40 protein-coding genes and 3 pseudogenes are annotated in these 45,046 nt (G+C 65.9%); 15 read left to right on the forward strand and 28 right to left on the reverse strand.

Annotation, left to right across the window (positions count from 1 at the left end; translation table 11 throughout):
* Positions 1–55: 55 nt before the first annotated feature.
* A pseudogene (locus A5636_RS27040) lies at positions 56–148 on the forward strand (hypothetical protein); the annotation flags it as partial.
* Between the two features lie 11 nt (positions 149–159).
* On the opposite strand, the pseudogene A5636_RS03125 reads toward A5636_RS27040, so the two are convergent.
* Positions 160–844: pseudogene (locus A5636_RS03125) on the reverse strand (signal recognition particle receptor subunit alpha); the annotation flags it as partial.
* A 432-nt stretch (positions 845–1,276) separates the two neighbouring features.
* On the opposite strand from A5636_RS03125, the gene A5636_RS03130 reads away from it, so the two are divergent.
* On the forward strand, positions 1,277–2,989 hold the full coding sequence (locus A5636_RS03130) for a DEAD/DEAH box helicase (RefSeq protein ID WP_065157273.1): 1,713 nt from the start codon (positions 1,277–1,279) through the stop codon (positions 2,987–2,989).
* A 150-nt stretch (positions 2,990–3,139) separates the two neighbouring features.
* On the opposite strand, the gene A5636_RS03135 is transcribed toward A5636_RS03130, so the two are convergent.
* From A5636_RS03135 to sepIVA, 11 genes are all read right to left on the reverse strand, one after another.
* Complete coding sequence (locus tag A5636_RS03135) at positions 3,140–5,560, reverse strand: [protein-PII] uridylyltransferase (RefSeq protein ID WP_065157274.1); 2,421 nt, start codon at positions 5,558–5,560, stop codon at positions 3,140–3,142.
* Positions 5,561–5,644: 84 nt separating this feature from the next.
* On the reverse strand, positions 5,645–5,983 hold the full coding sequence (glnB, locus tag A5636_RS03140; RefSeq protein ID WP_055577570.1) for a nitrogen regulatory protein P-II: 339 nt from the start codon (positions 5,981–5,983) through the stop codon (positions 5,645–5,647).
* A 2-nt stretch (positions 5,984–5,985) separates the two neighbouring features.
* Positions 5,986–7,419, reverse strand: coding sequence for an ammonium transporter (locus A5636_RS03145; RefSeq protein WP_155763552.1), 1,434 nt, complete (start codon positions 7,417–7,419; stop codon positions 5,986–5,988).
* Between the two features lie 195 nt (positions 7,420–7,614).
* Positions 7,615–8,916 (reverse strand): signal recognition particle-docking protein FtsY, encoded by a 1,302-nt coding sequence (ftsY, locus tag A5636_RS03150; protein WP_065157275.1) that lies wholly within the window; start codon positions 8,914–8,916, stop codon positions 7,615–7,617.
* A gap of 91 nt (positions 8,917–9,007) precedes the next feature.
* Positions 9,008–12,619, reverse strand: coding sequence for a chromosome segregation protein SMC (gene smc / locus A5636_RS03155; RefSeq protein ID WP_065157248.1), 3,612 nt, complete (start codon positions 12,617–12,619; stop codon positions 9,008–9,010).
* A gap of 126 nt (positions 12,620–12,745) precedes the next feature.
* On the reverse strand, positions 12,746–13,024 hold the full coding sequence (locus A5636_RS03160) for an acylphosphatase (protein ID WP_065157249.1): 279 nt from the start codon (positions 13,022–13,024) through the stop codon (positions 12,746–12,748).
* The gene (locus A5636_RS03165; protein WP_065157250.1) at positions 13,014–13,424 is read right to left on the reverse strand and encodes an OsmC family protein; all 411 of its coding nucleotides are present in this window, start codon (positions 13,422–13,424) and stop codon (positions 13,014–13,016) included. Before A5636_RS03165 ends, A5636_RS03160 begins: the two co-directional genes overlap by 11 nt.
* A 213-nt stretch (positions 13,425–13,637) precedes the next feature.
* Positions 13,638–14,498, reverse strand: a complete 861-nt coding sequence (gene mutM, locus A5636_RS03170; protein WP_065157251.1) for a DNA-formamidopyrimidine glycosylase — start codon at positions 14,496–14,498, stop codon at positions 13,638–13,640.
* Positions 14,498–15,223 (reverse strand): ribonuclease III, encoded by a 726-nt coding sequence (gene rnc, locus A5636_RS03175; protein WP_065157252.1) that lies wholly within the window; start codon positions 15,221–15,223, stop codon positions 14,498–14,500. Before rnc ends, mutM begins: the two co-directional genes overlap by 1 nt.
* Positions 15,220–15,798: a YceD family protein gene (locus A5636_RS03180; RefSeq protein WP_081287572.1), complete on the reverse strand. Its 579-nt coding sequence runs from the start codon at positions 15,796–15,798 to the stop codon at positions 15,220–15,222. Before A5636_RS03180 ends, rnc begins: the two co-directional genes overlap by 4 nt.
* Positions 15,799–15,860: 62 nt before the next feature.
* Positions 15,861–16,598, reverse strand: coding sequence for a cell division protein SepIVA (gene sepIVA, locus A5636_RS03185; protein WP_065157277.1), 738 nt, complete (start codon positions 16,596–16,598; stop codon positions 15,861–15,863).
* 270 nt (positions 16,599–16,868) lie between these two features.
* On the opposite strand from sepIVA, the gene A5636_RS03190 reads away from it, so the two are divergent.
* The 3 genes from A5636_RS03190 to purU all read left to right on the forward strand — a co-directional run bounded on the left by A5636_RS03190 (position 16,869) and on the right by purU (position 19,746).
* Complete coding sequence (locus tag A5636_RS03190) at positions 16,869–18,047, forward strand: permease (protein WP_065157278.1); 1,179 nt, start codon at positions 16,869–16,871, stop codon at positions 18,045–18,047.
* 412 nt (positions 18,048–18,459) lie between these two features.
* The gene (locus A5636_RS27530) at positions 18,460–18,594 is read left to right on the forward strand and encodes a hypothetical protein (RefSeq protein ID WP_301336675.1); all 135 of its coding nucleotides are present in this window, start codon (positions 18,460–18,462) and stop codon (positions 18,592–18,594) included.
* 240 nt (positions 18,595–18,834) lie between these two features.
* Positions 18,835–19,746, forward strand: a complete 912-nt coding sequence (purU, locus tag A5636_RS03200; protein WP_081287573.1) for a formyltetrahydrofolate deformylase — start codon at positions 18,835–18,837, stop codon at positions 19,744–19,746.
* Here purU and A5636_RS03205 read toward each other — a convergent pair.
* Positions 19,743–20,795 (reverse strand): NAD-dependent epimerase/dehydratase family protein, encoded by a 1,053-nt coding sequence (locus A5636_RS03205; protein ID WP_065157253.1) that lies wholly within the window; start codon positions 20,793–20,795, stop codon positions 19,743–19,745. The genes purU and A5636_RS03205 overlap by 4 nt on opposite strands.
* Before the next feature lie 230 nt (positions 20,796–21,025).
* Here A5636_RS03205 and A5636_RS03210 point away from each other — a divergent pair, with 230 nt between their 5' ends.
* A complete protein-coding gene (locus A5636_RS03210; protein WP_065157254.1) occupies positions 21,026–21,982 on the forward strand; it encodes a metallophosphoesterase in 957 nt (318 codons plus the stop codon).
* A gap of 3 nt (positions 21,983–21,985) precedes the next feature.
* On the opposite strand, the gene coaD is transcribed toward A5636_RS03210, so the two are convergent.
* The 6 genes from coaD to A5636_RS03240 form a co-directional block, all read right to left on the reverse strand.
* Entirely contained in the window at positions 21,986–22,465 is a 480-nt protein-coding gene (gene coaD, locus A5636_RS03215; protein WP_065157255.1) for a pantetheine-phosphate adenylyltransferase, read from the reverse strand.
* A gap of 24 nt (positions 22,466–22,489) precedes the next feature.
* Positions 22,490–23,044: a 16S rRNA (guanine(966)-N(2))-methyltransferase RsmD gene (gene rsmD, locus A5636_RS03220; RefSeq protein WP_065157280.1), complete on the reverse strand. Its 555-nt coding sequence runs from the start codon at positions 23,042–23,044 to the stop codon at positions 22,490–22,492.
* Positions 23,041–26,448, reverse strand: a complete 3,408-nt coding sequence (locus A5636_RS03225; RefSeq protein ID WP_065157256.1) for a pyruvate carboxylase — start codon at positions 26,446–26,448, stop codon at positions 23,041–23,043. The genes rsmD and A5636_RS03225 overlap by 4 nt, the downstream gene beginning before the upstream one ends.
* A gap of 13 nt (positions 26,449–26,461) precedes the next feature.
* A complete protein-coding gene (locus tag A5636_RS03230; RefSeq protein ID WP_065157281.1) occupies positions 26,462–27,073 on the reverse strand; it encodes a vitamin K epoxide reductase family protein in 612 nt (203 codons plus the stop codon).
* Position 27,074: 1 nt separating this feature from the next.
* Positions 27,075–27,830, reverse strand: a complete 756-nt coding sequence (locus tag A5636_RS03235; protein WP_065157257.1) for a DsbA family protein — start codon at positions 27,828–27,830, stop codon at positions 27,075–27,077.
* 100 nt (positions 27,831–27,930) lie between these two features.
* Positions 27,931–29,064, reverse strand: coding sequence for an alpha/beta hydrolase (locus tag A5636_RS03240; protein ID WP_065157258.1), 1,134 nt, complete (start codon positions 29,062–29,064; stop codon positions 27,931–27,933).
* On the opposite strand from A5636_RS03240, the gene A5636_RS03245 reads away from it, so the two are divergent.
* Positions 29,063–29,908, forward strand: coding sequence for an aldo/keto reductase (locus A5636_RS03245; RefSeq protein WP_065157259.1), 846 nt, complete (start codon positions 29,063–29,065; stop codon positions 29,906–29,908). The genes A5636_RS03240 and A5636_RS03245 overlap by 2 nt on opposite strands.
* Positions 29,909–29,913: 5 nt before the next feature.
* Positions 29,914–30,759, forward strand: a complete 846-nt coding sequence (locus A5636_RS03250) for an aldo/keto reductase (RefSeq protein WP_065157282.1) — start codon at positions 29,914–29,916, stop codon at positions 30,757–30,759.
* An 8-nt stretch (positions 30,760–30,767) separates the two neighbouring features.
* On the opposite strand, the gene A5636_RS03255 is transcribed toward A5636_RS03250, so the two are convergent.
* Genes A5636_RS03255 through A5636_RS03265 form a run of 3 tightly spaced genes read right to left on the reverse strand, consistent with a single transcriptional unit; the run spans position 30,768 to position 35,421 of the window.
* Positions 30,768–31,481 (reverse strand): HNH endonuclease family protein, encoded by a 714-nt coding sequence (locus tag A5636_RS03255; RefSeq protein WP_065157260.1) that lies wholly within the window; start codon positions 31,479–31,481, stop codon positions 30,768–30,770.
* Complete coding sequence (recG, locus tag A5636_RS03260; protein ID WP_065157261.1) at positions 31,478–33,694, reverse strand: ATP-dependent DNA helicase RecG; 2,217 nt, start codon at positions 33,692–33,694, stop codon at positions 31,478–31,480. The genes A5636_RS03255 and recG overlap by 4 nt, the downstream gene beginning before the upstream one ends.
* Complete coding sequence (locus A5636_RS03265; protein ID WP_081287576.1) at positions 33,694–35,421, reverse strand: DAK2 domain-containing protein; 1,728 nt, start codon at positions 35,419–35,421, stop codon at positions 33,694–33,696. The genes recG and A5636_RS03265 overlap by 1 nt, the downstream gene beginning before the upstream one ends.
* A 225-nt stretch (positions 35,422–35,646) precedes the next feature.
* Between A5636_RS03265 and rpmB the strand changes: the two genes are divergently transcribed.
* Positions 35,647–35,841, forward strand: coding sequence for a 50S ribosomal protein L28 (rpmB, locus tag A5636_RS03270; RefSeq protein WP_036354526.1), 195 nt, complete (start codon positions 35,647–35,649; stop codon positions 35,839–35,841).
* 9 nt (positions 35,842–35,850) lie between these two features.
* Here rpmB and A5636_RS03275 read toward each other — a convergent pair whose 3' ends face one another.
* Positions 35,851–36,690 carry a mycofactocin-coupled SDR family oxidoreductase gene (locus A5636_RS03275; protein WP_065157263.1) on the reverse strand — a complete coding sequence of 280 codons (840 nt, stop codon included), beginning with the start codon at positions 36,688–36,690 and terminating at the stop codon, positions 35,851–35,853.
* Between the two features lie 37 nt (positions 36,691–36,727).
* Between A5636_RS03275 and A5636_RS03280 the strand changes: the two genes are divergently transcribed.
* The 4 genes from A5636_RS03280 to A5636_RS03295 are packed head-to-tail and all read left to right on the forward strand — an operon-like array spanning position 36,728 to position 40,428.
* Positions 36,728–37,171, forward strand: a complete 444-nt coding sequence (locus A5636_RS03280) for a nuclear transport factor 2 family protein (protein WP_065157264.1) — start codon at positions 36,728–36,730, stop codon at positions 37,169–37,171.
* A 33-nt stretch (positions 37,172–37,204) separates the two neighbouring features.
* The gene (locus tag A5636_RS03285) at positions 37,205–38,359 is read left to right on the forward strand and encodes a sulfotransferase family protein (RefSeq protein WP_065157265.1); all 1,155 of its coding nucleotides are present in this window, start codon (positions 37,205–37,207) and stop codon (positions 38,357–38,359) included.
* A complete protein-coding gene (locus A5636_RS03290; protein ID WP_065157266.1) occupies positions 38,352–39,596 on the forward strand; it encodes a DUF1214 domain-containing protein in 1,245 nt (414 codons plus the stop codon). Before A5636_RS03285 ends, A5636_RS03290 begins: the two co-directional genes overlap by 8 nt.
* Before the next feature lies 1 nt (position 39,597).
* Positions 39,598–40,428, forward strand: coding sequence for an oxidoreductase (locus A5636_RS03295; RefSeq protein WP_065157267.1), 831 nt, complete (start codon positions 39,598–39,600; stop codon positions 40,426–40,428).
* 1 nt (position 40,429) lies between these two features.
* Here A5636_RS03295 and A5636_RS03300 read toward each other — a convergent pair whose 3' ends face one another.
* The 4 genes from A5636_RS03300 to A5636_RS03315 form a co-directional block, all read right to left on the reverse strand.
* Entirely contained in the window at positions 40,430–41,080 is a 651-nt protein-coding gene (locus A5636_RS03300) for a nitroreductase (protein WP_081287577.1), read from the reverse strand.
* Between the two features lie 32 nt (positions 41,081–41,112).
* The gene (locus A5636_RS03305) at positions 41,113–41,796 is read right to left on the reverse strand and encodes a uracil-DNA glycosylase (RefSeq protein WP_065157269.1); all 684 of its coding nucleotides are present in this window, start codon (positions 41,794–41,796) and stop codon (positions 41,113–41,115) included.
* On the reverse strand, positions 41,793–42,083 hold the full coding sequence (locus tag A5636_RS03310) for a DUF1330 domain-containing protein (RefSeq protein WP_065157270.1): 291 nt from the start codon (positions 42,081–42,083) through the stop codon (positions 41,793–41,795). The genes A5636_RS03305 and A5636_RS03310 overlap by 4 nt, the downstream gene beginning before the upstream one ends.
* 93 nt (positions 42,084–42,176) lie before the next feature.
* A complete protein-coding gene (locus tag A5636_RS03315) occupies positions 42,177–43,145 on the reverse strand; it encodes a thiamine-phosphate kinase (protein ID WP_065157271.1) in 969 nt (322 codons plus the stop codon).
* Positions 43,146–43,301: 156 nt separating this feature from the next.
* Here A5636_RS03315 and A5636_RS03320 point away from each other — a divergent pair, with 156 nt between their 5' ends.
* Entirely contained in the window at positions 43,302–43,805 is a 504-nt protein-coding gene (locus A5636_RS03320; RefSeq protein WP_081287578.1) for a DUF3515 domain-containing protein, read from the forward strand.
* Here A5636_RS03320 and A5636_RS03325 read toward each other — a convergent pair.
* The gene (locus A5636_RS03325; RefSeq protein WP_437339792.1) at positions 43,802–44,860 is read right to left on the reverse strand and encodes a D-alanine--D-alanine ligase family protein; all 1,059 of its coding nucleotides are present in this window, start codon (positions 44,858–44,860) and stop codon (positions 43,802–43,804) included. The genes A5636_RS03320 and A5636_RS03325 overlap by 4 nt on opposite strands.
* On the opposite strand from A5636_RS03325, the pseudogene A5636_RS27050 reads away from it, so the two are divergent.
* Positions 44,777–45,046, forward strand: a pseudogene (locus tag A5636_RS27050) (D-alanine--D-alanine ligase A); the annotation flags it as partial. The gene A5636_RS03325 and the pseudogene A5636_RS27050 overlap by 84 nt on opposite strands.

The raw sequence follows: 45,046 nt of genomic DNA on the forward strand, positions 1-45,046 counted from the left end.
CCACGACTTCGTCCTCGTCGATACCGCCGGCCGACTGGGTATCGACGATGAGTTGATGGCTCAGGCCGCCGCCATCCGCGACGCCGTCAATCCCGACGAGGTGTTGTTCGTCCTGGACGCGATGATCGGCCAGGACGCCGTCGCGACCGCCCAGGCATTTGGCGACGGCGTCGGGTTCACCGGCGTCGTGCTGACCAAGCTGGATGGCGGCGGCCTGAGCCATCAACTCCTCGTCGATACCCAGTCGGCCGGCGGTATCGACGATGACGAAGTCGTGGTGCTTGGTCTTGGCTTCGGTGATGCCTGCGGCCGCGACGGCGACCGGGTCGCCCGGCCCTGACTCGGGTGAAGCGCCAGGGTGCGGCGCGAACACCGGGACGCCCGCGCGCTGGCCGACGACCTGAAGCTGGTTGACGGCGGCCGGACGCTGGAGGTCGCAGGCCACCAACAGGGGCGTATGACCCTGGTTCTTGAGCCGGAACGCCAGCTTGCCGGCCAGCGTCGTCTTACCGGAACCCTGCAGGCCGGCGAGCATGATGACGGTCGGCGGCGTCTTGGCGTAGGCGAGCTCCCGTGTCTGCCCACCGAGGATGCCGATCAATTCCTCGTTGACGATCTTGACGACCTGTTGCGCCGGGTTGAGGGCGCCGGACACTTCGGCACCGCGGGCGCGCTCCTTTATCCGGTGGACGAAGGCGCGGACGACGGGCAGCGAAACGTCGGCTTCCAGCAGCGCGAGCCGGATTTCGCGGGTGGTGGCGTCGATATCGGCGTCGGTCAGGCGGCCCTTGCCGCGCAGCCCCTGAAGGGCACCGGTCAAGCGGTCGGAGAGCGATTCAAACACGACCGCCAGCCTAGTGGTGATCGCGAGCGCGGCGAAGCCGGGCGAAGCGGGTCACCACAATCAGACCCGGTGGTGATCGCGAGCGCGGCGAAGCCGGGCGAAGCGGGTCACCACGAACGGACCCGGTGGTGATCGCGAGCGCGGCGAAGCCGGGCGAAGCGGGTCACCACGAACGCGACACTGCAACCTGGTACACGACACGCCGCGGGATGTGTACCTGGTTTCAATTTCGGCGCGCGCGACGCGCACTGTGCACCTCCGACGCGCACTGCCTCACCTGAGCCAACCCCCAAGCGCGCCCACTGCGCGCCCACGACGCGCCCACGACCCCGTCGATCCGTACTACCTGCAGCGAAAAGCGTTGTCGTGTTAGATTTTACAGCCGCGCCCGGTATCGCCCCGGCGCGAACACGCCAGCTAACGGGGGGATTGTTGTCGCTGCAGCCGGTCGGCCATTTCCCCGCCGAAGGTAGCCGACCGCTGCGCGGTTGGCAGCGTCGCGCTCTGGTGAAGTACCTAGGTACCGAACCGCGCGATTTCCTGGCTGTCGCCACACCAGGTTCCGGCAAGACCGCGTTCGCCCTGCGCATCGCGGGCGAACTCATCGCTCACCGCGCCGTCGAGCAGCTCACGGTCGTCGTGCCCACCGAACACCTGAAGGTCCAGTGGGCACAGGCCGCGGGACGGCAGGGACTGTCCCTGGATCCGAAGTTCTCCAACTCCAACCCCCAGACCTCGCCGGAGTACCACGGCGTCGTCGTCACCTACGCGCAGGTGGCCGCGCATCCCACCCTGCACCGGGTGCGCACCGAGCAGCGCAAGACCCTGGTGATCTTCGATGAGATCCACCACGGCGGTGATGCCAAGACCTGGGGTGACGCCATCCGCGAGGCTTTCAGCGACGCGACCCGCCGACTCGCGCTGACAGGCACGCCGTTCCGCAGCGACGACAGCCCCATCCCCTTCGTGAACTATGAAGCCGGCTCCGACGGCATCCTGCGGTCACAGGCCGACCACACCTACGGATATGCCGAAGCCTTGGCCGACGGCGTGGTGCGCCCGGTGGTGTTCATGGCCTATTCGGGACAGGCACGCTGGCGGGACAGCGCAGGCGAGGAGCACCAGGCCCGGCTGGGTGAGCCGCTGTCGGCCGAGCAGACGGCGCGGGCCTGGCGCACAGCGTTGGACCCGGCCGGGGAATGGATGCCCGCGGTGATCACCGCCGCCGATCTGCGTCTGCGCCAACTGCGCGAACACGTCCCCGACGCGGGCGGCATGATCATCGCCTCCGACCGGACGGCGGCCCGCGCCTACGCCACGCTGCTGAAAAAGCTCACCGGCGAGGCGCCCACGGTGGTGCTCTCCGACGACCCGGGGTCTTCGGCGCGAATCTCGGAGTTCGGCGCCAGCACCAGTAGGTGGCTGGTCGCGGTAAGAATGGTCTCCGAGGGCGTCGACGTGCCGCGACTCGCGGTCGGCATCTACGCGACGAGCGCGTCGACGCCGCTGTTCTTCGCCCAGGCGATCGGCCGGTTTGTGCGGTCCCGCCGGCCTGGTGAGACGGCAAGCATCTTCTTGCCGTCGGTGCCCAATCTGCTGCAGCTGGCCAGCGAATTGGAGGCGCAGCGCAACCACGTCCTCGGCGAACCCCACCGCGAGTCCGAGGGTGACCCGCTCGACGACGATCCGGCCACCAAGACCCAGAACGAGAAGACCGAGGAGAACGGTTTCACTTCGCTGGGCGCCGACGCCGAGTTGGACCAGGTGATCTTCGACGGGTCGTCGTTCGGCACCGCCACTCCCGCGGGCAGCGAGGAGGAAGCCGATTACCTCGGTATTCCCGGTCTGCTCGATGCCGAACAGATGCGCGCTTTGCTGCACCGGCGGCAGGACGAGCAGCTACAGAAACGTGCCGCCAACCAGGGACCGAGCGCGCCGGTCACCACTCACGGACAGCTGCGTGAGCTGCGACGTGAACTCAACGCTCTGGTATCGGTGGCTCATCACCGCACCGGTAAACCGCACGGCTGGATCCACAACGAGTTGCGCCGCCGCTGCGGCGGCCCGCCGATCGCCGCGGCTACCCGCGATCAGCTCAAGGCGCGCATCGACGCCGTCCGGCAGCTCAACGCCGAGCAGTCCTGAAAGAGGCCTGCCCGCCAGTGTGAAAACGGCGACGCCGGCGCGGCGTGTCGCGTCGTGAGATTCACACTCGCGGGTCGAGGAAGCGACCACGACGGCGGCAACGGCCGACAACTGTTCGGCAGAACGACCCCGACGGGCAGTAGGACCGTCCTAGTCCCCCACCGGCTCGTCGTCCATCACCACTGCGGGCGCGCCCAGCACGGCTAGCAGGTTCTTCTCCACCGCGGCCCGGGCGTTGAGTTCCGGTGGCACCGCCACACAGAACACGTCGGCCGCGGTCGACCCGAACGTGTTGACTTTCGCCCAGACGATATCTGTTTCGGCGCGTTCCAGCGCGCGGGCGAGCAACGCCAGTAGACCCGTGCGATCCATCGCCCGCACTTCCAGGATGAGGTGACCCGGGGTGTCGGTGTCGAGCCACAGGATCCGCGGCGGGGCGGTCGAGCGGGTGACCGGCACGCCAACCTGCACCTCCCCGGCTCGCGCGGTCGCTTCGCTGGCTGCGTCGCTGTCGCGCTTCTCCAGTGCGCCGAGCACGTCGACGTCGCCGCGCAGCGCACCCACGAACGACTGACGCAACAAGTCCGCCGCGGGCGGTGATCCGAACAGCGGCGACACCACGAATTCGGTGATCGCGACGCCCTCGTGAATGTTGACCGAGGCCGAATGCACGCGCAGTGAGTTCAGCGCCAGCACGGCAGCGGCCTTGGACATCAACCCCCGCTCGTCGGGTGCCACCATCACCGCGTGTAGCCGCTCGCCGCCGCCCGGGTTGATCTCGACATGCACGCCTTGCCGGGCGGCCAACGAAAGGTAGTGCGGCGCAGTCGGTTCCGCTTGCGGCGGGTCCTCGCCCGCCATCGCCATCCGGCAGCGCCGCACCAGGTCGTCGACCAGCGACGCCTTCCAGTCGCTCCACACACCGGGGCCGGTGGCCTTCGAGTCCGCCTCCGACAGGGCGTGCATCAGTTCCAGCAGTTGCGGATCTCCGCCCAGCGCCTCCGACACGGCCTCGATAGTGCCGGGGTCGTTGAGGTCGCCTCGGGTGGCCGTGATGGGCAGCAGCAAATGGTGCCGGACCATCTTGGACAGGGTGTCGATGTCGGCGGGCGCCAGTCCCAATCGCTCGCCGATCGGGATGACCAGGTCGGCGCCCAGGACGCTGTGGTCGGTTCCCCGGCCCTTGCCGATGTCGTGGAGCAGCGCGCCGAGCGCGAGCAGGTCCGGTCGGGCGACGTTGGTGGTCAGCGGCGCCGCGTACACGGCGCACTCCACTACGTGGCGGTCCACCGTCCACTTGTGCGACACGTCGCGCGGCGGCAGGTCCCGGATGGCATCCCACTCGGGCAGCAACTGACCCCACAACCCGGTGCGGTCCAGCGCCTCGATGGTCGCCACCGCGGTGGGGCCGGCCAGCAGCACCACCAGTAGGTCGTCCAGCGCCTCTCGCGGCCACGGCGTCGGCAACGGTGGTGCGTTGTCAGCCAGGCGGCTCAGCGTCGCGGCGCCGATCGGCACGCCGCGGTCGGCCGACGCCGCGGCCACCCGCAACACCAGGCCGGGATCGCGCTGCGGCTGGGCTTCACGCGCGAGCACGATCTCACCGGCGTACTCGACGACGCCCTCGTCCAGCGGGCGCCGCTTGGGACGCCCCAGGAACGCCGAGATGCCGCGCCGCGGCATCGCGTTGGCGGCGGTGCGCAGGCCGGTGACGGCATGAAAGCTGATGGTGCGGCCGGCGCTGGACAGCATGCGGGCCAGGTCGAAGCGATCGCCGACACCCAGCGCGGCGCTGATCTCGTCGGCGAATTGGGCCTGCAGCTGGTCGCGGCCGCGACCTGACACCCGGTGCAGTTCGGTCCGCACGTCGAGCAACGTCAGGTACGCGTCGTCGAGCGATCCGACCGCCGAGTCCGCTCGAGCCATGCCGTGTCGGTCGATCAACTGCGCCAGCGCCAGTGCGTTGAGCATTTGAACGTCGCGCAGCCCGCCGCGGCCAGACTTCAGGTCGGGTTCGGCACGATGCGCGATCCGGCCCAGCCGCAACCAACGGGCATGCGTGGTTTCCACCAATTCATCCATGCGGGAACGGATTCCGCTGCGCCATTGCCGCCGGACGCCGTCGATCAGTTCGGCCGAAAGCCGCTGTTCACCGGCGATGAACCGGGCTTCCAGCATGCCTAGCGCGGCAGTCAGATCGGCACCGGCCGTGGCCAGCGCCTCGTTGACCGTGCGCACACTGTGGTCGAGCCGAACGTTGGCGTCCCACAACGGATACCAGAGTTTGTCCGCGACCGGCCCCAGCACGTCGGCGGGCTTGCCGTCGTGCAGCAGCACCAGGTCCAGATCCGAGTACGGCAGAAACTCGCGTCGGCCGAGACCACCTACCCCCACGATCGCGAACCCGCTGCCCTCGGTGATCCCGATCTCGCCGGCCTTGGCGATCAACCAGGACTCATGCAAATCCAGACAGGCCTGGCGCAACGCGGCCGGCGCCATATCGCGATGTCCGTCAGACAACAGGTCACGCCTGGCAGCAGCCAAATCAACTGCGGCACAGCCGTTTTCCATCGAATCACGTCCAGACGGGTCCGCCGGGTGCGGGTTCACACCCGGTCGGTCCGTGCAATTCGGTTCAGCAATGCCGAACCAACCTCATAGCGCGTCGGACCCGCGCTCACCGGTGCGCACCCGCACGATGGTGTCGACCGGACTGACCCACACCTTGCCGTCGCCGATCTTGCCTGTCCGTGCGGCTCGGACGATGCTGTCCACGACCTTGTCGACGATCGAATCGTCGACGACGACCTCAATCCGCACCTTGGGCACAAAATCGACCGAGTACTCAGCACCCCGGTAAACCTCGGTGTGCCCCTTCTGCCGGCCGTAGCCCTGGATTTCGCTGACCGTCATACCCAGGACGCCTGCATCCTCGAGGCTGGTCTTGACGTCGTCGAGGGTGAACGGCTTTACGATCGCGGTGATCAGCTTCATATCTATTCCGCCTCCACTTTCTCGCCCACTCGCACCCGGTCTTCCCGGCCATTGATGCTGCTCTCCGGCAGACTGGCCCGCGGAAGCACCGAACCGCTGGCGACCGCAAAGTCGTAGCCACTCTCGGCGTGCTCCGACTCGTCGATGCCCGCGGCCTCCTGCTCAGCCCCGAGACGCAGTCCGATGGTGTACTTCAGGATAATTGCCAGGATAAACGTGACGACGGCGGAGTAGGCCAGGACAGCAAACGCGCCGACAGCCTGACGTTCCAGTTGATCGAACCCACCGCCGTAGAACAGCCCCTTCGACACACCGGCGACGCCGTTGATGGCCACGCTCTCCGGTGCGGCCAGCAGGCCCACCAGCAGGGTTCCGACCAAGCCACCGACCAGGTGCACCCCGACCACGTCGAGCGAGTCGTCGAATCCGAGCTTGAATTTGAGCCCCACCGCCAGCGCGCACAACACACCGGCCACCACTCCGACCGCGAGTGCGCCCACCACGTTCACCGACGAGCAGGACGGGGTGATGGCGACCAGCCCGGCAACGATGCCCGACGCCGCGCCCAGCGTGGTGGCCTTACCGTCGCGGATTCGCTCGGTGAGCAGCCACGCAAGCATGGCCGCGGCGGTGGCAACGGTGGTGGTGATGAACGTCGATCCGGCGGCCCCGTTCGAGCTGGTCGCCGAACCGGCGTTGAAGCCGTACCAGCCGAACCACAGCAACCCGGCACCGAGCATCACGAACGGCAGGTTGTGCGGCCGGAACAGCGTCGTCGGCCAGCCTTTGCGCTTGCCCAGCACGATCGCCAGCACCAAGCCGGCCACACCTGCGTTGATGTGCACCGCAGTGCCACCGGCGAAGTCGATCGCGTGCAACTTGTTGGCGATCCAGCCGCCCTTCTCCGAGGCGAACTTGTCGAACGAGAACACCCAGTGCGCGACCGGGAAGTAGACCAGAGTCGCCCACAGCCCGGAGAACACCAGCCAGGCACTGAACTTCAGCCGGTCGGCGACCGCACCCGAGATCAAGGCGACGGTGATGATCGCGAACATCAGCTGGAAGGCCACGAAGACGGTGGCCGGCAACGTACCCGCCAGCGGGATGTTCGATGCGGCGGTCCCCGCGGCGGCATCCGCGGCGGCACCGTTGCCGCCGATGAGACCCTTCAGACCCCAGTAGTCAGTCGGGTTGCCGACAACGTTCGCCGTGTCGTTGCCGAATGCCATCGAGTATCCGTAGAGCACCCAGAGCACCGTGATGACGCCCATGGCGCTGATGCTCATCATGATCATGTTGAGCACGCTCTTGGCGCGCACCATGCCGCCGTAGAAAAACGCCAGCCCCGGCGTCATCAACAGCACGAGCGCGGAACTGGCCAACATCCATGCGGTGTCACCCGTATTGGGCACACCCATTACCGGGAAGTCACTCACTCGCTATCACCTCCATTCAGCGTTCGGAGGGCCCCAGAAGATGACTGGGGACCTGAACCAGAACCATGCGCATAAGTTGTTGCGCGAATGGGGCAGCGGTGTTTCGGCAGGATTAACGTAAAAGTTGCTGTGTAGTAGCTGCTGTGGCGATCGCAAGCGCGGCGTAGCCGGCGCGGCGGGTCGCCACCATCCCGATCAGCCGAGCAGGGCGTCGACAAACGCGCCGGGTTCAAAAGGCGCGAGATCGTCGGCCCCTTCACCGAGGCCGACCAGCTTCACCGGCACCCCGAGTTCCTGCTGGACACGGAATACGATGCCGCCCTTGGCCGTTCCGTCGAGCTTGGTGAGCACCGCGCCGGTGATGTCGACGACTTCAGCGAAGACCTTGGCCTGCGCCAGTCCGTTCTGGCCGATCGTCGCATCGAGCACCAGCAACACCTCGTCCACGGCGGCGCGCCTGGTCACCACCCGCTTGACCTTGCCGAGCTCGTCCATCAGTCCGACCTTGGTGTGTAGCCGGCCGGCGGTATCGATGACGACGACGTCAGCGCCGGATTGGATGCCTTTGTCCACGGCGTCGAATGCCACCGACGCCGGGTCGGCGCCCTCCGCGCCACGGACCACCTCCGCGCCCACCCGGGACGCCCACGTCTGCAACTGATCGGCCGCGGCAGCGCGGAAGGTGTCGGCGGCGCCGAGCACTACGCGGCGACCGTCTGCCACCAGCACCCGGGCCAGCTTGCCGACGGTGGTGGTTTTGCCGGTGCCGTTCACCCCGACGACCAGCAGCACCGACGGATGGTCGGCGTGCGGCAGGGCACGGATCGAGCGATCCATGCCGGGTTGCAGCTCGTTCACCAGCACTTCGCGCAGCACCGCGCGCGCGTCCGCCTCGTTACGGACGTTGCCGCTGGCCAACCGGGTGCGCAACTGCGAGACCACCGACTCGGTGACCACTGGCCCCAGGTCGGCGACCAGCAGCGTGTCCTCCACGTCCTGCCACGAGTCCTCGTCCAGGTCGCCGCCACCGATCAAGCCCAGCATGCTGCGGCCGAGCGCGTTCTGTGACCGGGCCAGCCGCCCACGCAACCGTTCCAACCGGCCTTCTGGCGGCTCGATCGCCTCGATCGTCGGCGCCTCGGGTACCGGCTCGATCTCGATCTCGGGTTCGGCGGCTACTTCGGGCGCCGTATCCAGCTGCGGGTCGGGAAGCTGAACCTCGGAGATGGTGCGTTTGGGGGCATCACGGGGAATCGTGGCGTCGTCACCGACGGTGGGTAAACCGGTGGTGTCGAGCACGGGTTCGGCGGTCGGTGACTGGCTGAAGCTGATGCCGGAGGACGCCTTGTATCCACCGGAACGGTCGATGGCGTCAGGTTTGGGCGGGGTGACCAGGGTGATCCGGTGTTTGCGGTAGCGCACCAGGCCGACGACGAGCGCCGTGATGATGATCAGGGCGGCGGCGACCGCGATGGCAATCCACAAACCTTCGGACACGCTGACTATCCCTTCCAACTGCATTTCGGGTGAAGCTCAAACAAGCTCAAACAAGCTCGGACAAGCTAAGACCAAGCTAGAACAAGCTCGGCTAAGCGCCGGTCGAGACCAGCCGATCCACCTGCTGACCGCGGATCCGCTGGGAAATGACCGCGGTGATTCCATCACCCTGCATCGTCACGCCATAGAGCGCGTCGGCCACCTCCATGGTGGGCTTCTGGTGGGTGATGATGATCAATTGCGACCGGTCGCGCAGCATTTCGAACAGACTGATGAGCCGGCGCAGGTTGACGTCGTCCAGAGCGGCTTCCACCTCGTCCATGATGTAGAACGGCGACGGGCGGGCGCGGAAGATCGCGACCAGCATGGCCACCGCGGTCAACGCTTTCTCGCCTCCCGAGAGCAAAGACAACCGGGTTACCTTTTTGCCCGGTGGGCGGGCCTCCACCTCGATGCCCGTGGTGAGCATGTCGTCGGGCTGAGTCAGCCGCAACCGTCCTTCACCGCCGGGGAACAGCGTGGTGAAAACGGTTTGGAATTCCCGTTCGACGTCGACGAACGCCTCGCTGAACACCTGCAGGATGCGGGCGTCGACGTCGGCGACGACGTCGAGCAAGTCCTTGCGGGCTCCCTTGACATCCTCGAGCTGGGTGGCCAGGAAGTTGTAGCGTTCCTCGAGGGCAGCAAACTCTTCCAGGGCCAGCGGGTTGACGCGGCCCAAGTCGGCGAGCTCGCGTTCGGCGCGTTTGGCGCGGCGTTCCTGAGTGGTGCGGTCGAACGGCATCGGCGCGGGCGCCACCACCTGCTCGCCGCGTTCGCGGGCCTGCTCGAACTCCGCCATCTCCTGGTCGGTGGGGGGCAGCGGCACGTCGGGGCCGTATTCGGCGACCAGGTCGGCCGGCGCCATCCCGAACTGCTCCAGCACCATCTGCTCGAGCTGCTCGATCCGCAGCGCGGCCTGGGCGTTGGCGACCTCGTCTCGGTGCAGCGAATCGGTGAGCTTGGCCACCCGTGCGCTGAGCGTGTTCACCTCTTCACGGACCGCGGTCATGGCCGCGGTCCGCTGCTCTCGTTCGGCGGCGAGTTCGTCCCGCAGTTGCGACGCGGTGTCCACTACCCGGTTGAGCCGCCGTGACAGCAACCGTCCGGACTCGGCCACCGCCACTGCCACCGCGGCGGCGCGCAATCGGACGGCGTGGGCATGTTCGGCTCGCACCCGCGCTTCGCGTTCGGCGGCGGCGGCGCGACGCAGCGAGTCCGCCCGTCCGCGGACCGCGTTGGCGCGCTCCTCGGCGGTACGCACTGCCAACCGCGCCTCCACTTCGAGACTGCGTGCGCTCTCGGCAGCCGCAGCGATTTCCTGCCGGGCCTCCACCAGGTTGGGTTCCGCCGCATGCCCGTGCTCGCTTTCCTGAGCGTTGCGCAACCGGGTTTCCAGCTCGACGACCTCTTCGAGGGTCCGAGCCCGACCTACTTCAAGTTCCTCGCGCTGCTGCAGCAAGCGAGTCCACTCGTCCTGGGCCGCCCGCGCTTCCTGACCCAGCCGGCCCAGCTGCTCGTACATCGCCGAGATGGTGGTGTCGGATTCATTGAGCGCGGCCAGGGCTTGCTCGGCGGCATCCTGGCGAGCCGTCTGCTCGGTCAGTGCTCCGGACAGGGCCGCGCTCAGTTGTTCCACTTGCGCCTCGGCGGCGGCGAGCTCACCGCGTGCCTTCTCGATTGCCGAGGCCACTTCCAGGGTGGAGACCTTGCGGTCGGATCCACCGCTGACCCGGCCGGCGCCCACCAGGTCGCCATCCAGGGTGACCGCCTTCAGCCGGGGATTTCGCGCTACCAGGTCCAGCGCTTCACCGAGTTCGCCGACCACCGCGACATCCGAGAGCATGGCGGTCATCGCACCCTGCAATCGCGGCGGCGCTTCGACCAGGTCCAGCGCCCATGTGGCCCCGCCGGACAGTTCCGCCGTCGGCGTCGAATCCGGGGACGCGGGCCAGTCACCCAGCACCAGGGCGGCGCGGCCTCCGTCGGCCTGCTTGAGTGCGGCCACGGCGGTGCACGCGGCACTCGGGCTGTCGGCGGCCAGCGCGTCGGCCGCCGAACCCAGCACCGTGGCCAGCGCCGCCTCATACCCTGGCCGCACCTTGATCAGTTCCGCGACGGAACCGAAAAGTCCTGCGCCACTATGGTTTCGGGCAAGCCAGCCGGCGCCGTCCTTGCGCTCCAGGTTCATCGACAGCGCGTCGATGCGTGCCCGCAGCGAGGCAACCTGGCGTTCCGCGGAGCGCTCGGCGGTCTGTAATTCCGTGACGCGGTCGTCGCTGAGTCGCAGCGCGGTCACCGTCCGCTCGTGCTGCTCGTCGAGTCCGACCTCACCCTGATCCAGTTCGCCGACACGGCTCTGCACGCTTTCGAACTCGGCGCGGGTCTGCTGAGACCGCGCGGCGGCGTGTTCTATCCGCTCGGAAAGCCGCGCCACGCTCTCGTCGGTCGACTCCACTCGCGCGCGCATGGTTTCCACTTGTCCGCCCAGTCGCGCCAGGCCTTCCCGCCGGTCGGCTTCGGCACGGACCGCGGCGAGGTGAGCCTTCTCGGCTTCGACGGCACGGCGTTCCCGCTCCGCCAGTTCTGCGCGCGCGGCATCGAGCCGGTTCCGGGCGTCGGCGAGCTCCGCCAGGAGTTGCTGCTCGGCGCGCGCCACTTCGTCAGCTTCGGCTTCCAGCGCGTCGGGGTCGGTGTCGCTGGTCCGCACTGGCTCGACGTCCAGGTGGTGGGCGCGTTCGCTGGCGATGCGGACCGTCGCGCCGACCCGTTCGGCCAGCGCGGACAACCGGAACCAGGTTTGCTGAATCGACTCAGCCCGGGCGGACAACGCTACGAGGCATTCCTCATGTTCTGCCAGCTCTCGGGATGCCACCGCCAGGCGGGCGACGGCTTCGTCGTGGTCGCGGCGCATGGCGGTCTCGGTGTCGAAGATCGCCTGCCGCTCGGAACGTCGACTGACCAGGGCATCGGCTGCGAGCCGCAATCTGGCGTCGCGCAGATCGGCCTGGATGGTCTGGGCGCGGCGGGCCACTTCGGCCTGGCGGCCCAACGGCTTGAGTTGTCGCCGGAGTTCGGTGGTCAAGTCGTTGAGGCGGGCCAGGTTCGCGGCCATCGCGTCGAGTTTGCGCAGCGCTTTTTCCTTGCGCTTGCGGTGCTTGAGCACTCCGGCGGCTTCTTCGATGAACGCGCGCCGATCCTCGGGCCGGGACTGCAGAATTTCGTCGAGCTTGCCCTGGCCCACAATCACGTGCATTTCGCGACCGATGCCGGAGTCGCTCAACAATTCCTGGACGTCCATCAAACGGCAACTGCTGCCGTTGATTTCGTATTCACTGGCACCGTCGCGGAACATCCGTCGGGTGATCGACACCTCGGAGTACTCGATCGGCAGCGCGTTGTCGGAGTTGTCGATGGTGACAGTAACCTCGGCACGTCCCAGCGGCGCGCGTGAGGAGGTGCCGGCGAAGATGACGTCTTCCATCTTTCCGCCGCGCAGTGTCTTGGCCCCCTGCTCCCCCATCACCCAGGCCAGGGCGTCCACCACGTTGGACTTGCCGGAGCCATTCGGTCCGACGACGGCGGTGATGCCGGGTTCGAACCGCAGAGTCGTCGGCGCGGCGAAGGACTTGAAGCCCTTCAGCGTCAGACTCTTGAGGTACACGAGGGGCCAGATTACCGGTGCCGGCCGCTGACTCCGCCCGCTCTGGGCGTGTCACCGCGGGCGTTCCCGACCCCTTTGACACCGCTAGTCAATCGGGTCGCTCTGACCCCAGCGGCACCACGGCTGCTATCGCTCGACGAACCCGGTGAACTGCTCGGTGGGTTCCGACCAGTCGGCGACGACCCGGTCGACACGTCCGGGCGTGGTGTCCCCCCGGAGCAGATCCAGCAACCGTTCACCGGCCTCGCGGGGACCGTTGGCGACCACCAGCACGCGGCCGTCGGGCTGGTTGGCCGCGTAACCGGTCAACCCTTGCTCCAGCGCACGGCACCGCGTCCACCAGCGGAAACCGACGCCCTGCACGTGACCGTGCACCCAGGCGGTCAGTCGCACGTCATCCGACATCGGTGACCTCGAAGTCGACGGTGGTGCCGGACTTCAACGTGCGTCCGACAGTGCAGACCGCGTCCACGGCACGGTTGACGACCGTAAGCAGCCGTGCCTTCTCCTCCTCGGTCAACCCAGACAGGTCTACTTCCAGCCTCTCCTCGAGCCGCGGGTAGATCTCGTTGTCCCGGTCAGCGTCGCCGGATACGCGGATTTTCGCCCGGTAGTCGTCGCCGAGGCGACGCGCCAGTGGCTGATCACTGGACATTCCGCTGCAGGCGGCGAGTGCGATCTTCATCAACTCACCGGGGGTGAAGACGCCCTCCACGTCCTCGTTGCCCACGAGTACCTGCGCACCCCTTGAGCTGTGTCCGGTGTACCGGCGCGTGCCAGTGCGTTCGACCCACAGATCAGTCATGACTCCCTTTCTACAATGCGGCGGACGCTGGACAGCGCCCTGGCCACCGAGACTGCAGTGGCGGTAGCGAGCCTGCGACCACGGCGCCATACCGACGGAATTCGCACTGTGCCCGCGGGCTCGGTGCAGTCAACGCAGACTCGGTGCAGTCAACGCAGACTCGGTGCAGCCAACGCAGACTCGGTGTAGTCAACGCAGACTCGGTGCGGATTCTTACCCGCGAGGCCTCGGCTGACATTTCGGACAGTAGAACGAGGAGCGATTCATGAACTTCTCCCGCCGCATCACCGCTCCGCACCGGCGGCAGTCCTGACCTTCGCGACCATAGGCGTCCAGCGATCGGTCGAAGTAACCCGACTCGCCGTTGACGTTGACGTACAGCGAATCGAACGAGGTTCCGCCCTTGGCGAGCGCTTCGCGCATGACATCTGCCGCGGAGTCCAGGACTGCGGCCAGTTGACGACGGGACAGCGTGTCGGCGATACGGGCCCCGTTGACCTTGGCCCGCCAGAGCGCTTCGTCGGCATAGATGTTGCCGATTCCCGACACCACCTGCTGATCCAACAGCTGGCGCTTGATCTCAGAGTGCTTGCGTCGCAACACTTTAATAACAGCGTCGGCGTCGAACTTCGGGTCCAGCGGATCGCGCGCCAGGTGCGCGACGGGCGCCGGAACCACACTGCCGTCCACCGTTACCAGATCAGCGAGCAGCCACCCGCCGAACGTCCGCTGGTCGGCGAAGCTCAACACCGTGCCGTCGTCGAGCAGCGCGGAAATCCGGACATGATCTGCGCGCGGCACCGCCCCCAGCAACATCTGCCCACTCATGCCCAGGTGCACGACTAAAGCGGTGTCCGGGTCGGCGGGCTTGTCCAGGGTCAGCCACAGGTATTTGCCGCGGCGATCGGTGCCGGTGATGCGGGCATCGAGCAGGCGCGCGGTGAGGTCTGCGGGCCCGGGTTCGTGACGGCGTACTGCGCGTGGGTGATGGACGCGGACCGCGGTGATCGTCCTGCCCACCACATGGGCTTGCAGACCCCGCCGCACCACCTCGACTTCGGGCAGTTCAGGCACTAGACCGAAGATTTCCCCGCGTTGTCCAGCACTTCAGTGGCTTCGAGCGCCTTATAGGCGGCCGATGCCGCTTTCTGCTCTGCTTCCTTCTTGGAGCGCCCCACACCCGAGCCATATTCGGAGTCCATCACGACGACCACAGCGGTGAACTCCTTGTCGTGGTCGGGTCCAGTGGAGGTCACCGAGTACGACGGCGCCCCCAACGCACGCGAGGCGGTCAGCTCCTGCAGGCTGGTCTTCCAGTCCAGGCCGGCACCCAGGGTCGGTGCGGTTTCCAGTAACGGGCCAAACAATCGCAGGATGACCTCCCGCGCCACGTCGATGCCGTGTTGCAGGTAAATCGCACCCAGCAGGGACTCCATCCCGTCGGCCAGGATGCTCGCCTTGTTGGCGCCGCCGGTATTCGCCTCGCCACGGCCAAGGAGGACGTGCACGCCAAGGCCCTCATCAGTGAGGTTGCGCGCGACTTCGGCCAGCGCATGAGTGTTGACGACGCTGGCGCGCAGTTTGGCCAGATCCCCTTCCGAACGGTCGGGGTGACGGTGATAGAGCGTATCTGTGACGGTGAGGCCGAGAACGGCGTCACCGAGGAATTCCAACCGCTCGTTAGTGGGCAACCCGCCGTTCTCGTAGGCATAGCTGCGGTGCGTCAATGCCAGTTCGAGTAGATCGTCTGCCAGGTCGACACCGAGCGCGTCGAGCAGCGCCTGTCGTGACGGGGTCACCGCCTTCCGCCTTCGGTTTCGTCGAACATGCCGGCCAGCTTGGCCCAACGAGGGTCGATCTGCTCGTGCCGGTGACCGGGTTCAGCGGCCAATGAGACGCCACATTGCGGGCACAGGCCAGGGCAGTCAGGTGAGCACGCCGGCGAAAAGGGCAGCTCCAGACCCACGGCATCGATGATCGGCTGCTCCAGGTTGACCATCTGATCGACGACGTGCCCCACCTCGTCTTCCTCAGTGGTCGCCTCGGTGGCACTGTCCGGATAGGCGAACAGTTCGGTCAGTTCAACCTGTACCCGCCCCTGAATCGGCGACAGGCACCGGGAGCACTCACCGGCAGTGGGCGCGGTTACGGTGCCGGTCACCAGCACCCCTTCGGAGACCGACTCCACCCGCAGATCCAAGTCCAGCCGCGCATCTTGGGGAATCGCGATCAATTCCACGCCGATGCGGGACGGACTGTCCACGGTCTCGTGCACCCTGAACATTGAGCCTGGGCGTCTTCCCAACCGGGCGACGTCGATAGTCAGCGGCGTCCGCACCGCTCGATGCGCCGTTTGGCTGCGCTGCTTGGCCATACCGGAAATCCTACGGCGCGCGGCGCACGTGTATGACGGTTCGCCCGGTCCCGGGCGCGCGCCTACCGGGTTACGTAATCGTGCGTACCCGCAGCGGTACGCAGCTGGTGCCGGCCACGACCGACCGATCGCAGAGTGCCGTTGAGGAACTCTTCGAACTCGGCGAGCTTGTTGTCGACATAGATGTCGCATTCGCCGCGCAGCCGGTCCGCTTCGGCGTGAGCGGTGTCGATGAGGCGGGTGGATTCGGCGTGCGCGGCCTGCACCACCTCGTTCTGCGACACCAGGCGCTGCTGTTCCTTGATGCCCTCTTGCACGGCCTTCTCGTAGGAGAGGTTGCCGTTTTCGATCAGCCGGTCGCATTCGGTCTTGGCGCGGCTGACGCTGGCCTCGTACTCGCGTTTGGCGGATGCCGCGATGCGCATGGCTTCCTCGCGCGCCTCGCCGACCATCCGTTCGCTGTGCTGCCGGGCTTCACTGACCATCCGGTCCGCTTGGGCCTTGGCATCGGAGAGCAGACGATCGGCCTCGGCGCGGGCGTGGTTGACCATCGATTCCGACTCGGTCGTCGCCGAAGACACCATCGAGTCCGCGTGCGTTTTGGCTTCATGCAGCATCGAGTCACGGGCGTCGAGCACGTCCTGGGCGTCGTCAAGCTCGCCGGGGATCGCATCTTTGATGTCGTCGATCAGTTCCAGCACGTCGCCACGGGGCACGACGCATCCCGCCGTCATCGGCACGCCACGGGCTTCTTCGACTATGGCGCTCAGCTCGTCCAGCGCTTCAAAGACTCGGTACACGGCCATACCCTCCTGGCGTTTTGCAAACTGTTGTGACCAGTGTGCCTGGTGTTACGTCTGTGACAGCGGTGATACCACCGGTGTGTCGGGTTCGGTTTTCCTTTTCGCCGCAGACGACCCATGCGCACGTGGTTTGCTACAGCCTATCGCCGCCGGGTCCGCGCTGGCGGGACGATGGTGGGCATACCGACCGGGCTTGACGATTTCGAGCTCGACAGCAACAATATCGTGTACCCCCCGGGGGTATGCAGCCCAGCGAGCGGAGGACCGATGGCAGAGAAAGCGCTAGCAGCCTTAGGCCACGCCCTCGCTCTCACCGGCTCCATGACGTGGGAGATCCTGTGGGCGCTGATCCTGGGCTTCACTTTGTCCGCAGTGGTGCAGGCTGTGGTTCGGCGCTCCACCATCGTGTCGCTGATGGGCGACGACCGGCCCCGCACCCTAGCGGTCGCAGCCGGCCTGGGTGCGGCGTCGTCGTCGTGCTCCTACGCCGCGGTGGCGTTGGCGCGCTCGCTGTTCCGCAAAGGTGCCAACTTCACCGCCGCCATGGCCTTCGAAATCGGCTCGACCAACCTGGTGGTGGAGTTGGGCATTATTCTCGCGCTACTGATGGGGTGGCAGTTCACCGCGGCAGAATTCGTCGGCGGCCCGTTGATGATCATCGTGCTGGCGCTGTTGTTCCGGTTCTTCGTGCGCACGCGACTGATCGACGCTGCCCGCGAGCAGGCCGAGAAAGGCGTGGCCGGCTCGATGGAAGGCCACGCCGCGATGGATATGTCCATCCAGGGCGACGGGTCTTTCTTCCGGCGGCTGTTCTCTCCTCAAGGCTTGACGTCGGTGTCGCACGTGTTCGTGATGGAGTGGTTGGCGATCCTGCGGGATCTGATCCTGGGCCTGTTGATCGCGGGCGCAATTGCGGCGTGGGTGCCCGAAAACTTCTGGCGGGACTTCTTTTTGACCAGCCACCCAACCTGGTCAGTGGTGTGGGGACCGATCGTCGGACCCTTTGTCGCGATCATGTCGTTCGTCTGCTCGATCGGGAACGTGCCGCTGGCCGCGGTGCTATGGAACGGCGGTATCAGCTTCGGCGGGGTTATCGCATTCATTTTCGCCGACCTGCTGATCCTGCCAATACTGAACATCTACCGAAAGTATTACGGCACCAGAATGATGCTGACGCTGTTGGCGACTTTTTACGTGTCGATGGTGGCCGCCGGGTACCTGGTCGAATTGATCTTCGGCACTGCGAATCTCATTCCCAGCCAACGCAATGCGATGGTCATGTCGGGAGGCATCTCATGGAATTACACGACGTGGCTCAACATAGTCTTCATGGTGATCGCCGCGGTGCTTGTGGCACGCTTCTTCAGCTCTGGCGGTAAGCCCATGCTGCGGATGATGGGTGGTTCGCCCGATGCAGAGCACGATCACCACGGGCACTGCCACTGATCGCCATGCGCGATATTCCCTTGTGCGATAACTGATTACTGCGGCAGCCTGACGGCGATCTCCCGATGAAAAACGCACCCAAACGCGGCCTCGCCTTGGGATGTCGACTAGCAGCCTAAGATCCAGCACATGGGTTCGGATGGTTTTCTGGTAGTCTCCGGCGAGCTGAACGCTATCGCCGGTCAGTGTCACGCACACGGCTGGCAGCTCACCGTAACCACTCCAGCGCCGCCGGGTTCGATGGTCTCAACACGGTTATCACCGGCGGTAATCTCTTGAAATGTCTGACAGGCGATGAGTGAGATGGGCGATGTCCTGGTGGCGCGATCCTCTCTGGCGCATTCGTGCTGGCGCTGTGGGGTGGCTGGCGCCCGCACGGCCGCGTCCCGTCCTACCTCGTGGCCGTGTCATCGTGGCAGCGCTGATTGCGGTGCTGGGAGCCACTAATCAGGCGAACCTCGTTGTCCTCTCGGTGATCATGCTGGCGCTGTTCGGTTCGTTGACAATCTTCAACGACCGCAGAGCCCAACGTAGCCGTGGTGGATAACAGCGCACCGCTAGCCATACCTCCCCTTTCCGCGTTTAGCCGAAACCGTCTGGACCACCCGCACCAACACCGGCCACCAAACCGAATGGCTACCACCACCCCACCTCGACCACGCATCAACCTTCCAACACCCGGAGGAACGCTTCACCGACGAAGACGACGACAAGGCGTTGTAGCTGCGCCCCATGGATTGTCAGCGGTATCCTGTCCTGCACAATCTGAGCTGACAGGGGGCCATAGGTGTCGACACCGAGCGAGCCCGGCAATTTCTCGCGGCGGCGCGCCGGCCCGCCGCCGCCCGCTGACATCGGGCGGTTGCTGCTGCGCTGCCACGACCGACCGGGAATTATTGCGGCCGTGAGCGCCTTCCTCGCCAATGCCGGCGCGAACATCATCTCCCTGGATCAGCATTCCACCGCGCCGGAGGGCGGAACCTTCTTGCAGCGGGCCATCTTTCACTTACCCGGTCTCACTGCGGCCATCGACGGACTGGAACGCGACTTCGCCAACTCGGTCGCCCGAGAGTTCGGCATCGACTATCGGTTCACAGAGGCCTCGAATCCCAAACGGGTTGCGATCATGGCGTCCAAGGACGATCACTGCCTGCTGGATCTATTGTGGCGCAATCGACGCGGCGAACTCCCTATGTCGATCGCCATGGTGATCGCCAACCACCCCAACCTAGCCGAACGGGTACGGCCTTTCGCCGTGCCGTTCTTTCATATTCCCGCCACCCGCGATACCCGTGCCGAAGCTGAGCAACGCCAGCTTCAATTGCTTTCCGGCAACGTGGATCTGGTGGTGTTGGCGCGCTACATGCAGATACTCACCCCGGATTTTCTCGCCGCGGTTGGCTGCCCACTGATCAACATTCATCACTCGTTTCTGCCCGCATTCATCGGCGCCGCCCCCTACAAGCGCGCCCGCGAACGAGGTGTCAAGCTCGTCGGCGCCACCGCTCATTACGTCACCGAAGTGCTCGACGAGGGCCCGATCATTGAACAGGATGTCGTGCGGGTCCGCCATACTGACACCGTCGACGATCTGGTTCGTGTCGGCGCCGACGTCGAACGGGCGGTGTTGTCGCGGGCGGTGCTTTGGCACTGTCAGGACCGCGTCATCGTGCACGACAACCAGACCATCGTCTTCTAGGAGAAGACTCCCACCGCCGTTTCGCCGAAGCGAGCACGTAGTGCACCCCATACATCGGCATAGTCTCCGGGGGAATTGCGATAGGCCTGATGGCGTTTGATGACCTGATGGACCATGGGAGTAATGAGCCGCCTGGGACGACGCTTCCATCCAGCCGTTGCGCACATCTCAGCCAGCATGTCAGGCCATGGATGTTGCTGGAAATTCAGCATTTTCTGTGCACGTGAGACATCCATCCAATCGTTGGGGAACCAGTCGTCGTCACTGTCCGGGTCACCGGGACGTCCCAGTGGAAGCAGACCGGCCATACCCTGAGCCGCCACCATCGCCGAGCCGATCGCACCCTGCAGTAACCGGTGCGTGTCGTCGCCGGCAATCATCAGGGTTTCACCGACGACGTCTTTGTGCACAGCAGCGGCGAAAGCTGCTGCGACATCACGGGTATCGATGCAGTGCACCCGCCCGTCTATCGGTAACGCGCTACCGAAATACACGGTGTCAGCGCTGAACGGCATGGCCGACGGGTCGACGCTGAGCACCCCGCCGAGTCGCAGCACCACCCAGTCCAGGCCGGAACATCGGACCAGTTGTTCGGCCTCGAGTTTGTGGCCTCCGTAGAGTTCGCACGGCCGGAGTGGTGTGTCCACCCTGAGCGGTTCGGGATGCCGGTAAGGGTTGCGGGAGCCGTATATGGCGATGCTGGACGCATGGAGGAACCGGGGCGGATGCGGTTGACTTGCGGCGGCACGGACCAACGCGGCGGTCGCATCGACATTGACCTTGCGGGCGAAGCCTGGCATTCGGTAGAGCGTCGGCGGGATTACCGCGGCCAGATGGACAATCACATCGGGTGACACGGTTGTCACCAGCTGGTCGACCTGAGCGGGATCCGTGAGATCGGTCCAGCGGGTTTCCACCCCCGCCGGCAGGATCGCTTCGGCCTTGCGGTGAGCGGTGGCCACCACCCGCCAGCCGTCGCGGGCGAACCGCCGCACGGTATCGCATCCAACCAAACCGAAAGCACCGGTAATCAGCACGGTCCCGGACATGGCGTCCCCGATCCTTCGAACATCGTTGTTCCAAGTTGGACGTTAACTCAACCGACGGCAAAGGTCTCGGAATTGCGGCAAGCTCGCTACGCGTCGAGCAGTGGGATAGCCGGAAGGTTCTGCCCAAGCCGATGGCAGACAAAACATTTCGCGGTAATACCGTCCGCCCCGGTGCCGGGCCGCCCGAACTGGTCAGACTTCATGTCATACCCCGGTGCAAGGATTGAGTCATGAGACAGTACGACATCATCGGCGACATCCATGGGTGCGCTACGCAGCTGGAAAGGCTGCTGGGCGAACTCGGATACCGCGTCCGCCATGGTGCTTACCAGCATCCCGAGCGACAGGCGATCTTCGTCGGCGATCTGGTCGACCGCGGCCGCGAACAGCTGCGCGTTCTCGACCTCGTCAAGCGGATGGTGGACGTCGGTAGCGCGCAGATCGTCATGGGCAACCATGAGTTCAACGCGGTTTGTTATGCCACCCGAGATCCGGAGAACACCGGGCTTCACCTGCGCAGGCATACCAAGAAGAACACGGACCAGCACGAGGCATTTCTCAAGCAGCTCTCTCTCAAACTACGGACTGAATACATTCGGTGGTTCGAGACATTGCCCCTGTGGCTGGATCTCGGAGACATCCGGGTCGTGCATGCCTGTTGGCACAAAGAATCGATGAAATATGTTGAGGGCGAACTAGGTTCGAACCGATTCACCGAACCGGATCAGTTCGTGAGAGCCTCGACCAAGGGCGACCCGCTCTACACAACCGTCGAGATCTTGCTCACGGGCCCGGAGATCAGCCTGACCAAGTATGGGCAGCCCAAGTACCTGGACAAGGACGGGCATCCACGCGGCAACGCCAGAATCCGCTGGTGGGACGACAGCGCAACGACGCTTCGGCACATCGCCGAAATAGGAAACAATTTCACAGCCGAAAACGGCGGACCCTACCCCGCGCTGCCCGACGTAGCGGTCGATGCGGATGAGCGGTCCTTCGTCTACCGCGACACCGTTCCGGTGTTCTTCGGCCACTACTGGCGACGGGGCGAGCCCCAGCAGGCACGCGACTGGACTCCGCACTGTGCCTGCGTGGACTTCAGCGTAGCCAAGGGCGGCGAGATCACCGCGTACCGATGGTCGGGCGAAAACACCATTGACCCCGGACATTACGTCCAGCTGAGCTAATGGCTACCGCTCAGCAATGCGTTCGCGCAGGCGACGATTCACCGGTTCGGGCAACAACTCGGTCACGTCACCTCCGAGCATCGCCACCTCTTTTGCCAGCGACGACGACACGAACGAATACTGCGGCGCGGTGGCAACGAAGAACGTGTCCACGCCGGCCACATGCTTGTTCATCTGCGCCATCTGCAGCTCGTATTCGAAGTCCGTGCCGGTGCGCAGACCCTTGACGATTGCGTTCATGCCGCACGACCGGACGAAGTCGACCACCAATCCCTGCCCGGACTTGACCTTGAGGTTCGGCAGGTGGGTCGTCGACTCTTCGATCATCGCGATCCGCTCGTCGAGGTCGAACATGCCCTTCTTGGCGGGGTTCACCAGGATGGCCACCACCACCTCGTCGAACTGGGCAGCGGCACGCTCGAACACGTCGATATGGCCCAACGTGACGGGGTCGAAGGAACCGGGGCAAACCGCGCCGCTCATGTCACAGCACGCTAGCAGCACGCCCTAGCCGCGCTCGGCCAACTCCAGACGGGTGTCGCCGTACACCCGCTCGGGCCACGCCGACCAATCGCCCGGCCAGGTCAGCCGCGGGCTGCCAGCGCCGCGCTCGACCACCGCGACGGTCCCCGCCCGCACCCAGCCATACGCGTCCAGCGCGACCAACACCGCATCGATCTCCGCGCTGTCGACGTCGTAGGGCGGATCGGCAAGCACCAGGTCCACCGGCGCCGCGGTCCCGCCGGCCAGCACCGTCGCCACCGTGCCCTTGCGCACCGTCGCACCCGGCAGGCCCACCGTGGCGATGTTGCGGCCTATCACCGCCGCGGCGCGCGGGTCGGACTCGACGAACACCGCGGAGGCGGCTCCGCGCGAAAGCGCCTCGAGGCCCAGCGCACCCGAGCCGGCATAGAGATCCAGCACGGCTAGGCCCGCGAAGTCCAGGCGCGCCGTCAAGATGTTGAACAGCGACTCGCGGACCCGGTCGGTCGTCGGTCTGGTCCCCTTTGGCGGCACGGCGAGACGACGCCCTCCAGCCGCCCCGCCGATGACGCGTGTCAGGGGGTGCTGCTCTCTTGCTGCGAACTCAGCACCAGCAGCAGGTCGCCGCCTTCCACCTGAGCGGTGCTCGATACCGCGATCCGCTCGACGGTGCCGTCGTTGGGTGCGGTGATCGGGGCTTCCATCTTCATTGCCTCGATCGTGGCAATGGTCTCCCCGGCGCTGACCTGATCCCCTTCGGACACGCCTACCGTCACCACCCCGGCGAAGGGCGCCGCGATGTGTCCGGGGTTGCCCCGGTCGGCTTTCTCCGCGGCCGGAACGGCGTCGGCAATGCTGCGGTCGCGCACGAGAACGGGCCGCAGTTGGCCATTGATGATGCACATGACCGTGCGCATGCCGCGCTCGTCGGGTTCGGAAATGGCTTCCAGTCCGATCAACAGCTCGACACCAGGCTCCAGCTTCACCCGATGCTCTTCACCCTGACGCAGACCATAGAGAAACTGGTTGGCCGACAGCTGGGAGGTATCACCGAAAGTCTCCCGATGTTCCTCGAATTCAGCTGTGGGACCAGGGAATAGCAATCGGTTCAACACAGCCTGCCGCTTCGTCCCGGGTGCGGACAATGCCTCTTCGTCTTCTGCGCTCAGCTCTGGATCCGGCTTGGCCGGAGCGCGACCCGCTAGCGCGGCCGATCGTAACGGCTCCGGCCATCCCCCGGCCGGATCGCCCAAATCGCCGCGCAGGAAGCTCAATACCGATTCGGGGATGTCAAGTCGTGCCGGTTCGGCAGCGAACTCGTCGGCGTTCACTCCCGCGCCCACCAGCGCCAGCGCGAGATCACCCACCACCTTCGACGACGGGGTCACCTTGATCAGACGGCCGAGCACCCGGTCGGCACCCGCGTACGCCTCTTCGATCTCCTCGAACCGGTCCCCCAGCCCCAGCGCGATCGCCTGTTGGCGCAGGTTCGACAACTGACCGCCCGGGATCTCGTGGTGATACACCCGCCCGGTGGGGCCGGGTAGTCCAGATTCGAAGGGGGCGTAGACCTTTCGTAGCGCTTCCCAGTACGGCTCCAGCGCTGACACCGCCGCCAGCGACAAACCGGTGTCGTATGGGGTGTGGGCAGCCGCGGCCACGATGGAACTCAACGCGGGCTGGCTAGTGGTTCCTGCCATCGGCGCCGCTGCGCCGTCAACCGCATCGGCCCCGGCCTGCCACGCGGCCACGTAACTGCCGAGTTGCCCACCCGGGGTGTCGTGCGTGTGCACGTGCACCGGCAGGTCGAAGCGACTCCGCAGCGCACTGACCAGGGTGTGAGCGGCCGGCGCCCGCAGCAGCCCGGCCATGTCCTTGATGGCCAGCACATGCGCACCGGCATCGACGATCCCCTCGGCCAGGCGAAGGTAGTAGTCCAGGGTGTACAGCCGTTCCGCGGGGTCAGACAGGTCACCGGTATAACACATCGCGACTTCTGCGATGGCGGAACCGGTTTCGCGTACCGCATCGATTGCCGGCCGCATCGAGTCGAGGTTGTTCAGCGCGTCGAAGATTCGGAAGATGTCGATGCCGGTGGCGGTTGCCTCTTCGATGAACGACTTCGTGACGATTTCCGGGTAAGGCGTGTAGCCCACGGTGTTTCGGCCCCGCAGCAGCATCTGCAGACAGATATTGGGGATCGTTTCCCGCAGCGCGGCCAGCCGCTCCCACGGGTCCTCCTTGAGGAAACGCAGCGCCACGTCATAGGTTGCGCCACCCCAGCATTCGACCGACAGCAGCTCCGGTATCGTCCGCGCGAGATACGGTGCCACCATCAGCAATCCGCTGGTGCGCACCCGAGTGGCCAGCAGCGACTGGTGCGCATCGCGGAAGGTGGTGTCGGTGACCCCGACCGCGGGCGACTCCCGAAGCCAGCGCGCAAAGCCTTCCGGCCCCAACTGAATCAACCGTTGCTTGGACCCCGGCGGCGGCGCCGCCTCCCGGTCCACCTCGGGCAGCTTGTCCTGCGGGTACACGGTCGACGGTCGCGCGCCGTGCGGCTGATTAACGGTCACATCGGCGAGGTAGTTGAGGATCTTGGTGCCGCGGTCCGCCGACGTGCGCGCGGTCAGCAGTTGCGGGCGATCGTCGATGAACGAAGTGGTGATGCGGCCGGCTTGGAAGTCCGGATCGTCCAGAACCGCTTGCAGGAACGAGATATTGGTCGAGACACCGCGAATCCGGAACTCCGCCATCGCCCGCCGCGCCCGGTTGACCGCCGTCGGGAAATCCCGTCCCCGACAGGTCAGCTTGACCAGCATGGAGTCGAAGTGCGCGCTGATCTCGGCACCCAGATTAGTGCTGCCGTCCAGACGGATTCCGGCGCCGCCGGGCGTGCGTAACGCGCTGATCCGTCCGGTGTCGGGCCTAAATCCGTTGGCCGGATCTTCGGTGGTGATCCGGCACTGCAATGCGGCACCGTGTGGGCGCACGTCGTCCTGCGTCAGACCCAGGTCGTCGAGGGTCTCCCCCGCAGCGATCCGCAGCTGACTGGACACCAGGTCGACGTCGGTGATCTCTTCGGTGACGGTGTGCTCCACCTGAATCCGCGGGTTCATCTCGATGAAGACGTACTCGCCGTTTTCGTCCAGCAGGAACTCGACCGTGCCGGCACAGCTGTAGTCGATGTGACGCGCGAAAGCGACTGCGTCCGCGCAGATCCGCTCGCGCAATTCCGCGGGCAGGTTCGGGGCGGGCGCCAGTTCGATCACCTTCTGGTGGCGACGCTGCACGCTGCAGTCACGCTCATACAGATGAATCACGTTGCCGTGGCTGTCGGCCAGGATCTGCACCTCGATGTGCCGTGGTCGCAGCACGGCCTGTTCGAGATACACCGTGGGATCGCCGAATGCTGACTCGGCTTCCCGGCTGGCCGCCTCGATCGCCTCGGGCAACGCCTCACTATCGGTGACCCGCCGCATGCCCCGGCCCCCGCCGCCGGCAACGGCCTTGACGAACAAGGGGAATCGCATCCCCTCCGATGCGGACACCAGGTCGTCTACCGACGCCGACGGTGCCGAGGACTCCAGCACCGGCAGCACCGCTTCTCGCGCCGCGGCGATGGCCCGGGACTTATTTCCGGTCAGCTGAAGGACTTCGGCACCGGGACCCACGAAGGTGATACCCGCAGCCGCACATGCCGCCGCCAAATGCGGGTTCTCCGAGAGGAATCCGTAGCCCGGGTAGATCGCGTCCGCCTCACAGCGCAGGGCGGTTTCGACGATCTCGTCGACGGACAGGTACGCCCGCACCGGGTGCCCGACCTCGCCGATCTGGTACGACTCGTCGGCTTTGGTCCGGTGCAGCGAGTTGCGGTCCTCGTGGGAGTAGACGGCGACGGTGCCCACGCCCAGTTCGTAGGCGGCACGGAATGCCCGGATGGCTATTTCGCCGCGGTTGGCGACCAGCACTTTGGAGATCACGCTCGACCCTAACTCAGATCAGTGTCGACCAATAATTCCAGAAGCGGGCCATGATCAGCAGGAACACCGCGGTGAACCAGAACGTGACGATCGACCATCGCCACCCGAACAGCAATCGGACAACCGTGCGATCTTCGATCACGGGACGCACCAGAACAGACACCACGACCACCAACAGCGTGATGGTGACGGCCCAGACCACCATGCAGTACGGGCACAGCGCCCCGATGCGGTACAGGCTTTGATAAATCAGCCAGTGCACGAAGACCGTACCGAGCAGCACACCCGCCGCGAGTCCCACCCAATACCACCGGGGCAGCGGAACTTTCGCCACTGCCAGGACCCCGGTGACCAGCACCACGGTGAAGGCCGCAATGCCGGCCAACGGGTTGGGGAAGCCGAACAGCGACGCCTGCGGGGTCACCATCACCGACCCGCACGACACGATCGGGTTGATGTTGCACGACGGCACGTAGGACGGGTTGCGCAGCAACTCGATCTTCTCCACCGTCAACGTGAGCGAGGCGAGTAGGCCGACCGCACCCGCGATCAGCACCCACCACGCGCTGCGCGCGGGCGCCCAGAGGCCGTCGGCTGTTTCGGAGACGGGTTGCGCTGCCACCAGGTCAGGTCTTTGCCGTGGCGGCGGCCTCGTCCATACCGGGTACGTTGCCGACGATCTCCCTGATCTTTGCGACCAGCGCATCGGGCGTCGACCACTCGTATTCCTGGCCGTTGATCTTGACCGTCGGTGTCGCGCGGATGTTGTTGGCCGCCGCCAGACCGGTGACCTTCGAGATGTACTTGCCGCTGTTGATGCAGTCCGGCACCGTGCCGGCGGCCCCGGCCTGCCGCGCGAGTTCGATCAGGCGTGCATTGTCGGGGAACTTCGTGCCCGTCTCGCTGGGCTGGATGCCTGCGCTGTACAGCGCCGAATGGAAGCGGCGGAATGCCTCTTCGGACTCGTCGGCGACGCAGTAGGCTGCCGCGGCGGCGCGCGAGGAATAGTTGTCGGTGCGTGGGCTGTCCAGGATGGTCAACATCGTGTAGTCGGCTTCGATTGCGCCGATGTCGATGAGTTTGGAGACGGTCGGACCGAAACCCCGCTCGAAGTTGCCGCAAGCGGGGCACAGGAAGTCTTCGTAGAACGACACCACGGCCTTGGGCTTGCCGGCGTCGGTGACCAACTTGCTCGACGAGACCCGAACCGCACCCTCTTGCCCGCCGGCGGCCTTCTTGTGGTTCGAGTTGACGATGTAGAACACCAGGACGACGGCAAAGATCACCACGATTGCGGTGCCGCCGATCTGGATGAGCCGGCCGAATTTGCCGTCGCCGGACTGCAGATCGAGTCGCGCTGGGCGCTTTGGTTTATCGGCCACAGTGATCCTCACGTGTGTTGGCTGCACCCCGTTCGGGGTTCAGGCGCCCCGGTCGGGGTTCAGGCGCCTCTAGAGTACCGACGGCACTGGTGAAAGCCGGTCAGCACCGGCTCAGGTGCGCACGCAGCGCCGAGATCAGCTCCTTCGTTCCCGCAGCGCTGCCCCCGCCGAGCTGGAACAGGTTTGCGAAGCCGTGCGTGAGCGAACCCATGTAGCGCAGGTCGACATCGACGCCGGCGGCCCGCAACGCGTTCGCGTAGTCCTCTCCTTCGTCGCGCAGCGGATCAAAGCCGGCCACCGCGATCAGCGCCGGTGCCAGCCCAGCCAGCGACTCGGCCAGTGCGGGAGAGACCTGTGGATCGGCGAGATCGATGTCGGACTTCCTCAGGTACTGCGCCGTGAACCAGTCGATATCGCGCCTGGTGAGCAGGAAGCCGCGGGCGAACAAACTCAGCGACCGGGTCTGCGCGGTGAAGTTGGTCCGCGGGTAGATCAGCCACTGCAGCACCGGCGCGGGTCCGCCCTTTTCGAGGGCATCGTCCCGAGCCATCTGACTGACTACGGCGGCCAGGTTGCCACCAGCGCTGTCCCCGCCAACCGCGATCCGCTGCGGCGCTGCGCCGAGTTCGCCGGCATGCTCGCAAGCCCACTGGAAAGCGGCGTAGGCATCCTCGATCGCCGCCGGCGCCGGATGCTCCGGGGCCAGCCGGTAACCGATGGACAGAACGTGAATTCCGGCGTCTCGGCTGGTCAAGCGGCACAATGCGTCGTGGGTGTCCAGGTCACCGATCGCCCAGCCGCCACCGTGGTAGAAGACCAGCAGCGGTGCGCCGTCGGCGCCGGCGGGCGGCCGATAGTGCCGGGCGGGGATGTCACCGGCCGGTCCGGGTAGTGAAAGCTCGCTTACCTCGACGTGGATCTGCGGACCGGGCATGTCCACCATGTTCTGGTGCATCAGGTCGCGGGACGGGCCTGGGTCGTCGTCGACCACCAGACCGTCGACGCCGACGGCGCGCAGGCCGGTCAGCATCAGCTGCAGTGTCGGATCGAGGGTGTTGCCGTCGATGATGACCGAACGGTTCCGGGTGAGCAGCCGCTTCGCGGCGGACGGAATCAATGGGATGACTTTGACGCCGGCACCCGTGACGGTGTTCTGGACGCGCGTCAGCCAACCCACTGGTGCGCGCGTCGGTCCGGATTGCAGTTCCGCCGCGCCTGGCAGACTTTTCGTCATGGGCCGCTCCCTCGAGAAAACCTTCGTCACGCTAAATGACGGCAATTCGATTCCCGTCGTCGGCCTCGGTGTCTTCAAGATCGAACCGGCGGAGACCGAGCAGGCGGTGAGTGCCGCGCTGCGCGTCGGTTATAGGCATATTGACACCGCGGCGGCCTACCGAAACGAGCGAGAGACCGGGCGCGCGCTCGCCCATTCCGACGTGCCCCGCGACCAACTGTACGTCGTGACCAAATTGGCGAATCCGGACCAGGGTTACGAGAACACGCTGCGCGCATTCGACGCGAGCATGGAGCGCCTCGGCCTGGATTATCTGGACCTATACCTCATCCATTGGCCGCAGCCACAGCTGAACAAATTCGTCGACACCTTCAAGGCCTTCGCCAGCCTGCGGGACCAGGGCCGGATCAGATCTATCGGCGTCAGCAATTTCGAGCCCGAGCACCTGATGGTCCTCGTCGACGCGACGGGCATCGTTCCGACGGTCAACCAGATCGAGCTGCACCCGCTGCTGGCCCAGCGGGAGTTGCGCAAAGTCCACGCCCGCCTGGGCATTGCCACCGAGGCATGGTCCCCGCTGGGGCGCGGATCGCTGCTGACCCACCCGACGATCACCGCAGTCGCCACAGATTGTGACCGGACACCAGCCCAGGTGTTGATCAGATGGCATATCCAACTCGGTAATATCGTGATTCCCAAGTCGGTCAACCCCGCGCGGATTGCGAGCAACTTCGACGTGTTCGACTTCGAACTCAGTACCAGCCAAATGGCGTCGATCTCCTCGCTGGACGACGGAACACGGCTTGGTCCTGATCCGAGAACTTTCACTTCAACAGGTAGGTGAATCACGTGACTGGCGAGCCGGGCAGCGGCATACCCTCTATTGCGCTCAACGACGAGAACACGATTCCAGTGCTCGGTCTGGGGGTCGCCGATTTGTCCGACGACGAGACCGAACGCGCGGTAGCAGCCGCGCTGGAGGCCGGTTGCCGGCTCATCGACACCGCGGCCGCCTACGGCAACGAAGCGGCGGTGGGGCGAGCCATCGCATCCTCTGGCATCCCCCGCGCGGAACTGTTCGTCACCACCAAACTGGCCACCGAAGAGCAGGGTTTCGCCATGTCCCAGGACGCCTGTACGGCAAGCCTGGAGCGGCTCGGTCTGGATTACGTCGACCTTTACCTCATTCACTGGCCCGCCCCGTCGCTGGGCAAGTACGTGGACTCGTTCGGCGGCCTGATCCAGTCCCGCGGCAACGGCCACGCCCGATCTATTGGCGTGTCCAACTTCACCGACGAGCATCTGTCCATGGTCATCGACCTGACCTTCTTCACACCGGCCGTCAACCAGATCGAGCTACACCCGCTGCTCAACCAGAGCGAGCTGCGCAAGTCGAACGCCCAGCACGAGGTTGTCACGCAGTCCTACACGCCGCTGGCCCTCGGCAAGCTGAACGACAACCCGACGGTCACCTCAATCGCGGGCGAATACGGCAAGACGGCATCGCAGGTGCTGTTGCGGTGGAATGTGCAACTAGGCAACGCGGTGGTCTTCCGCTCCGCCAATCCCGAACACATCGCCGGCAACCTGGACATCTTCGACTTCGAATTGGCCGCCGAGCACGTGGATGCCCTCAACGGGCTCAATGACGGCACCAGGCTTCGCCCGGATCCGGAAACGTATAGCGGCGCCTAGCTCTGCGGTCATCCCGCCGGGCAGGTGCCGGCGGCCTGACGCAGCACGTCGGCGGACGCCTGGTCGAGCGGCAGCGCGTAGCCGCGCATCACGGCGATGAACTGCATTGCGTACTGACACGCGAATGCCCCGTTGGGCGGCATCCATTGCGCGGGCGGGGAATCGCTCTTGTTCTGATTGGCCTGGCCCTGCACGGCCAGCAGGTTGCCGGGGTCGTTGGCGAACTTGCGCCGAAGCGGTGTCGGCCAACTCGAGGCGGCCATGTCCCACGCGTACGCCAGGGGCACGATGTGGTCGATCTGCACCGATTCGCCCACCTTGGCGCCGCGCTGGAAAGCAATGACGGCATTGGTGTACGGGTCGTGCAGAGTGCCGGTCGCCACGGCATTGGGACACCGCTTGGTGAAAACGAAGGTGACGTCGACGAGATCGCGGGCCAGGATGTCGTCGCGGGTGTCACAGCCGTTGTGCCCGAGCGGGGCATCGTTGTTGTCATCCCACGCGTCACCGAACGCCGACCTGCGGTAGTCGAAGCGATGGTTACGGCGGGGCACCACGGCGACACCGGCGAGCACGTCGACGCCTGGCTGCACCGTCGGGACGTCCGCGCGGGCGGCGAACTCGTCGGCACGTCTGGCCGCTGTCGACCCGACGGTCTGATAGGCGACCACCAGGGCCAGCACCGTCACCGCGCACAGCCACCAGAACCTTTTTCGGGTCACGACTTGTCCAGGTATTCGATGCGGTCGTTGTCCATGAATTGCGTTGCCAGCCAGAATAATTCGGGGCGTTCCCGGTTTTCGGCGTGGGCATGGACGCAATATTGCCGGGCCGTCTCGATGTGGGTGAGGTGCTTGGCCAGCGACAGTAGCCGCAGCGTGATCGGCTTGCCGGACTGGTTGCGGCCCAACACGTCTCCTTCTTTGCGCTCCTCCAGGTCCAGGTCGGCCAGCGCGAACCCGTCCATGGTCGAGGCCACCGCATTGAGGCGCCGACTGGCCGGCGACTGCGGTGAGACCCAGCTGACCAGCAGGCACAGGCTGGCGTGCCGGCCCCGCCCGATGCGGCCGCGCAGTTGGTGCAGCTGGCTGATACCGAACCGGTCGGCGTCCATGATCAGCATTATCGTGGCGTTGGGGACGTCGACGCCGACCTCGATGACCGTGGTGCACACCAACACATCGACCTCGCCCGCGCGGAAGGCCGCCATCGCGGCGTCCTTGTCGTCGGTCGAGAGGCGTCCATGCATGAGCGCCAGCCGCAGTCCCGCCAGTTCGCCGGTGCTCAGCCGCTTGAAAAGCCCTTCGGCAGTGGCCGAAGGCCTGGGGCCGCCTTCCTTCTCGGCGTCGTCGTTTTCATCGATTCGCGGCGCCACCACATAGACCTGTCGACCGGCTTCGACCTCCTCGTGGATACGTCGCCAGGCGCGGTCGAGCCAGGCCGGCTTGTCCTCGGCGTAGATGACCTGGGTATTGATCGGCTGGCGACCGCGCGGAAGTTCGCGCAGCGTCAGGGTTTCCAGATCGCCATAGACGGTGAGTGCGACGGTGCGTGGGATGGGCGTCGCGGTCATCACCAGTAGGTGCGGCGTAATGCCCGCGGGAGCCTTGGCGCGCAATCGATCTCGTTGCTCGACGCCGAACCGGTGCTGCTCGTCGACCACCACCATGCCCAAGTTGTGAAAATCCACCGCGTCCTGCAGCAGCGCGTGGGTACCGACCACGATGCCGGCCTGGCCGCTGACGATCTCGGCACGTACCTGCTTCTTCTGGGCCGCCGACATCGAACCGGTGAGCAACACCACCCGGGTCGCGTTGTCGGCCCCGCCCAGCTGACCCGCCATGGCCAACGGGCCGAGCACCTCGGTGATCGACCGCAGATGTTGTGCGGCAAGGACTTCGGTAGGCGCCAGCAGCGCGCACTGGTAGCCGGCATCGACCAGTTGCAGCATCGCCACTACCGCCACGATGGTCTTGCCCGACCCCACCTCGCCCTGCAGCAGGCGGTTGAGCGGGCGGGTGGTGGCCAGCGCCTCGGACAATACGTCCAGCACCTCACGCTGACCCGCCGTCAGCTCGAAGGGCAGCCGTCGCAACAGGTCGGCCACCAGGCCGTCGGACCGCGGCGCTGCCGGCGGCCCCGATTCCGACAGTTCGCCGTGCCGGCGACACACCAGCGCCCACTGCAGCCCCACGGCTTCGTCGAAAGTCAGGCGTTCGCGGGCCCGTTCACGCTCGGCGGGGTCCTCGGCAATGTGGATGGCGCGCAACGCCTCGTCCTCGGATACGAATCCGTGCTCAGCGCAAAATTCCGCGGGCAATGGGTCCGGCACCGGATCAAGAACATCGAGTACCTGACGCACGCAGTTGAAGATGTCCCAACTCTGCAATTTCGTGCTGGCCGGGTAGATCCCGAAAACCCGACGTTCGTAGGCGGCCGCCACGTCTTCACTGCTGCCGGCGTGGGTCGCTTCAGCGATCGTCTTCAACGATTTGGTGCCGATATTCCTGCCGCTCGGCGCGTCGAGGACGAGGAACGCAGGATGCGTCAACTGCATTACATCCTTGAAATAGCCGACCTCCCCGGACAGCATCACCTTGACGCCCTTGGTCAAGTCCTTGCTCATCCAACCGGCATTGAAAAACGTGGCCGTCACTCTGTTGCGTCCGGAGCCCAAAGTGATGCGGTGGTACTGGCGTTTCCGGTCCTTCGGCATTTGCTTCGTGACGGCTTCCGTGATCACGTCGACGACGGTGACGTGCTCTCCGGGCTCTGGCCGTTCGTCGTGAGCGCCGATCCGGGCCGCGCCCTGGAAGTAGCTGCGTGGGTAATGCCGAAGTAGGTCGTTGACCGTCTGGATGCCGAACTGCTCGTCGAGTAGCTTGGCCGTCTTCGCGTTCAACAGAAATGGGAGCCGATCGCCCAGCGAGGCCACTACTCCACTCCGATCAGCAACACGTCGCCGCGATGCCCGGTGCGATAAACCACCAGCTCGCTCCCCGGATGGCGGTCGTGCATATGCCCCTCCAGGACGGTCTGGATGGCTTGGGCGTCGTCGCCGTCGAGAGCGGCCCCCTCCAGCACGGTCACCAAGTCGCCGCCGGACGCCAACAGCAGATCGAGCAGGCCGATCGCCGCTGCTGCGGCGTCCTCGGCCACGATCAGCACCTCATCGCCGGCGATGCCCAGCCCGTCGCCCGGCTTGCAGGTACCGGCCCAGGTCAATGCGGTCTCGGTAGCGATCCGCACCGATCCGTGCCGGGCGCCGCCGGCGGCGCGGGCCATGGTGTAACCGTCGTCGACGGCCTGGCGACCGGGGTCGTGCACGGCCAGTGCGGCCAACCCCTGGACCATCGACCCGGTCGGCACCGGAACCACGTCCACTCCCCAGCCGATCGCTGCCGTGCAGCCCGCGACCAACTCCTCGGCCGCCACATACCCGTTGGGCAGCACCATCACCTGGGCGGCACCGGTGTCCACCACCGCGCGCACCAGTTGGTGGGCGCTGATACCGACCGCGGGCGCCGCGCCGGATTCTGTGGGCTGATCCCGATCCGGCCGCAGCACGAAGGCACCTTCGCCGGCGAACAACTCATCGGCGCCGTCGCCGTCGACTACGGCCAGCACCGCGCGATCCCGGGTCCAGCCGCCCGCAGGCAGCCCGGAGATGCCCGAACTGAGCGCCGACACCACAATCCGGCTGAGTCGTCCGGCGACCAATCCCGCCTCGATCGCGGCGCCGGCATCGTCGGTGTGCACGTGCACCGAGTAGCTCTGTTCCGGGGCGGCCGCAATCGCCACCGAATCTCCCAGTTCGCCGAGCCGTTCACGCAGTGTGTCGGCGGCGTCGGTACCGCAACCGGCCAGCAGGTACATCACCTCGAAGTGGGGAGCCGGGCGGCGGTTCCCTGCGTCGACCTGCAATGACGGCGGCGACGGCTCGTACACGGGCCGCGCCGGCGCGTGCCCGGTGATGGTCGAACGCAACGCATCGAGCAGGACCAACAGGCCACGGCCCCCCGCATCCACCACACCGGCGTCGGCCAGCACATCGAGCTGCTCGGGGGTCCTGTCCAGCGCGACCAACGCCGCGTCACCGGCGTCGATGACGGCGCGGGCCAACGTCTCGCCGGCGCTGGCGCACTGCTCAACGGCCGTGGCGGCCGCCCGTAACACCGACACGATGGTGCCGGGCACCTCGTCACCACCCATGGACGCGATGATCAAATCGACACCGCGCCACAACGCCGCGCCAAAGATTTCGGCGTCGATCACGGTCAGCAGGCCACCGGATTCCGCGGCCACGTTCGCCGTCACGTCGGCGATGCCCAACAGGATCTGCGACAGGATCACTCCGGAGTTTCCCCGGGCGCCCTTGACGGCCCCGGCGGACAGCCCGGCGGCGACGCCGGCGACATCGGCGACCCCGGCCCCGGCACCCGAATCCGCCTCCGCAAGCGCCGAACGCATGGTGAACAGCATGTTCGTCCCGGTGTCGGAATCGGCGACCGGGAACACGTTGAGCCGGTTGATCTCGTCGATGTGCGTGATCAGGTCACTGACCACCGTGTGCGCCCAGTCCCGCAGGGCTAAGCCGTCCAACGGACGATCCATTGAAGAAGACGTACCCAAACCCGACCCCACCTCCTCTGCTGCGCTCATGGGGCCATCGATTGCGCGTCAGCGTAGCCCCGGCCCAGCCGGCACTCGAGCCTAGCCATCGTGTGCGACAGCACAGGTCATCGCACGTCTCGGCGCAGTGACGTTTTGGTGGTTGCCGACCACAGTCGGTATCCTGGGACGGCCTGGGCTAGCCTGGGCTATTCCGGTAGTTCGGCAGACCCCCGAGGCGTCGCCGAACCCAGACAGACTTGAGGAGATCGAACCATGGCCGCTGTGTGCGATATCTGCGGGAAAGGCCCCGGCTTCGGTAAGTCGGTGTCGCACTCCCACCGCCGCACCAGCCGCCGGTGGAACCCCAACGTGCAGACCGTGCACGCCGTGACTCGTCCCGGCGGCAACAAGCAACGCCTCAACGTCTGCACCTCGTGCATCAAGGCCGGCAAGGTCACGCGCGGCTGACGCCAGCCCTCACATGACCACGTGGCCGGCGTCCACGGGTATCGACACCCCGGTCACGTAGCGCGCTCCCGGGCCCACCAGCCAGAGCACAACGGCGGTGACGTCTTGCGGCTCGACCAGCGGCACCCCGGGCAGCAACGTCTGGGTGACGGCTGGATTGGGGTTTTCGGTCATCCGGTTGATCACGAAATCGTTGATGATCATCGGCGTCGCAACACCGCCGGGATGTATCGAGTTGACGCGAATCTGGTGGGGTCCGTACGCATTCGCCGCCGACCGCATCAGGCCCACCACACCGTGCTTGGATGCGGCATAGGCGAACATCGCGGCGCTGCCGTCGCCGCCGCGGCCGGTCAGGCCCTGCGACGAACTGACCAGGACAACGGAACCGCCTCGGCCTTTGCGGATGATCGACGGCACGGTGGCGAGGATGGTATGCCACACACCCTTGAGATTGGTGTCGACGATCGCGTTGAACACCGATTCCGAATGCGTCTGAGCATCGCCCATCGCCACCACGCCGGCATTGGCGATGACGATGTCGATATCACCGAGCTGGTCGATACCCGTTTGCACTGCGGCTTCCAGTTGCTGAAGGTCCCGAACGTCGGCGACGACGGGAGCCACCTTGCGGCCGGTGGCTTCGACCAGTCGGGCGGTCTTGTCGAGATTGGCCTCGGTGCCGAGCGGGTAAGGGATGCCGTCGATGTCGGCGCAGATGTCCACGGCGATGATGTCGGCGCCCTGCTGGGCGAGGGCGACCGCGTGGCTGCGCCCCTGGCCGCGTGCTGCGCCGGTGATGACGGCGACGGAGTTGTCGAGCGGTCCCGGCGTCCAAGGTAACGTCACGACGATCAGACTAGGTTCTGCGAGGAAGTGGTTCGCCGTGACCGGTAGTGCAGTTGAAATAACCAACCTGATCTACACCTATGCGCAGTGCCTGGACGGCGGGGACCTGGACGGAGTCGCGGGCCTGTTCGAACACGGCCGGATCTGCGGAGTAGAGGACGGCCCCCCGGAAACCGTCTTCGCCGGCGCTGAGCGGGTGCGGGCAATGTACGAGATGGCCACGCGCATCTACGAGGACGGCACGCCGAAGACCAAGCACCTCACCACGAATGTGCAACTTTTCATCGACGACGAACAGGGAACCGCGCGCAGCACCTCCTACTACTGCGTCACGCAGGCCACACCGGAACTGCCGTTGCAGGTGATCGTGACCGGGCACTACAAGGACACTTTTCACCGGCTCGACGGCGTCTGGTGGTTCGACACCCGAATCATGTTCATCGACCAGGCAGGCGACCTCAGCCAGCACCTGAAGTTCTGACGCGTGGCGGATCCCTTCGAACCTGCGGCCGTAATGGCGGACGCGCAAGGTAAAGAGTCACTGGATGATTGGGGACCGGGCGAGTTCGAAGAGCCCATGCGGATGCTGCTGGCCGACTACGCGCGCGCCGACCTGAACCCGATCGGGGTCCACATCCTGCGTTCGGGCATCGTGCACAGCCTGCGAATGCGCCTGCGTACCCAGGAGTGGTTCCGCCGTCACCCGGAGATTCTGGACGAGCACGTCGCGGCGCCGATCGTCGTCATCGGCATGATGCGCAGTGGCACCACACTGCTGCAGCGGCTGCTGGCCGCCGACCCGCGATTCGTCTGCGCGTATGGCTGGGAGGTCGTCGAGGTTGCGCCCCGCCTCGAATTCTCTTTCACGGGAATCGATCCGCGCATCGGTATCAGCGAGGCGCGGGAAGCCAAGTCCCGTGAACTGGCACCGGAATTGTTCGCGATCCACCCGATGTATGCGCGTGAAGCCGAGGAGGAGATCGTCTTTCTGGCCGACGCGTTCCTGTCGCATGTCCCCGAATCCGGCGCGCACCTGCCGCAGTACCGGTCCTGGCTCGACGAACAGGATTTCACCCCCGCCTACAGATACCTGCACCGCATGCTGCAGTTCCTGCGGTGGCAGAAGCGCCGCCGGGGGGTGTCAGGGCAGCGCTGGGTGCTCAAATCACCGGCGCATCTGGGATATTCGGACCTGTTGCGGGCCCAGTTTCCGGGTCTGCACATCGTGCACATGCACCGGGATCCGCGCACCACGATCGCATCGGGAGCCAGCCTCAATGCGACCCTGCATGCCATGCATGCCGACACCGTCGACCTGCACCGAGTGGGAGCGCAATGGTTACAGCGGATGGGCTGGACCAATGACCGAGCCATGACGATCCGGGACGGCTGGGCCGACGACGCCTCGCGGGTCACCGATATCGGATTCGACCAGGCGGTGGCGGATCCGATCGGACAGGTGGCCCGGGTGTACGACGCCGTCGGTGTCCCGTTCACCGACGCAGCGGCGGCGGCGATGCGCCGGTGGCTTTCCGACCGGCCCCGCGAAGTTCCACGCCCGCCGTACGGGCTGGACGCCTACGGCCTGCATCCCCGTCAGGTTGATGAGCGATTCACGTTGTACAACAAGCGTTTTCAGAGCTATATCGGAGGAGCGACTCGTGGTTGACAATCCGGTCTCGACGGCGTCCCAGCGCGAGCAGGAACTGGCGGCCCTCGATTTGATCGAGCATCCGACCGTCAGGGCCGCCTATCAGTCCGTGGCGCAGACCTGGCTCGGCCGGGCGAAGGCCTCCGATGCGATGCGCGCGCGTTTTGATGCGGCCTTCGCCGAAGTGATGTTCTCCGCGGCGGTGTGGTCGTCGAACCAGGACAAGTTACGGCCGAAAGTCTCCTGCATCACCCGGTTGGCACATCCCGTGGACGGCCGGCGCATCCCCGGATCACGTTGGGGCATCGACAATCCCGACAGTGTCTACCGCGTTATTCCGATCTCCGGCGACGAGCGCTACGAGATTCACGGCCGCGTAGGCGAACACCGGATGACCGAGAACTACTTCACGCTGTGGGACGCGCACATGGGCACCGTCGACGTGCTCAACGGCCGGACCATGCAGGTCGACTCCGATGGCAGCTTCACCATCACCGTCGACTCCGATCCCGCCGGGGGTCGGCCCAACCATGTCCGGACCACCCCCGAGGCGCACGAGTTCTACATCCGGGATGTGCTGCTGAACTGGGAACGCGACGAACCGAATTACCTTGAAGTGCAACGCCTTGGTGGTGCACCGGAGACCCCGGCGCGCACCCGCGACGAGCAGGCCGAGGCGACAGCGGCGATGATGGCGTATTTCGCCGACTTCACCGGCAAGCTCAGCCACGGCGTGTACAAGATGTCGCCCAACCACTTCAACCTGGCCTGGTCGGCCGACAAGGTCGGTGCGATGCGCAACCAGGTCTATGTCATGGGCCGTATCGATCTCGCCCCGGGCGAGGCATTCGTCGTCGACCTCAATGACGGTGGCGCCGAGTACTTCACGGTCCCACTGAGCAATATCTGGGGCACCACGCTGGACATCATCGACCGCACCGGCAGTCTCAACAAAGCACAATCGCTGGCCAACGAGGACGGCAGCTATACCTATGTCATCGCGCCGGAAGATCCCGGCGTGGCGAACTGGATCGACTCCGACGGGCTCCGGGAGGCCATTCTGACGTTGCGGATGGCTGAATTCGGCGCGGCAGGTCCCCGCGAGGGCCTCGGTGCCCGCGGCCGGGTGGTGAAGCTGGACCAGCTGGAAAGCGAAGTGCCCCAGTTGCCGCGAGTTGACCCGGCGCAGCGGGGCTTGCAGCTCGCCGATCGCCGCGCGGCATACCTGCGCCGGCTACCGGAAGGGAACGCCTGAGATGGGTCGCTGGCTGATCACCGGTTGCTCCACCGGCTTCGGACGTGAAATCGCCCGCGCAGCCTTGGAAGCCGGGCACAGCGTGGTGGTGACCGCGCGGCAAGCCGAAGCGGTGCGGGTTTTCGTCGACGACTTCGGCGATCGGGCGCTGGCGGTGGCACTGGACGTAACGGATGCCGGCCAGATCCGCGCGGCCGTTTCCGCTGCCACCGAGGCGTTCGGCGGGATCGACGTCCTGGTCAACAACGCCGGCCACGGTTACCTGTCCGCCGTCGAAGAGGGCGAGGACGCCGAAGTGCGGAAGTTGTTCGACGTCAACTACTTCGGCGCGGTGGACATGATCAAAGCGGTGCTGCCGGGCATGCGTGCCCGCGGGTCGGGCCACATCATCAACATGTCGTCGATGACGGGATTGGTGGCCAACCCGCCCAACGCCTACTACTCGTCGACCAAATTCGCACTCGAGGCTGTCACCGAAGCGTTGGCCACCGAGGTGCGGCCGCTGGGTATCAAAGTGACCGCCATCGAACCCGGCGCGTTCCGCACCGACTGGGCCTCGCGTTCGATGAAGGAAACTACCAGCGTGATAGCCGACTACGCAGATGTGGCGGCCCGCAAGGACCTCATCAAGCAGTTTGCCGATCACCTACCCGGCGACCCACACAAGGTTGCCGAGGCGGTCCTGATGGTGACTGAACTCGATGATCCGCCATTACGATTGCTGCTGGGCCGAGACGTGTTGAAAGCCATGCGCGACAAGATCGCCACGCTGTCCGCGTCGATCGAGGAATGGAAAGCGGTCACCAAAGACGTGAACTTCCCGGATCAGTAGGTCACTCGTCGAGGAACACCGCATGTGCGTCCACCGGGTCGCGCCCGATGCGAATCGAGTTGCCCGGGAAAGCCGGATCCGGGTAACCCACCGCCAGACCGCACAAGATTCGCATGTAGGACGCGATGCCGAGTTGCCGGCGCACGATGTCTGGGTAACCGGCGATCGACACCTGGACACAGGTGCTCAGCCCACGCGCAGTCAGTGCCAGCAGCAGGGTCTGGACAAACATGCCGACGCCCATGCTGTCGACATGGTCGAGATCCTGGTGCATGAACACGACTGCGCCCAGCGGGGCGCGGAAGAACTCCCAGTTGCGCAGCACCGCCGTACGCCGGCCGTCCGCGTCGTCACGGGCAATACCCATCGCTCCGTAGACCTGCGCTCCGAGGTCACGACGCAGATGAGCGAACCCCGGCGGCAGCTGCGGAACCCTCGGTGGTTCCGCGCGCGCCTGCTTGAGCAGTGCGGCCACCAGTCGGTCCCGGGCGGCGCCACTGGTGAAAACGATCTGCCAGGGCTGCACATTCGAGTTGGACGGCGCCCGCATCGCCAGCGCCAGCGATTCTTCGACCAGGTGCCGAGGTACCGGCCGGGGCAGAAACATCCGAGTCGATCGCCGCTGCTGGATGGTCTCTTCTAGGTCGTGCACCCCTCAATGCTGACAGCCGGCGGGTGGGTCAGTCACGGCAACCGCCAGTCGATCGGCTCGGCGCCGCATTCAGTGAGCAACTGGTTGGCGCGACTGAACGGGCGCGACCCGAAGAATCCGCGGGATGCCGACAGCGGCGAGGGGTGCGGGGATTCGATCGCGACGCACTTGCCTTCGGCGAGCATGGGTTTGAGCGTCGACGCGTCACGACCCCACAGGATCGCCACCATCGGCTGCTCGCGCGCCACCAACGCACGAATCGCGCACTCTGTCACCGCTTCCCATCCTTTGCCGCGATGCGACGCCGGGTTGCTGGGGCGCACGGTCAGCACCCTGTTCAGCAGCAGCACACCGCGTTGCGCCCACGGTGTCAGATCGCCAGACGAGGGCGGCGGGTGTCCCAGGTCGGCGGTGTATTCGTCGAAGATGTTGGACAGGCTGCGCGGCAGCGGCCGCACCTCGGGTGCCACAGAGAAACTCAGACCGACGGCGTGCCCCGGAGTCGGGTACGGATCCTGCCCGACGATCAAAACCCTGACGTGGTCGAACGGAAAGGTGAAGGCGCGCAATATGTTCGGTCCGGCCGGCAGGTACTGGCGGCCAGCCGCGATCTCCGAGCGCAGAAACTCCCCCATCTTCGCCACTTGCTCGGCCACCGGCGCGAGCGCCGCGGCCCAGCCCGGCTCGACGAGTTCACTCAGCGGTCGTGGGGTCATTGCAGACCCGTTGCGAGCAGGACCAGCGTCTCGGCGCCGGCTTGGCGGTCTCTGGAGATTTCCCGATACTCCGGCGATTGCGCCCACTCGCGGAAGGCAGCGTCGTCCGGAAACGACATCAGCACCACCTTCTGGTAGGCCCAATCGCCCTCGACCACCTCTGGTGACTCATCGGCAGCCAGCAGGGTGCCGGAATGACGGCGGAAGACCTCCATGAACGCGGCCTGGTATCGGTCGTAGGCCGGACGATCGGTGAATCTGAGCTGGGCGATCGCGTACACGGTCACGCGGCCACCCTAGCTTTCGGCGGCGAGGCGCAGGCCCGTCCCCCGTTGCCGGGTCCTGACGGTGCGATCGAACCACTGTTCCAGCGCTTGGTCTCACCCCGCGAAAGACTCCCAACCCGCACGCCCCGCCCACTCCTGACCGTCGACCAGCACACGCGGCGGACCGTCGACGACCCGCCCGATCACCCTCCAGCCGACCGGCGCCGCATCCGGGAAACAAGCCACCAAAGCGTGGTCTTCACCACCGCCCAGCACCCATGCCCACGCATCTGCGCCAACGGCGGCAGCCGCGTCCGACACCGCCGCGCGGTCTGGGGTCAGCGCCGCGGTGGATAGGTCAATACCCACGCGGGAGGCCTTTGCGACGTGCCGCAGATCGGCAATCAGGCCGTCGGACACATCGATCATCGCCACCGCTCCGGCCGCCGCCGCCGCCGCGCCCTGACCATAAGGCGGCCGCGGTACCAGATGCTGGTCACGCAAATCCGAAAATTCCTCGAGACCGTTGTGCCACAACTCATATCCCGCGGCCGAACGGCCCAGCACTCCCGCGCAGGCGACCACCGAACCGGCTGCCGCTCCCGACCGGAGTACCGGCGCGCGATCCGCCAGATCACCCAGGACCGTCACCGACACCACCCACTGGGGGCAGCTGACCAAGTCTCCACCCGCGACGCCGGCACCGATGAGTTCTGCCTCGTCCCATAAGCCGTCGAACAGCTCGGCCACCTCGGCCGTCGGCGTGGCGCCCGGTGCCCCGAAACCCACCACGAACGCGGTCGGCCGGGCGCCCATCGCCTCGATGTCGGCCGCGTTCTGCGCGATCGCCTTGCGGCCAACGTCATAGGGCGTCGACCAATCCAGCCGAAAGTGCCGATCCTGCACCAACATATCGGTCGACACCACGGTGCGTCCGTCATCCGCCGACAGCACCGCCCCGTCGTCACCGGGTCCGAGGATGACCGCGGCGGGCTGCCTGCGACCGCGGACCAACCGCTCGATAACCGCGAACTCACCGGACTGCTGCAGCGTCGGAGACTCTCCCGATGCTTTGTCGCGCACGTCACCTCCTGCGCCACCCGAGCGACCCCCGGACGGTCCTCCGACCTGCGGTAAGTTAGGTCCCTGCCGGTACGGGCGGATCGCGTCAGTGTAAACGTGAGGCAAGGTGGCCAGGTGAGCGGCGACTCCGATCCCGGCGGGCCGCCGCGAGCGGCGATGTTTGCCGCGCTGGCGTTGGCCGTCGGGACGATCGTGGGAATTCTGGTGTTCGCGGCGACCCGCCAAGCACCGCGGCACCCGGTCGTCATCTCCGCGATACCCGCACCGCAGGCCGGCGCTCCCGCCTGCCAGGCACTGATCGCCGCGCTGCCGCAACAACTGGGGAAGTTCGAACGTGCAGCCGTTGCCGACCCGGCACCCGCCGGCGTGAGCGCCTGGCGGTCGGAGTCCTACACCGAACCAGTCGTCGTGCGTTGTGGCCTAAAGCGACCCGACGACTTCGTCGTGGGGTCACCCATTCAACAGGTCGACCGGGTCCAGTGGTTCGAGAGTGCGCCGCAATCAGGCGCCGACACGTCCACCTGGTACACCGTGGATAGGCCGGTCTACGTGGCCCTGACGCTGCCCGCGGGCACGGGGCCCGCGCCGATTCAGGACCTGTCCGCCGTCATCGACCGAACCATCGCGGCGGTTCTCATCGACCCGGCTCCCGCCCGCTAACGCAGACCGACGCCGCGGGCCAGCGCCGTATCCACCATGGTGGCCAGCAGGGTCGGATAGTCGACACCGCTCGCCGCCCACATCCGCGGGTACATCGAGATCGTGGTGAAGCCCGGCATGGTGTTGATTTCGTTGATGACCGGGCCGTGGTCGGTGAGGAAGAAGTCCACCCGGGCCAGGCCCTGGCAGTCGATGGCCTCAAATGCCCGAATCGCCAACTGCTGCACCGCAATGGCAACGTCGTCGTCGACCTTGGCCGGCACATCCAATTCGGCTGCGTCATCGAGATATTTAGTGGCGAAGTCGTAGAAGCCGTCTTCGCGTCCGCGCACGCCGACCACCCGAATCTCCCCCAACGTGCTGGCTTCGATTGTGCCGTCCGGCATCTCGAGAACGCCGCATTCCAATTCCCGGCCGTTGACGGCGGCTTCCACGATCACTTTGGGGTCATGGCGGCGGGCGGCGGCGACGGCGGCGCTGAGTTGGTCCCAGCTCGACACCCGACTGACGCCGATCGACGAGCCGCCACGGGCCGGTTTGACAAACGCAGGCAAACCCAACCGTCGGCACTGGTCGGCGGGCAAAGTCTGGTCCGACGGACGCAGGACCGCGTAGTCACCGACCGGCAGTCCTTCGGCAACGAGCAATTTCTTGGTGAATTCTTTGTCCATTCCGGCCGCGCTGGCCAGCACGCCGGCGCCCACGTAAGGCACACCGGCAAGTTCCAGCAGCCCTTGAATGGTGCCGTCTTCACCGTAGGGTCCGTGCAGGACCGGGAACACCACATCCACTGACCCCAGGACGTCTCCTGCGCCGGGCGTCAGCGACACCAACTGCCCACGCCGCTGCGGGTCGGCCGGCAACGCCAATTCGGCACCTGATTCAGAAGTCACCGCGGGCAATTGGCGATTGGTGATAGCCAATGCCTCCGGGTCGCCGTCGTTTTCGGCGGGCGCAGCAACGAGCACGCCATCTCCTGCGTCTCGGCCGGCAGCATCCTGCGCAACCTCGACCCGCAACGGTTCGACGTGGTAGCTATCGGCATCACGCCGCAGGGATCGTGGGTGCTCACCGACGGCGACCCGGAGGCATTGGCTATCACCAATCGCCAATTGCCCGCGGTGACTTCTGAATCAGGTGCCGAATTGGCGTTGCCGGCCGACCCGCAGCGGCGTGGGCAGTTGGTGTCGCTGACGCCCGGCGCAGGAGACGTCCTGGGGTCAGTGGATGTGGTGTTCCCG

Source organism: Mycobacterium asiaticum, from assembly GCF_001673315.1.
GTDB lineage: Bacteria > Actinomycetota > Actinomycetes > Mycobacteriales > Mycobacteriaceae > Mycobacterium > Mycobacterium asiaticum_B.

What these genes read in the sequence shown, in the direction of transcription:
- A5636_RS03135 (WP_065157274.1), bottom strand. Translation starts at nt 5,560, where the DNA reads ATGGAAAACGGCTGTGCCGCAGTTGATTTGGCTGCTGCCAGGCGTGAC.
- glnB (WP_055577570.1), bottom strand. Translation starts at nt 5,983, where the DNA reads ATGAAGCTGATCACCGCGATCGTAAAGCCGTTCACCCTCGACGACGTC.
- A5636_RS03160 (WP_065157249.1), bottom strand. Translation starts at nt 13,024, where the DNA reads ATGTCGGATGACGTGCGACTGACCGCCTGGGTGCACGGTCACGTGCAG.
- A5636_RS03165 (WP_065157250.1), bottom strand. Translation starts at nt 13,424, where the DNA reads ATGACTGATCTGTGGGTCGAACGCACTGGCACGCGCCGGTACACCGGA.
- A5636_RS03180 (WP_081287572.1), bottom strand. Translation starts at nt 15,798, where the DNA reads ATGGCCAAGCAGCGCAGCCAAACGGCGCATCGAGCGGTGCGGACGCCG.
- A5636_RS03190 (WP_065157278.1), top strand. Translation starts at nt 16,869, where the DNA reads ATGGCAGAGAAAGCGCTAGCAGCCTTAGGCCACGCCCTCGCTCTCACC.
- A5636_RS03205 (WP_065157253.1), bottom strand. Translation starts at nt 20,795, where the DNA reads ATGTCCGGGACCGTGCTGATTACCGGTGCTTTCGGTTTGGTTGGATGC.
- A5636_RS03210 (WP_065157254.1), top strand. Translation starts at nt 21,026, where the DNA reads ATGAGACAGTACGACATCATCGGCGACATCCATGGGTGCGCTACGCAG.
- coaD (WP_065157255.1), bottom strand. Translation starts at nt 22,465, where the DNA reads ATGAGCGGCGCGGTTTGCCCCGGTTCCTTCGACCCCGTCACGTTGGGC.
- A5636_RS03245 (WP_065157259.1), top strand. Translation starts at nt 29,063, where the DNA reads ATGGGCCGCTCCCTCGAGAAAACCTTCGTCACGCTAAATGACGGCAAT.
- A5636_RS03240 (WP_065157258.1), bottom strand. Translation starts at nt 29,064, where the DNA reads ATGACGAAAAGTCTGCCAGGCGCGGCGGAACTGCAATCCGGACCGACG.
- A5636_RS03265 (WP_081287576.1), bottom strand. Translation starts at nt 35,421, where the DNA reads ATGAGCGCAGCAGAGGAGGTGGGGTCGGGTTTGGGTACGTCTTCTTCA.
- rpmB (WP_036354526.1), top strand. Translation starts at nt 35,647, where the DNA reads ATGGCCGCTGTGTGCGATATCTGCGGGAAAGGCCCCGGCTTCGGTAAG.
- A5636_RS03285 (WP_065157265.1), top strand. Translation starts at nt 37,205, where the DNA reads ATGGCGGACGCGCAAGGTAAAGAGTCACTGGATGATTGGGGACCGGGC.
- A5636_RS03295 (WP_065157267.1), top strand. Translation starts at nt 39,598, where the DNA reads ATGGGTCGCTGGCTGATCACCGGTTGCTCCACCGGCTTCGGACGTGAA.
- A5636_RS03305 (WP_065157269.1), bottom strand. Translation starts at nt 41,796, where the DNA reads ATGACCCCACGACCGCTGAGTGAACTCGTCGAGCCGGGCTGGGCCGCG.
- A5636_RS03320 (WP_081287578.1), top strand. Translation starts at nt 43,302, where the DNA reads ATGTTTGCCGCGCTGGCGTTGGCCGTCGGGACGATCGTGGGAATTCTG.